The sequence below is a fragment of the Mycobacterium sp. NGS18 genome (assembly GCF_059813185.1).
Window position 1 is genome coordinate 1 of the sequence record NZ_JCALEC010000001.1, and the last position, 56,515, is coordinate 56,515.

The 56,515-nt window shown below is 68.8% G+C and carries 57 protein-coding genes and 2 pseudogenes; 30 read left to right on the forward strand and 29 right to left on the reverse strand.

Annotation, left to right across the window (positions count from 1 at the left end):
* Positions 1-415 (forward strand): annotated as a pseudogene (locus AC5Y31_RS00005) (HNH endonuclease); the annotation flags it as partial.
* A gap of 9 nt (positions 416-424) precedes the next feature.
* Here AC5Y31_RS00005 and AC5Y31_RS00010 read toward each other — a convergent pair.
* Positions 425-1,531 carry an Rv2629 family ribosome hibernation factor gene (locus AC5Y31_RS00010; RefSeq protein WP_499977342.1) on the reverse strand — a complete coding sequence of 369 codons (1,107 nt, stop codon included), beginning with the start codon at positions 1,529-1,531 and terminating at the stop codon, positions 425-427.
* A gap of 110 nt (positions 1,532-1,641) precedes the next feature.
* Here AC5Y31_RS00010 and AC5Y31_RS00015 point away from each other — a divergent pair, with 110 nt between their 5' ends.
* The 8 genes from AC5Y31_RS00015 to AC5Y31_RS00050 are packed head-to-tail and all read left to right on the forward strand — an operon-like array spanning position 1,642 to position 6,164.
* Positions 1,642-2,055: a ChaB family protein gene (locus AC5Y31_RS00015; RefSeq protein WP_064857207.1), complete on the forward strand. Its 414-nt coding sequence runs from the start codon at positions 1,642-1,644 to the stop codon at positions 2,053-2,055.
* Positions 2,039-2,521, forward strand: a complete 483-nt coding sequence (locus AC5Y31_RS00020; RefSeq protein ID WP_499977343.1) for a Na+/H+ antiporter subunit E — start codon at positions 2,039-2,041, stop codon at positions 2,519-2,521. The genes AC5Y31_RS00015 and AC5Y31_RS00020 overlap by 17 nt, the downstream gene beginning before the upstream one ends.
* Positions 2,518-2,772, forward strand: a complete 255-nt coding sequence (locus tag AC5Y31_RS00025) for an MrpF/PhaF family protein (RefSeq protein ID WP_065026194.1) — start codon at positions 2,518-2,520, stop codon at positions 2,770-2,772. The genes AC5Y31_RS00020 and AC5Y31_RS00025 overlap by 4 nt, the downstream gene beginning before the upstream one ends.
* On the forward strand, positions 2,769-3,059 hold the full coding sequence (locus AC5Y31_RS00030) for a hypothetical protein (RefSeq protein WP_065026193.1): 291 nt from the start codon (positions 2,769-2,771) through the stop codon (positions 3,057-3,059). The genes AC5Y31_RS00025 and AC5Y31_RS00030 overlap by 4 nt, the downstream gene beginning before the upstream one ends.
* A complete protein-coding gene (locus tag AC5Y31_RS00035) occupies positions 3,056-3,307 on the forward strand; it encodes a Na(+)/H(+) antiporter subunit B (protein WP_499977344.1) in 252 nt (83 codons plus the stop codon). Before AC5Y31_RS00030 ends, AC5Y31_RS00035 begins: the two co-directional genes overlap by 4 nt.
* Positions 3,304-4,047, forward strand: a complete 744-nt coding sequence (locus AC5Y31_RS00040; protein WP_499977345.1) for an MnhB domain-containing protein — start codon at positions 3,304-3,306, stop codon at positions 4,045-4,047. Before AC5Y31_RS00035 ends, AC5Y31_RS00040 begins: the two co-directional genes overlap by 4 nt.
* Positions 4,044-4,388 carry a sodium:proton antiporter gene (locus AC5Y31_RS00045; protein ID WP_065026190.1) on the forward strand — a complete coding sequence of 115 codons (345 nt, stop codon included), beginning with the start codon at positions 4,044-4,046 and terminating at the stop codon, positions 4,386-4,388. The genes AC5Y31_RS00040 and AC5Y31_RS00045 overlap by 4 nt, the downstream gene beginning before the upstream one ends.
* A 6-nt stretch (positions 4,389-4,394) precedes the next feature.
* Positions 4,395-6,164, forward strand: a complete 1,770-nt coding sequence (locus AC5Y31_RS00050) for a complex I subunit 5 family protein (protein ID WP_499977346.1) — start codon at positions 4,395-4,397, stop codon at positions 6,162-6,164.
* Here the strand turns inward: AC5Y31_RS00050 and AC5Y31_RS00055 are convergent.
* Genes AC5Y31_RS00055 through AC5Y31_RS00065 form a run of 3 tightly spaced genes read right to left on the reverse strand, consistent with a single transcriptional unit; the run spans position 6,098 to position 8,332 of the window.
* The gene (locus tag AC5Y31_RS00055; RefSeq protein ID WP_499977347.1) at positions 6,098-6,856 is read right to left on the reverse strand and encodes a metallophosphoesterase family protein; all 759 of its coding nucleotides are present in this window, start codon (positions 6,854-6,856) and stop codon (positions 6,098-6,100) included. The two genes, AC5Y31_RS00050 and AC5Y31_RS00055, sit on opposite strands and share 67 nt — an antisense overlap.
* Entirely contained in the window at positions 6,853-7,656 is an 804-nt protein-coding gene (locus AC5Y31_RS00060) for a nucleotidyltransferase family protein (RefSeq protein WP_065026188.1), read from the reverse strand. Before AC5Y31_RS00060 ends, AC5Y31_RS00055 begins: the two co-directional genes overlap by 4 nt.
* Positions 7,649-8,332: an HAD family hydrolase gene (locus AC5Y31_RS00065; RefSeq protein ID WP_499977348.1), complete on the reverse strand. Its 684-nt coding sequence runs from the start codon at positions 8,330-8,332 to the stop codon at positions 7,649-7,651. The genes AC5Y31_RS00060 and AC5Y31_RS00065 overlap by 8 nt, the downstream gene beginning before the upstream one ends.
* 89 nt (positions 8,333-8,421) lie before the next feature.
* Here AC5Y31_RS00065 and AC5Y31_RS00070 point away from each other — a divergent pair, with 89 nt between their 5' ends.
* On the forward strand, positions 8,422-10,575 hold the full coding sequence (locus AC5Y31_RS00070; RefSeq protein WP_499977349.1) for a catalase: 2,154 nt from the start codon (positions 8,422-8,424) through the stop codon (positions 10,573-10,575).
* Between the two features lie 2 nt (positions 10,576-10,577).
* On the opposite strand, the gene AC5Y31_RS00075 is transcribed toward AC5Y31_RS00070, so the two are convergent.
* Both AC5Y31_RS00075 and AC5Y31_RS00080 read right to left on the reverse strand, forming a co-directional pair.
* Positions 10,578-11,015, reverse strand: coding sequence for an STAS domain-containing protein (locus AC5Y31_RS00075; RefSeq protein WP_234787487.1), 438 nt, complete (start codon positions 11,013-11,015; stop codon positions 10,578-10,580).
* 191 nt (positions 11,016-11,206) lie between these two features.
* Positions 11,207-12,214: an iron-containing redox enzyme family protein gene (locus AC5Y31_RS00080; RefSeq protein WP_499977350.1), complete on the reverse strand. Its 1,008-nt coding sequence runs from the start codon at positions 12,212-12,214 to the stop codon at positions 11,207-11,209.
* Positions 12,215-12,293: 79 nt separating this feature from the next.
* Between AC5Y31_RS00080 and AC5Y31_RS00085 the strand changes: the two genes are divergently transcribed.
* A complete protein-coding gene (locus AC5Y31_RS00085) occupies positions 12,294-13,277 on the forward strand; it encodes a TIGR03557 family F420-dependent LLM class oxidoreductase (RefSeq protein WP_499977351.1) in 984 nt (327 codons plus the stop codon).
* Between the two features lie 249 nt (positions 13,278-13,526).
* Here the strand turns inward: AC5Y31_RS00085 and AC5Y31_RS00090 are convergent, their stop codons facing one another.
* From AC5Y31_RS00090 to AC5Y31_RS00105, 4 genes are all read right to left on the reverse strand, one after another.
* The gene (locus AC5Y31_RS00090) at positions 13,527-13,937 is read right to left on the reverse strand and encodes a GNAT family N-acetyltransferase (RefSeq protein ID WP_499978076.1); all 411 of its coding nucleotides are present in this window, start codon (positions 13,935-13,937) and stop codon (positions 13,527-13,529) included.
* 13 nt (positions 13,938-13,950) lie between these two features.
* Entirely contained in the window at positions 13,951-15,750 is a 1,800-nt protein-coding gene (locus AC5Y31_RS00095) for an acetyl/propionyl/methylcrotonyl-CoA carboxylase subunit alpha (protein ID WP_065026183.1), read from the reverse strand.
* Positions 15,751-15,842: 92 nt separating this feature from the next.
* Positions 15,843-16,259, reverse strand: a complete 417-nt coding sequence (locus AC5Y31_RS00100; RefSeq protein WP_499977352.1) for a SufE family protein — start codon at positions 16,257-16,259, stop codon at positions 15,843-15,845.
* The gene (locus tag AC5Y31_RS00105) at positions 16,259-17,173 is read right to left on the reverse strand and encodes a sulfurtransferase (protein ID WP_065026181.1); all 915 of its coding nucleotides are present in this window, start codon (positions 17,171-17,173) and stop codon (positions 16,259-16,261) included. The genes AC5Y31_RS00100 and AC5Y31_RS00105 overlap by 1 nt, the downstream gene beginning before the upstream one ends.
* Positions 17,174-17,302: 129 nt before the next feature.
* On the opposite strand from AC5Y31_RS00105, the gene AC5Y31_RS00110 reads away from it, so the two are divergent.
* The gene (locus AC5Y31_RS00110) at positions 17,303-17,878 is read left to right on the forward strand and encodes a hemerythrin domain-containing protein (RefSeq protein ID WP_301634201.1); all 576 of its coding nucleotides are present in this window, start codon (positions 17,303-17,305) and stop codon (positions 17,876-17,878) included.
* 12 nt (positions 17,879-17,890) lie between these two features.
* On the opposite strand, the gene AC5Y31_RS00115 is transcribed toward AC5Y31_RS00110, so the two are convergent.
* From AC5Y31_RS00115 to AC5Y31_RS00135, 5 genes and pseudogenes are all read right to left on the reverse strand, one after another.
* Positions 17,891-18,148 (reverse strand): hypothetical protein, encoded by a 258-nt coding sequence (locus AC5Y31_RS00115; RefSeq protein WP_065026279.1) that lies wholly within the window; start codon positions 18,146-18,148, stop codon positions 17,891-17,893.
* A 32-nt stretch (positions 18,149-18,180) separates the two neighbouring features.
* The gene (locus tag AC5Y31_RS00120; RefSeq protein ID WP_065026179.1) at positions 18,181-18,819 is read right to left on the reverse strand and encodes a Maf family protein; all 639 of its coding nucleotides are present in this window, start codon (positions 18,817-18,819) and stop codon (positions 18,181-18,183) included.
* Positions 18,816-19,085, reverse strand: a complete 270-nt coding sequence (locus AC5Y31_RS00125; RefSeq protein WP_064857191.1) for an acyl-CoA carboxylase subunit epsilon — start codon at positions 19,083-19,085, stop codon at positions 18,816-18,818. The genes AC5Y31_RS00120 and AC5Y31_RS00125 overlap by 4 nt, the downstream gene beginning before the upstream one ends.
* Entirely contained in the window at positions 19,082-20,731 is a 1,650-nt protein-coding gene (locus AC5Y31_RS00130) for an acyl-CoA carboxylase subunit beta (protein WP_064857190.1), read from the reverse strand. Before AC5Y31_RS00130 ends, AC5Y31_RS00125 begins: the two co-directional genes overlap by 4 nt.
* Before the next feature lie 48 nt (positions 20,732-20,779).
* A pseudogene (locus AC5Y31_RS00135) lies at positions 20,780-22,154 on the reverse strand (HNH endonuclease signature motif containing protein).
* Between the two features lie 133 nt (positions 22,155-22,287).
* Between AC5Y31_RS00135 and ligD the strand changes: the two are divergent.
* Entirely contained in the window at positions 22,288-23,193 is a 906-nt protein-coding gene (ligD, locus tag AC5Y31_RS00140; protein WP_499977353.1) for a non-homologous end-joining DNA ligase, read from the forward strand.
* A gap of 1 nt (position 23,194) precedes the next feature.
* Here the strand turns inward: ligD and AC5Y31_RS00145 are convergent, their stop codons facing one another.
* Positions 23,195-24,172, reverse strand: a complete 978-nt coding sequence (locus tag AC5Y31_RS00145; protein ID WP_499977354.1) for an alpha/beta hydrolase — start codon at positions 24,170-24,172, stop codon at positions 23,195-23,197.
* An 85-nt stretch (positions 24,173-24,257) separates the two neighbouring features.
* Between AC5Y31_RS00145 and AC5Y31_RS00150 the strand changes: the two genes are divergently transcribed.
* Positions 24,258-25,130 carry a biotin--[acetyl-CoA-carboxylase] ligase gene (locus tag AC5Y31_RS00150; protein ID WP_499977355.1) on the forward strand — a complete coding sequence of 291 codons (873 nt, stop codon included), beginning with the start codon at positions 24,258-24,260 and terminating at the stop codon, positions 25,128-25,130.
* Positions 25,131-25,138: 8 nt separating this feature from the next.
* Positions 25,139-25,651 carry a PH domain-containing protein gene (locus AC5Y31_RS00155; RefSeq protein ID WP_065026175.1) on the forward strand — a complete coding sequence of 171 codons (513 nt, stop codon included), beginning with the start codon at positions 25,139-25,141 and terminating at the stop codon, positions 25,649-25,651.
* Here the strand turns inward: AC5Y31_RS00155 and AC5Y31_RS00160 are convergent.
* Complete coding sequence (locus tag AC5Y31_RS00160; RefSeq protein WP_301634219.1) at positions 25,612-26,262, reverse strand: GtrA family protein; 651 nt, start codon at positions 26,260-26,262, stop codon at positions 25,612-25,614. The two genes, AC5Y31_RS00155 and AC5Y31_RS00160, sit on opposite strands and share 40 nt — an antisense overlap.
* A gap of 85 nt (positions 26,263-26,347) precedes the next feature.
* Here AC5Y31_RS00160 and AC5Y31_RS00165 point away from each other — a divergent pair, with 85 nt between their 5' ends.
* Genes AC5Y31_RS00165 through AC5Y31_RS00190 form a run of 6 tightly spaced genes read left to right on the forward strand, consistent with a single transcriptional unit; the run spans position 26,348 to position 33,705 of the window.
* Positions 26,348-27,586, forward strand: a complete 1,239-nt coding sequence (locus tag AC5Y31_RS00165; RefSeq protein ID WP_499977356.1) for a 5-(carboxyamino)imidazole ribonucleotide synthase — start codon at positions 26,348-26,350, stop codon at positions 27,584-27,586.
* The gene (gene purE / locus AC5Y31_RS00170; protein ID WP_065026172.1) at positions 27,573-28,085 is read left to right on the forward strand and encodes a 5-(carboxyamino)imidazole ribonucleotide mutase; all 513 of its coding nucleotides are present in this window, start codon (positions 27,573-27,575) and stop codon (positions 28,083-28,085) included. The genes AC5Y31_RS00165 and purE overlap by 14 nt, the downstream gene beginning before the upstream one ends.
* 14 nt (positions 28,086-28,099) lie before the next feature.
* Positions 28,100-29,269 carry an acyl-CoA dehydrogenase gene (locus AC5Y31_RS00175; RefSeq protein ID WP_301634225.1) on the forward strand — a complete coding sequence of 390 codons (1,170 nt, stop codon included), beginning with the start codon at positions 28,100-28,102 and terminating at the stop codon, positions 29,267-29,269.
* Positions 29,270-29,313: 44 nt separating this feature from the next.
* On the forward strand, positions 29,314-30,441 hold the full coding sequence (locus AC5Y31_RS00180; RefSeq protein ID WP_065024606.1) for an aminotransferase class V-fold PLP-dependent enzyme: 1,128 nt from the start codon (positions 29,314-29,316) through the stop codon (positions 30,439-30,441).
* A 28-nt stretch (positions 30,442-30,469) separates the two neighbouring features.
* Positions 30,470-32,560 (forward strand): phosphate acetyltransferase, encoded by a 2,091-nt coding sequence (gene pta / locus AC5Y31_RS00185; RefSeq protein WP_065024607.1) that lies wholly within the window; start codon positions 30,470-30,472, stop codon positions 32,558-32,560.
* Positions 32,557-33,705, forward strand: coding sequence for an acetate kinase (locus tag AC5Y31_RS00190; protein WP_499977357.1), 1,149 nt, complete (start codon positions 32,557-32,559; stop codon positions 33,703-33,705). The genes pta and AC5Y31_RS00190 overlap by 4 nt, the downstream gene beginning before the upstream one ends.
* An 8-nt stretch (positions 33,706-33,713) precedes the next feature.
* Here AC5Y31_RS00190 and AC5Y31_RS00195 read toward each other — a convergent pair whose 3' ends face one another.
* The gene (locus AC5Y31_RS00195; protein WP_165607333.1) at positions 33,714-33,869 is read right to left on the reverse strand and encodes a DUF6131 family protein; all 156 of its coding nucleotides are present in this window, start codon (positions 33,867-33,869) and stop codon (positions 33,714-33,716) included.
* Positions 33,870-33,871: 2 nt separating this feature from the next.
* A complete protein-coding gene (locus AC5Y31_RS00200; RefSeq protein ID WP_065024609.1) occupies positions 33,872-34,120 on the reverse strand; it encodes a hypothetical protein in 249 nt (82 codons plus the stop codon).
* A gap of 170 nt (positions 34,121-34,290) precedes the next feature.
* On the opposite strand from AC5Y31_RS00200, the gene pstS reads away from it, so the two are divergent.
* From pstS to AC5Y31_RS00220, 4 genes are all read left to right on the forward strand, one after another.
* Positions 34,291-35,409 carry a phosphate ABC transporter substrate-binding protein PstS gene (gene pstS / locus AC5Y31_RS00205; RefSeq protein ID WP_065024610.1) on the forward strand — a complete coding sequence of 373 codons (1,119 nt, stop codon included), beginning with the start codon at positions 34,291-34,293 and terminating at the stop codon, positions 35,407-35,409.
* A 94-nt stretch (positions 35,410-35,503) separates the two neighbouring features.
* Positions 35,504-37,423, forward strand: a complete 1,920-nt coding sequence (locus AC5Y31_RS00210) for a serine/threonine-protein kinase PknD (protein ID WP_499977358.1) — start codon at positions 35,504-35,506, stop codon at positions 37,421-37,423.
* Between the two features lie 6 nt (positions 37,424-37,429).
* Positions 37,430-39,355, forward strand: coding sequence for a serine/threonine-protein kinase PknD (locus AC5Y31_RS00215; protein WP_499977359.1), 1,926 nt, complete (start codon positions 37,430-37,432; stop codon positions 39,353-39,355).
* A 94-nt stretch (positions 39,356-39,449) separates the two neighbouring features.
* Positions 39,450-40,094 (forward strand): cation efflux transmembrane domain-containing protein, encoded by a 645-nt coding sequence (locus AC5Y31_RS00220; protein ID WP_499978077.1) that lies wholly within the window; start codon positions 39,450-39,452, stop codon positions 40,092-40,094.
* Between the two features lie 75 nt (positions 40,095-40,169).
* Here the strand turns inward: AC5Y31_RS00220 and ctpC are convergent, their stop codons facing one another.
* The 5 genes from ctpC to AC5Y31_RS00245 form a co-directional block, all read right to left on the reverse strand.
* Positions 40,170-42,320, reverse strand: coding sequence for a manganese-exporting P-type ATPase CtpC (gene ctpC, locus AC5Y31_RS00225; RefSeq protein WP_109470766.1), 2,151 nt, complete (start codon positions 42,318-42,320; stop codon positions 40,170-40,172).
* A gap of 53 nt (positions 42,321-42,373) precedes the next feature.
* On the reverse strand, positions 42,374-42,655 hold the full coding sequence (locus tag AC5Y31_RS00230) for a DUF1490 family protein (protein ID WP_065024615.1): 282 nt from the start codon (positions 42,653-42,655) through the stop codon (positions 42,374-42,376).
* Between the two features lie 175 nt (positions 42,656-42,830).
* Positions 42,831-43,523 (reverse strand): TIGR03089 family protein, encoded by a 693-nt coding sequence (locus AC5Y31_RS00235; protein ID WP_499978079.1) that lies wholly within the window; start codon positions 43,521-43,523, stop codon positions 42,831-42,833.
* Between the two features lie 112 nt (positions 43,524-43,635).
* The gene (locus AC5Y31_RS00240) at positions 43,636-45,783 is read right to left on the reverse strand and encodes a serine/threonine-protein kinase (RefSeq protein WP_499977360.1); all 2,148 of its coding nucleotides are present in this window, start codon (positions 45,781-45,783) and stop codon (positions 43,636-43,638) included.
* A gap of 164 nt (positions 45,784-45,947) precedes the next feature.
* Entirely contained in the window at positions 45,948-47,417 is a 1,470-nt protein-coding gene (locus AC5Y31_RS00245; RefSeq protein ID WP_499977361.1) for an LCP family protein, read from the reverse strand.
* Positions 47,418-47,656: 239 nt separating this feature from the next.
* Between AC5Y31_RS00245 and rfbD the strand changes: the two genes are divergently transcribed.
* From rfbD to manB, 3 genes are read left to right on the forward strand one after another with little or no spacing between them, the layout of a single operon-like run.
* On the forward strand, positions 47,657-48,520 hold the full coding sequence (gene rfbD / locus AC5Y31_RS00250; RefSeq protein WP_499977362.1) for a dTDP-4-dehydrorhamnose reductase: 864 nt from the start codon (positions 47,657-47,659) through the stop codon (positions 48,518-48,520).
* Between the two features lie 28 nt (positions 48,521-48,548).
* Positions 48,549-49,409, forward strand: a complete 861-nt coding sequence (locus tag AC5Y31_RS00255; RefSeq protein ID WP_499978081.1) for a glycosyltransferase family 2 protein — start codon at positions 48,549-48,551, stop codon at positions 49,407-49,409.
* Positions 49,406-50,479 carry a mannose-1-phosphate guanylyltransferase gene (manB, locus tag AC5Y31_RS00260; protein ID WP_301634246.1) on the forward strand — a complete coding sequence of 358 codons (1,074 nt, stop codon included), beginning with the start codon at positions 49,406-49,408 and terminating at the stop codon, positions 50,477-50,479. The genes AC5Y31_RS00255 and manB overlap by 4 nt, the downstream gene beginning before the upstream one ends.
* 1 nt (position 50,480) lies before the next feature.
* Here the strand turns inward: manB and AC5Y31_RS00265 are convergent, their stop codons facing one another.
* From AC5Y31_RS00265 to cofD, 4 genes are all read right to left on the reverse strand, one after another.
* Positions 50,481-51,689: an NAD(P)/FAD-dependent oxidoreductase gene (locus AC5Y31_RS00265; protein WP_499977363.1), complete on the reverse strand. Its 1,209-nt coding sequence runs from the start codon at positions 51,687-51,689 to the stop codon at positions 50,481-50,483.
* 162 nt (positions 51,690-51,851) lie between these two features.
* Entirely contained in the window at positions 51,852-52,391 is a 540-nt protein-coding gene (locus AC5Y31_RS00270) for an NUDIX hydrolase (protein ID WP_499977364.1), read from the reverse strand.
* Positions 52,388-53,737 carry a coenzyme F420-0:L-glutamate ligase gene (locus tag AC5Y31_RS00275; protein WP_499978082.1) on the reverse strand — a complete coding sequence of 450 codons (1,350 nt, stop codon included), beginning with the start codon at positions 53,735-53,737 and terminating at the stop codon, positions 52,388-52,390. Before AC5Y31_RS00275 ends, AC5Y31_RS00270 begins: the two co-directional genes overlap by 4 nt.
* Positions 53,734-54,732: a 2-phospho-L-lactate transferase gene (cofD, locus tag AC5Y31_RS00280; protein WP_499977365.1), complete on the reverse strand. Its 999-nt coding sequence runs from the start codon at positions 54,730-54,732 to the stop codon at positions 53,734-53,736. The genes AC5Y31_RS00275 and cofD overlap by 4 nt, the downstream gene beginning before the upstream one ends.
* 335 nt (positions 54,733-55,067) lie before the next feature.
* Between cofD and AC5Y31_RS00285 the strand changes: the two genes are divergently transcribed.
* Positions 55,068-55,451: a WhiB family transcriptional regulator gene (locus AC5Y31_RS00285; protein WP_082966438.1), complete on the forward strand. Its 384-nt coding sequence runs from the start codon at positions 55,068-55,070 to the stop codon at positions 55,449-55,451.
* A gap of 24 nt (positions 55,452-55,475) precedes the next feature.
* Here AC5Y31_RS00285 and AC5Y31_RS00290 read toward each other — a convergent pair whose 3' ends face one another.
* The gene (locus tag AC5Y31_RS00290; RefSeq protein ID WP_109470767.1) at positions 55,476-55,928 is read right to left on the reverse strand and encodes a metallopeptidase family protein; all 453 of its coding nucleotides are present in this window, start codon (positions 55,926-55,928) and stop codon (positions 55,476-55,478) included.
* Between the two features lie 93 nt (positions 55,929-56,021).
* Between AC5Y31_RS00290 and AC5Y31_RS00295 the strand changes: the two genes are divergently transcribed.
* Positions 56,022-56,471 (forward strand): DUF3499 domain-containing protein, encoded by a 450-nt coding sequence (locus AC5Y31_RS00295; RefSeq protein WP_499977366.1) that lies wholly within the window; start codon positions 56,022-56,024, stop codon positions 56,469-56,471.
* The last annotated feature ends 44 nt before the right edge of the window (positions 56,472-56,515 follow it).

Below are 56,515 nucleotides of genomic sequence, written 5' to 3' on the forward strand. Positions count from 1 at the left end.
GTATCTGTCCCAGGCGCACCATCTGGAACACGATTGGGCGAACAACGGCCAAACCGATATCGACTCCCTGGCGCTGGCGTGTGCGCCGGATAATCGGATGGCCAGCGAGCAGGGCTGGGTCACCCGGCTCGGTGAGACCGGCCGGGTCGAATGGATTCCCCCGCCGAAACTCGACCACGGCCAGCCCCGGGTGAATCCCTTCCACTTCATCGAAGCCGTCATCGACTACCACCGCCGCGGGTCACCCGGTGATCCGCCCGGCGAGCAACCACCACCCGACGACGAATGGCCACCGCGCCACGATCCGGTACTCGACGACCCCTTGTTCGACGAAGCCGCCTACGAAGCCGTGCCCGTCCAGGGCGACCCCCCACCACCCATCTTCGAGGATGACGACTGGGAGGAAGCCGGATGAGGACGGCGGCTAGGCCGATGCCGTCGGCGGGTAGCGCAGCACCGCCGCGACGCCGTCGGCCGGATCGACCGCCTTGCCGCCGCCGACGACGGCCGCACCGATGGCGATGGCGCCCCACGGCAGCGCCTCATCGGCCCGCAGCGTATGCGCCGGGGCCGCACCGTATGCCGAGAGCGTGTCCGGGTCCGCCGCGGTGACCGTCAGGTCGGCGTCGGCGACCACGGTCGCGTCACCCATGTCTCCGATGATCAGCGTCTCCACCGCACCCTGGGTCAGCCCGGCGCACACCGCCGCGAGCCCTTCGACCGCCAGCCCGGAGAGCCGGCCCGATTCGGCGGTGAAGCGTTGCACCGTGTCCTGGATGTCCTCGAGTTGCCGTCGCAGGCATTCGGCTTCGATCGCGTCCTGCAGCTCGCCGGAGTCGTGGCCACTGTGCCGTGCGCCGACCGACAGCTCGCATGCCAACTCGGCGATGCGTTTCGGCAAGGCCTCCAGCAATGCCGAACGCGACTGCACCTCACCGACGACGAACACCGCATTCGACCCGGCGGTGTCGGCGAGTTCGGCCAGCCGAGCGGCGACTGCACGGATGTTTTTGCGGGCGGCCTCCTCCACATGCGGCTGCGGATCCCCATAACCCGGAGTCTCGGCTCCGGCGGCCTTGTGGACCGGATACCCGCCACCGTCAACGGTTTCCGAACGCAGGGTGCCGTTGGCATTCAGGGTGATATCGGCGCCGGTCTGGTCGACCTCCGCCAACACGTAGCTCAGCTGCGCGAAGCCGTGCTCGACGACCGGCACGAGGTAGGGAAGCCGCGACAGCCGGACGGTGGTGGCGGTGGGAACCTGCAGATGCTCGTTGAGCAGCACGCCGTCGGCGCCGGCGATCACCGCGCGACCGCTCTTGCCGACCGGTGGGCGCAGATCCAGCACGGCGCGTTCGATCTCATCGACGAGCCGCTGGTCTGCGCCTTGTCGGGTGAGCTGTTCGCTCACCTCGCGCCAGGTGAGGTCGAGCTTGGTCGCCGCGTCCTCGGTGTCGTGCGAGTCCTCGAAGTACACCGAGATGAACGGGGCACGGGCGGTGAGCAATTGACGGAAACGTTCGGCATCCACGGCTATCCGGGTTGCCCGGTCTGCGCCTCGGCAAACGTGCTCACCGGGAGGAAATGGTTGCCGAAGCGTTTCGGCGGGTATGCCGCCGAGACTGGCTGATTGGAGGACTCATGCCCAAGACGACGAAGAGCGGCGCCGCCAAGCAAGGCGAGTTGCCCAGCACACTGCAACGCTCCAGCGCCAAGGCGCAACGCACTTTCGCCAAAGCGCACGACGCGGCCGCCAAGGAGTACGGCAGCGAGCAGCGCGCGCACCGGGTTGCCTACGCGGCGCTCAAGCACAGTTTCGAGAAGGTCGGGGATCACTGGGAGGCCAAGAAGAAGCGCGGCCCCTCCGACAAGCGTGCCGCCGGTGGCGGGCCGAACAACTCGGGGCCGTCCGCCGAGGGAGTCGACGCCAACGCCAGCAAGGCGCATCTGATGGACGTGGCGCGCCGCCTGGACATTCACGGGCGCTCCACGATGCGGAAATCGGAACTGGTCACGGCGATCAAGAAGCACAACCGCCGTGTCCGCGGGCGGTAGCCGGTTAGTCAGAGCGGCCGGCGAAACCCTGCTGTGGTGGCTGATACCCACCGCACTGTGGGTGGTGACGCTGACCGAGCGCACCGCGCAGGAGCTGGTGGCGGCGGCGCTGTGCACCTTGCCGTGTGCGGTGGCCGCCCGCGCGGCCCGGCATGCCAACTCCGGTAGCTGGCGGTTCCAGCCGGGATGGCTGCGCTGGATTCCCACGGTTGCCGGCGAGGTGCTCAAGCAAACCGCCCAGGTGTGGGCCTACATTCTGGTCCCGTCGCGGCGTTCCCAGTCGGCGATCGCCCCGGTGGCCCTGCCAGACGAAGCCGGGCCGGTGGCGGCCGGCCGCCGGGCCGTCGCGACGCTGGCGCTGGCCACGACCCCGGGAACCGTTGTGCTCGACAATCCTGCCCGGTCGGTGCTGGTGCACCGGGTCGGCCAGCGGCCGGGCGCGCTGGAGACGGCGGTGGGGCGGTGAGCCCGGGAGAGCTGGCCGCGCTGGTGCTGCAGCTCGGGGTGTTCCTGCCCGGCGCCTGGATCGCCGCTCGCGGCGCTCCCCGGCGGCGCCTGGTCGGTCTGGAATTCGCCGGTATCGGCGCGATCGGGATGCTGGTGGTGCTGGCGATCTCCTGGGGCCAGGACTGGGCTTTGATCGTCCCCTTGGTGCTGGCGCTGGTCACCTTTCCCGGGACCCTGGTCTACGCCCGACTGCTGGCGGGCGAGCCGTGATCGCCTGGCTGCTGGTCTTCGCCGGGGTGTCGGTGATGGTCTGCTGCGCGCTGGCGGCGGCCGCCCTACAAGTGGTCGACCAACTGCACCTGCTGGCCGTGACCACCTCGGTGGGCTTTCCGCTGACCGGGCTGGGCTTGATCATGCACCGGGGCTGGACCGAAGCATCCGCGATGGTCGCGGTGATCGTCGGGCTGGTGTTGCTCACCGCCCCGGCGATGTCAGCGGCCACCGCTCGGCTGACTGCGCAGGAAGCCGGTGTGGCGGAAGCGGATTCGCCGCCATGACCGCGCTGATCCTGGTCTCCGTCACCTTGGTCGGTGTCACCGGGACTGTTGTCGCCATGACCACTGATCCGCACCGGCAGGCGATCGTGCTGGCGGTGTTCGGGCTGGCGCTCACCGTGTTGTTCGTGATGCTGCAGGCGCCCGATGTGGCGTTGTCCCAGTTGCTGATCGGCGGGGTGGTGGTGCCGCTGATGGTCATGCTCGCCGTCCGGACGGTGCAGCGCCGGCATCGCGAGGTCGGCCGGTGACCCGCACCTGGCGAACGGCGCTGTTCCTCGTCGGAGCGGCCGGGGTGGGCCTGCTGCTGTGGCTGGGCTTCGCCGAACTTCCCGCGTTCGGCCACGACCACCACCTGTATCGGGATCTTGCGGTGCGGGAAGCGTTTTCCCACGCCACGGCCAACGTGGTCGCGTCGGTGAACTTCGACCAGCGCGCCCTGGACACGTTCGGCGAGGAGACGATTCTCGTCGCCTCGGTGACCGGCGTGATGGCGCTGCTGCGTCCGGCTGTGGAGGAGCGCGAATACCACGACAGCGATCGTCGCGCGGCCCTGGACGCCACCCGATTCGTCGGCTACCTGCTGCTGCCGGTGACGCTGGCGATGGGACTCGACGTGGTGCTGCACGGGCACCTGACACCGGGCGGCGGCTTCCAGGGCGGGGTGGTGCTGGCCACCGGTCTGCACCTGCTCTACATCACCGGGAGCTTCCGGGCGCTGGACCGGTTGCGTCCGGTCAACGTCTTCGACATCGGCGAGGCCCTGGGCGCGGCGGCGTTCGCCGGTATCGGGATCGCCGGGTTGATCACCGGCGGGGCATTCCTGGTCAACCTGCTGCCGACCGGCACGCGCGGCCAGCTGCTGTCGTCGGGGTCGGTACCGCTGCTCAACGCGGCGGTCGGGGTGGCGGTGGCGTGCGGCATGACCGTGCTGCTGGCGCAGTTCTTGGCGCAGGAGATCACCGTCGCTCCGCGGAAGGAGCGTTCGTGAGCACCTACATCTACGGGGTGGCGGGCTGGCTGGTGCTGGTCGGTTCCTTCGGAATCGTCCGCAGCCGCAACCTGATCCACGCGGTGGTGTGTCTATCGGTGGCGCAGTCCGGCACCTACCTGTTGCTGCTGGCGGTCGGCTACCAACAGGGCGGAGCGCCGCCGATCTTCGTCGACGCTCCGGCATCGACGGCCGTGGTGGATCCGGTGGTGCAGGCGATGACGTTGACCGACATCGTCATTCAGGCCACCGTCACCGCGCTCCTGCTGGCATTGGCCATCCAGGTCCACAAGCGCCACCACACCCTGGACCCGGATCAGTTGTCGGCGCTGCGGGGCTGAGCCGCCGTGCCGGCCGCGACCACCCTGCTGCCGCTGCTGGTCGCGGTGCCGATCGTGGTGGCGTGTCTGCTACTGGGGCTGGGCCGTCGGCTGTCCAACTCCCTTGCCAACGCGGTGGTGCTGGCCACCTCGGCGGCCTCCACCGGTGCCGCCGGCTATGTGCTGAGTGCCGCAGCCGGACGCACCGTGGTGGCCTGGAGCGGGGGCTGGCAGCCGCGCGACGGGCTGGCGGTCGGTATCGCCCTGGCGGCTGATCCGCTGTCGGCGGGACTGGCGGTGCTGATCGGTGCGCTGACCGGGTGTGCGGCGCTTTACAGTCGCCGCGGACTCGACGAGGCCGATACCCGCTTCGACGCACTGCTGTTGATCTTCCTGGCCGCGATGAACGGATTCGTCCTGGCCGCGGACCTGTTCAACCTGTTCGTGTTCTTGGAGCTGATGGGCGCGGTCGCTTACGCGCTGACCGGTATCAAGATCGAAGACCGCTCGGCGATCCAGGGCGCGCTCAACTTCGGGATCATCCAATCGCTCAGCGCATGCGTGACCCTGGTCGGCGTCAGCATGCTCTATGCCCGCGTCGGCCAGCTGGGCATGGCTCAACTGGGTGCGGCGTTGCGGGGCGGCCCGCCCGATGCCCTGGTGGTGGCCGCCTTCGTGCTGGTCTCGGCGGCATTGCTGGTCAAAGCCGCGATCGTGCCGCTGCACTTCTGGCTCGCCGACGCGCATGCCGTCGCACCCGCCGGGGTGTGCGTGTTGTTCTCCGGGGTCATGGTCGAACTCGGGCTCTACGGGCTCTGGCGGGTCTACTGGGTGGTGTTCGCCGGTGTGCTGCCGCCGGCCGTGATCGGTCGCGTCTTCGTGGCCGCGGGTGTGCTGACCGCGGTCGTCGGCTCGGTGATGTGTGTGCTGCAGCGGCACCTCAAGCGGATGCTGGCCTATTCGACGGTGGGTCACATGGGGTTACTGCTGGTCGCCACCGCGACGCTGAGCTCGCAGGGGGTGGGCGGCGCGGCGGTGTATGCGATCGGGCACGCCGGCGCCAAGTCGGCGCTGTTCCTGATAGTCGGGATCCTGCTGGACCGCCACCACAGTGTCGACGAATGGGAACTGGTCGGCCGCGGCCGGGGCCAGCCGGTGCTGGCGGCCTGCTACGCCGCGGCGGCCGTCGCACTGGCCGGGCTGCCGCCGTTCGGTACCGCGCTGGGCAAATCCCTTTGCGAGGAGGCCCTGGGCAGCGGCTGGGGATCGGCACTGTTCCTGGGTGTTTCGGCGTTCACCGGCGGTGCGGTGCTACGCGCCGGCATCCGCTGCTTCACCGGCCTCGGTGGCCGGTCCGAGCCGTCCGACGATCTCGGGCGGACCACCAGAGGCGACGAGCAACCCGACACCTGGCTGCGGCGGACACCGCCCAGCATGTACACCGCAATCGCTCTGCTGCTGGCCGGTTGCCTGGCGGCCGGGGTGCTGCCCGCGGTTGCGCGCGGCGCCGACACCGCCGCCCACCGGTTCGTCGGCGCCGGGGCTGCCACCGCGGCGTCCTCCTGGTCGGTGCTCGGCGCCGGGCTGGGTGCGCTCGGCTGTGCGGTGGCGGCGGGGGTGGCGGCCGCCGGGCTGCACCGCTGGCCTGCGGCGATTCGCCGCACGGCCGGGACCCTCACCGCGCCGGTGCTCAGCGCCTTGCGCGCAGCGCATTCCGGCCACATCGGCGACTACCTGGCGTGGATGTTCGCCGCGCTGGCGGCGCTTGCCGCGGCGGTGGGGACGCCGTTGACGTGATAGACGGTGTAGGGCGCCCGGATCAGCGGCTGAGCGACATTGCGCACCGGGACCCCGCCCGCGGTGCGGCCCGCCTCGGTCCCGGAGTGCGCGTGGCCGTGCAGGGCGAGGTCGGCGCCGGCGTCGTCGATCGACTCGGCCAGCAGGCACGACCCCAGGAACGGGTAGATCTCCGGCGGCTCGCCGTGCAGGGTGTCGGCGACCGGGGAGTAGTGCAGCAGCGCGATCCGGTAGTCGGTGTCCAGTGCCCACAGGCCCGCGCGCAGCGCCGCCGACGCCGTCTTGGTGGCGGCGACGAATGCCTTCATCTCCGGTTCGCCGAACGCGGTCGCACATTTCCCGGCGAACCCGCCCCCGAATCCCTTCACACCGGCCACCCCGACCCGCCGGCCCGCGACGTCGACAGTGTGCGTCTGGCCTTCCAACACGACGACGCCGGCGTCGCGCAGCACCGCGGTGATCTCGTCCTGCTGGTTCTGGTGGTAGTCGTGGTTGCCGAGCACGCATACCACCGGCACCGGGCACGCGGTCAATTCGTCGGCGACCACGCGGCCCTCGGCGGCGGTGCCGTGGCAGGTCAGGTCGCCGGCCACCAGCAGCAGGTCGGCTCGTTCGTCGATGTCGTGCCAGCGCATCGTGCCCCGCGAGTCCTCGCCCAGGTGGATGTCGCCGACCGCGGCTACCCGGATCACCCGGTCACCTGCTCGACCGGCTCGCACAGCTGGACCACCTCGATGTCGTTGACCACGGTGCGCGGCCGCACCATGCCGGCGACAGCGGCCTCGATCGCCGCCCGGCGTTGCGGGCCGTTGACCGAACCGGTCAGACACACTGTGCCGGAGTCGATTTCGATTCCGATTCCCAGTTCGCCGATCTCCGGGTCTTCGGCGAGTTTGCGCCGGACCACGGCGACCAGATGGGCCGGCGCCTCGGGCTCAGGGAAGTGTTCGCACTCGATGATGGACAGCCCGCACAGCAGCTGCCAGAACGCCTTGGCGAACGGCGAGTCCCGCAGACGCCAACGGACCTGGGCCCAATCCACCTGTTCCCGCAGGATGCGCGCCACCACGAGAAGCTCGGCGTAGTCGCAGCGGTGACAATCCAGCACCGCGAGCTTCTGCACCATCAGCTCGGTCGCGCTGATGACGCGCGCACTCAGCGAACCGACCGGAAGCAGCGGGGCGTGCGAAATCGTCTCGGCGCTCACCGGAGTGTCACCCAGGCGATGAATCAGATCGATGAGCACGTCGCCGTCGAAGACCTTGAGCAGCCAGTCCTCGGGCGGCTGGAACCGCGACATGCCGGTGGCGGCGAGGGCTTCGGCGGCCCGCTCGGCGTCGGACGGTTCGACCAGCAGGTCGATGTCGTGGTGGGAGTGCGGGCCGCCGCGGGCGTAGACCGCCGCTCCGCCGGCCAGGGCGAACGGCACGTCGGCGCGCTGCAAGGCGCCCATCGCCCGGATCAGCGTGGTCAGAAACGCATTCTCATCCATGTCCGGCTCGCCCCAAGTCGGCGATCGGCGTCTGGTCGAGGTGCGCCAGCAGATCCTCGGCGTTGTCGAAAACGCCCACCGCGCCTGCGGCTTCCAACTCAGCGCGGGACACCCCGCCGCTGAGCACACCGATGCTGGGTACTCCGGCGCGCACGCACGCCTGCGCGTCCCAGACCGCGTCGCCCACGAAAACCGCCCGGTCGGCCGTTGCGCCGATCCGGTCCAACGCGGTCCCGATGATCCCCGGGTGCGGTTTGGCGACGTCGACGTCGGCCGACGAGGTGACCGCGGCGACCAGGTCGTCGCAGTCCAGCACCTTTCGCAGCACCGCCAGTTCGTCGTCGGGCGCCGACGTGGCCAGCACCACCGGAAGGTTGAGCGCGGCGATACGTTCCAGCAGCGGCCGGGCGCCCGGAAGCGGCGACAATAGCGCCGCCGACTCCAGGTAGTAGCGGGAGTGCAGGTCCTTGAGCCGTGCGCGGACGTCCTCGGGTGCGTCATCGGAGAGCAGCCGCACCAATATGGATCCGTCCATCCCGATGGCGCGGTGGATGCGCCAGGATTCGGCCCCGATACCCACCTCGGCGAACGCGCGCCGCCAGGCGTGCACATGCAGGTAGTTGGAATCCACCAGGGTGCCGTCGACATCGAACAACACAGCGGCTTGGGCGGTCACGAGTGTCCCTTTCGTTTGCGGATGTCCCGGCTGGGATACCCACCGAGGGAATACCCCCATACCGTCCCCCTACCCAGAGAGGACCAGCGGTGGCTACCGACGACCGTGACCCCAAGCAGCGACAGCTCGACGACCACCGGTACGACCGGCAGTCCGGCTACCTGACCACTCAGCAGGGCGTGCGGGTGGACCACACCGACGACGCGCTGACGGCCGGGGAACGCGGGCCGACGTTGCTGGAGGATTTCCACGCCCGTGAGAAGGTCATGCACTTCGACCACGAGCGGATCCCGGAGCGGGTGGTGCACGCCCGCGGGGCCGGGGCCTACGGCTACTTCGAGCCCTACGACGATTCGCTCGCCGAGTACACGGCGGCGAAGTTCCTGACCACCCCGGGCACCCAGACCCCGGTGTTCGTGCGGTTCTCCACCGTGGCCGGTTCCCGCGGTTCGGCCGACACCGTGCGCGACGTGCGCGGGTTCGCCACCAAGTTCTACACCGAGCAGGGCAACTACGACCTGGTGGGCAACAACTTCCCGGTGTTCTTCATCCAGGACGGGATCAAGTTCCCCGACTTCGTGCACGCGGTGAAGCCGGAGCCGGACAACGAGATCCCGCAGGCGCAGTCCGCCCACGACACGCTGTGGGACTTCGTGTCGCTGCAGCCGGAGACGCTGCACGCCATCATGTGGCTGATGTCGGACCGCTCCTTGCCGCGCAGCTACCGGATGATGCAGGGCTTCGGCGTGCACACCTTCCGCTTCGTCAATGCCAAGGGTCAGGGCACCTTTGTGAAGTTCCACTGGAAGCCCAAGCTCGGCGTGCATTCGCTGATCTGGGACGAATGCCAGAAGATCGCCGGCAAAGATCCGGACTTCAACCGCCGCGACCTGTGGGACTCGATTGAGGCCGGCCAGTACCCGGAGTGGGAGCTCGGGGTGCAATTGGTGCCCGAGAGCGACGAATTCAATTTCGATTTCGACCTGCTGGACGCCACGAAAATCATTCCGGAAGAACAGGTCCCGGTTCGTCCGGTGGGCAAAATGGTGCTCAACCGCAACCCGGACAACTTCTTCGCCGAAACCGAGCAGGTGGCGTTCTGCACCGCCAACGTCGTGCCGGGAATCGACTTCACCAACGACCCGCTGTTGCAGTTCCGCAATTTCTCCTACCTGGACACCCAGTTGATCCGGCTCGGCGGACCGAACTTCAATCATCTGCCGATCAACCGGCCGGTGGCCGAAGTGCGCACCAACCAGCACGACGGCTACAGCCAGCACGCCATCCCGGTCGGCAAGACCAGCTACTACAAGAACTCGCTGGGCGGCGGCTGCCCGGCGCTGGCGGAATCGGGGGAGGACGCCGACGTGTTCCGGCACTACACCCAGAAGGTGGACGGCGACAAGATCCGCAAACGCGCCGCAAGCCTTGAGAACCACTACAGCCAGGCGCGGATGTTCTACAAGAGCATGTCCGACACCGAGGCCAAACACATCGTCGCCGCGTACGCCTTCGAACTGGGCAAATGCGAGACCGTCGAGATTCGTGAGCGCGTGGTCGAACAACTCAACCGCATCGACCACGGCCTGGCCGGCCAGGTGGCCGAGCAGCTGGGCCTGCCCGCGCCCAAGGAGCAGCCGCTCGACGAGGCCGCGGAGAAGGCCGTGGTGTCGCCGGCGCTCTCGCAGCTGCACAGCGCCACCCTTCCGCCGGATGCGCGAGGTGTCCCCAGCATCGAGAGCCGCAAGATCGCGGTGTTGGCCGCCGACGGCGTCGACGTGGCGGGTGTTGAACGCTTCGTGGCGGCGATGCGCGAGCGCGGCGCCATCGCCGAGGTGCTGGCGCCGGCCGCCGGCGGAGAGCTGGCCGGAGGTTCGGGCGGGCAGCTGAGCGTCGACCGGGCGATCACCACGATGGCCTCGGTGCTCTACGACGCGGTGGTGGTGCCGTGCGGTCCGGATGCGATGCGCACCCTGTCGCAAGACGGCTACGCGATGCACTTCATCACCGAGGCCTACAAGCACCTCAAGGCCGTCGGGGCGTTCGGAGCGGGGGTGGAGTTGCTACCCAAGGCGGGGATCACCGAACGGCTGGCCGAGGACGTAGCCGTCACCGTCTCGGCCGGGGTGGTCACCACGGCGGCAGCGGCGGACGACCTGAACGACGACTTCTTCGACGCGTTCGCCGCCGAGCTGGCCAAGCACCGCGCCTGGGACCGGGCCGCAGACGCGGTGCCTGCCTAGGCTCAGGTCACCGCGCGCAGCGGACGGCCGGACTTCTGCACGTCGGCCAGGGCGTCCGTCAGCGACGCCACCAGCGGGAGGCGCGACTGCGGGTCACAGATCCGGAGCACGCTGGTCACCGCCGGACTCGGTATCACCATCAGCCTGGTCCGTGCGGTGGCGCACCGCGCGCTGATCGACTGAAGAGCCGTAAACCCGACCGTGCCAATGAAAGTCAACTCGGCCAAATCCAGAATGAGCCATTCGCAGCAGTCGGCGCAGCGCTTGGCGTAATCAGCGAACGGGCCGGCGTTGGCCGCGTCGATCTCGCCGTCCGCAGCGACCACTGCTCCCGCCCGGCCCCAGTGCACGGTGAATTTGGCGGTGTGATTGCGCCAGGCCTGGGTGGCTTCCGTTGCGGGAGTAACGAACGCGGCTTCAGTCATCTTGCTGGTGCTCATTTGTGGCTCCATCAGTCGACGTATCGTGCTGTTGGATCACGTCAGCGTAATCTCTTCCCGAGACGCATAAACACGGTGACGTTCAAGTGCGGCTGTGAACTCAACCGGAGGAATCAGACGTTACCCAGAGCCGCTGCGATTGGCAAAGGATCAACCACGATTTACGCAAAATCCCAGTGAAAGCTTAAGTTTCACATCATGGGTAGCGAAGATCGCCCCGCAGACCACGCCGACATCATGAGATCGGCAAGTCGGTTCTCCACCGCGTCGCGGGCCCGCATGCCGAACACCACGTCGGCCTCCAGCTCCGGCGCCTGGCGGATCAGATCCTCGACCACATCGACGCGCACCACCTGTTCGTGTACCGCGTCCGCCTCGACGTGCTCGGCGTAGAACGCCACGCACGCCTGGGGAGCGCCCATCCGCCGCAGCGCGGCGACCAGCCGGCTGGACCCGGGCGGGGAGGTGATCTCCGTCGAGGCGAAGTGCCCGACGGCCGCGCCCCGCCACCGGCGATGTAGCCCGAACAGTGACATCAGGTTCACCACCGCGAGCGTCTCGGCGGGGACAAAGTCCAGGTAGGCGAGGTAATCGGCATTCAATCCGGCGGCGGTGAGCAGGTCGGCGAAAAGTTGCTGGTGTACCCGCCGGCCGCGCCCGGCGCCGTACTCGTCGAACTCGATGGCGACGAAGGAGGCCTTGGCCTGCCCGGTCAGGCGCGGGATGGCAAAGGCGTGCGGATCGCCCTCCTTGAGGTGATACAGCGACCGGTGCACGAAGTACTCACGGGCCTGCTCCCAGGTGCCGCTTTCGCGCAAATACCACGACGGGCCGCTACCGCGCACGGGCTCGGTTGCGGCAGAGGCCATTTCATCGTTTGCAGTAGTGTCCGGCGGTATCGTTCCGACGTCCTCGCGGACACTATTGAGGAAGGCGCGCTCCAACCGGGCCCGCAGTTCCAACAATGTGGCATCCCATTCCCACTCCGGGTCCACTCCGGCGAAGCCGCGGTAGTGCAGCTCGTAGCAGACGTAGAGGGCCAGCTGTAGATCCCGGCCGTACGGGTCCGCGCCGGCCGTGCGGGCAGCGAATCCTGCGGTGTCGCCCGCGGGCCGGCGGAGCAGCTCGCAGACCGCGGACGACAGGGGCCCGCTCGCGACGGGCAGCGCGGGCTCGGTGCGAAGAGGTGCAATAGTCACGCTCGCGGATACCCCCGGCGCGGCCAAGGCCAAACGACGGCGCCGTTTCGGCGATCGGCCGTTGGGTACCCCGGGGACCATGACACGGTTCGGCTACACCCTGATGACCGAGCAGAACGGGCCCAAAGACCTTGTCCGTTATGCCGTCTCCGCGGAAGAACGCGGTTTCGACTTCGAGGTGTGCAGCGATCACTTCTCACCCTGGCTGGCCTCGCAGGGCCACGCTCCGAACGCCTGGGCGGTGCTGGGGGCGGTGGCCCACGCCACTGAACGGGTGGGGCTGTGCTCGTATGTGACCTGCCCGACGATGCGCTACCACCCGGCGGTGGTGGCGCAGCAGGCGGCCACGGTGCAGATCCTTGCCGACGGCCGGTTCACGCTGGGCCTGGGCAGCGGGGAGAACCTCAATGAGCACATCGTCACCGGCGCCGGCTGGCCGAACGTCCGGCAGCGCCAGGCCATGCTCGGCGAAGCGATCAAGATCATCCGGGAGCTGCTGATGGGGGAGACGGTCACCTTGCGCGGCGACCACTTCCAGGTGGACCAGGCCCGGCTGTGGGACCTGCCCGACATCCCGGTCGCGCTGGCCGTCGCGATGTCGGGCGAGAAGGGCGTGGCGAGATTCGGCGCCGCCGCCGACGACCTGATCGCGGTGCAGCCCGACGCGGACCTGGTTCACGCGTGGCATACCGCGCGCCAGTCCGCCGGGCTGGAAGGCGGCCGGGTCATCGGACAGCTACCGGTGTGCTGGGACCGCGACCGGGATGCCGCGGTGCAGCGCGCCCACCAGCAGTTCCGCTGGTTCGGCGGCGGGTGGCTGGTCAACTCGGAGCTGCCGACGCCGGCAGCGTTCGCTGCCGCCACCCAGTTCGTCACGCCGCAGGATGTCGCGGACGCCATCCCGTGCGGTCCCGATCTGGACGCGATCGTCGAGGCGGTGCGCGCCTACGCCGAAGCCGGTTTCACCGATATCGCGCTCATCCAGATCGGCGGGGAGACCCAGGAGGTCTTCCTCAAGGAGGCCGCGGAACCGCTGCTCGCAGCGCTGCGCGACGCGGCGTAGCAGGTCGCCGCCATCAGCGCACAGGGTTTCGCTTCGGGCCCCGTGGGGTATCAGGAATCCATGAGTGAGACCGAGCACCCGATCGATGAGGCGCGCACGACGCAGCCGCGTGCCGGGATGGTCTTCAAGGACCGCCGTGAGGCACCCGGGCTGGCGATGCTGGTGATGGCGGTACTGGCGCTGGTGGGATTGGTCAGCGCCGCGACGCAGCATCACACCGGATGGGCGGTGGGCTTCGGAATTCTGCTCTTAGTGCTGTTCGTCGCGGGTGTGTCCTGGATTTTCGTCGGACGAAACCGCGCCGCTCGCAGCACCGCCCGCAGTACCGCCCATCACCGGCGTCAGACCTAGCGCACCGGCGGCGAACCGAGACACCGCTTCGGCTCCGGTCCGCGTCGCCTCCCCCTGGCCCACCCGGCTGCGGGTGGCGATCTCGCCCGAGACCGGGTTGAGCGTCACCTCGGCCAGCACCTCGCCGGTGGTCGGCTCGCACACCGCCCACAGATAGCGGGTGTCCTCGGCCCAGCCGGCGGCCGCCTTCGTCACGTAGTCCGGGTCGGTCTCGCCGAGATCGGTCAGCGTGGGACGGTCATCGACGCGAGAGTCGGCCCGTGGCATCCGTAGATACCACGGGCCGGCATTGATCTCGATGGGCTCGATGTCCGAGGCTCCGCTACTTGATCTCGCAGAGCACCGTGCCCTGGGTGATGGCCGCTCCGGCTTCGGCCGCCAGGCCGGTGATGACACCGTCCTTGTGCGCGGTGACCGGGTTCTCCATCTTCATCGCCTCCAGGACGACGACCAGGTCACCGGCGGCGACCTCCTGGCCCTCTTCGACAGCCACCTTCACCACGGTGCCCTGCATGGGCGCGGTCACCGCGTCACCGGACGCCGCCGCGCCGCCGTGGGCGCCGCGCTTGCGGGCCTTGGGCTTCTTGCGGATGGCTCCGGCGGCACCGCCGGCCGCGCCACCGCCGCCCAGCGCCAGGTCTCCGGGCAGCGACACCTCCAGGCGCCGGCCGCCGACCTCGACGACCACCTTCTGCCGCGGCTGGGCGTCCTCTTCGTCGAGCGGCTCGCCGCCGCTGAACGGCTCGATGTTGTTCTCGAACTCGGTCTCGATCCAGCGGGTGTGGACAGTGAAGCCGTTCTCGTCGCCGACGAACGCCGGGTCACGCACCACCACGCGGTCGAACGGGATGACCGTGGCCAGCCCCTCGACGTGGAACTCGTCCAGGGCGCGCCGGGCGCGCTCGAGGGCCTCGGTCCGGGTCGCCCCGGTGACGATCAGCTTGGCCAGCATCGAGTCGAACTGGCCGCCGATCACCGAACCGGTTTCCACGCCGGAGTCCATCCGGATGCCGGGTCCGGTCGGCGGGTCGAAGCGGGTGACCGGGCCGGGAGCCGGCAGGAAGCCGCGACCGGCGTCCTCACCGTTGATGCGGAACTCAATGGAGTGGCCACGGGGCTGCGGGTCCTCGGTGATGTCGAGGGTCTCGCCGTTGGCGATGCGGAACTGCTCGCGCACCAGGTCGATGCCGGAAGTCTCCTCGGTGACCGGGTGCTCGACCTGCAGCCGGGTGTTGACCTCCAGGAACGAGATCAGCCCGTCCTGGCCGACCAGGTACTCCACCGTGCCGGCGCCGTAGTAGCCGGCCTCCTTGCAGATCCGCTTGGCGGACTCGTGAATCTCCTTGCGCTGCGCGTCGGTCAGGAACGGCGCCGGGGCCTCCTCGACCAGCTTCTGGAAGCGGCGCTGCAGCGAGCAGTCGCGGGTACCGGCCACGACGACGTTGCCGTGCTGGTCGGCGATAACCTGCGCCTCGACGTGGCGGGGCTTGTCCAGGTAGCGCTCCACGAAGCACTCACCGCGGCCGAACGCCGCGATCGCCTCGCGGGTGGCCGACTCGAACAGCTCGGGGATCTCCTCGAGGGTGCGGGCCACCTTCATGCCGCGGCCGCCGCCACCGAACGCGGCCTTGATCGCCACCGGCACGCCGTACTCCTTGGCGAACGCGACCACCTCGTCGGCGTCCTTGACCGGGTCCGGGGTGCCGGGCACCAGCGGCGCCTTGGCGCGGGCGGCGATGTGGCGGGCGGTGACCTTGTCACCGAGGTCGCGGATGGACTGCGGGCTCGGCCCGATCCAGATCAGGCCGGCGTCGATCACGGCCTGGGCGAAATCGGCGTTCTCGGAAAGGAATCCGTAGCCGGGGTGGATCGCGTTGGCACCCGACTGCGCCGCGGCGTCGAGGATCTTCTCGAACACCAGATAGGACTCGGCCGAGGTCTGCCCGCCCAGGGCGAACGCCTCGTCGGCCAGCCGGACGTGCGGTGCGTCGGCGTCTGGTTCGGCGTACACGGCCACGCTGGGCAATCCGGCGTCGCGCGCGGCGCGGATCACCCGGACTGCGATCTCCCCGCGGTTGGCGACGAGCACCTTGGAGATCTTCGTGCTGGCATGGTTCGCCACTTGCCCTCCTGACGGCATCTTTAAGAAATGTCTTTAAGAATCTAGTTCACAGCAGTGTAAGGCGCGACCGACCCGCCCGAATGACGCGCCCCTTATGCGGAGCGGAGCCGGCGCTTGATCCGGGTCAACATGGCCGACATCCCCCGCAGCCTCAGCGGGCTGATCAGCGCCGCCAGGCCCAGGCTGGAGGCGAAGTCCTCGGGCACCCCCAAGATGACGTCGGCCGCCTGGCCGTCGAGGCCCGCCGCCCAGATCGACGCGAACCCGCGGGTGGTCGGGGTTTCCGGTGGCGCGCTGAAGTACAGCCGCACCCGCTGCCGGTCGGCGGCATCGACATGCAGGAACAGCGGTGACTGGCACTCCGGCACCGGCTCCATGGCCGATTCGGCCAGATCGTCGGGCAGGTCGGGGAGCTCGTCGGCGAACTCCAGCAGCAGCCGCAACTTGTCCTGCCCCTCGACTTCGGCGAAGTCGGACACCACCTGCGCCAATCCTTCCGGCAGGCTCATCAGCTGGCTGTGGCTCCCTGAGCTGTCGCGGGCACCTGGCCCGGTTCCGGGCCGTCGACGATGGGAACCCGCACGGTGTTGCCCCACTCGGTCCAGGAGCCGTCGTAATTACGGACTCCCTCCATGCCGAGCAGGTGCGTCAGCACGAACCAGGTGTGGCTGGAGCGTTCCCCGATGCGGCAGTAGGCGATCGGCTTGTCCTCGGGCTTGATGAACCCGTACAGCTCGTCGAGTTCCTCCCGCTTGCGGAACCGGCCGGCGTCGTCGGCGGCCTTGCTCCACGGGATGGACACCGCGGTGGGGATGTGGCCGCCACGCAGCACACCCTCCTCCGGGTAGTCCGGCATGTGGGTGCGCTCGCCGGTGTACTCCTGCGGCGAGCGGACGTCGATCAGCGGCTCGCGGCCGATGATCTCCAGCACCTCGTCCTTGTAGGCCCGGATCGGGGCGTCGTTGCGCTGCACCACCGGATAGCCGGTGGTGGTCTTCGACGGCACATCCAGGGTGGTCTCGCGGCCCGACGACACCCACAGATCGCGGCCGCCGTCGAGCAGGCGCACGTCTTCGTGGCCGAACAGGGTGAACACCCACAGTGCGTAGGCGGCCCACCAATTGGACTTGTCGCCGTAGATCACCACGGTGTCGTCGCGCGAGATGCCCTTGCGGTTCATCAGGTCGGCGAACTGCTCCCCGGTGATGTAGTCCCGGACCGGGGCGTCGTTGAGGTCGGTGACCCAGTCGATCTTCACCGCCCCGGGAATGTGGCCGACGTCGTAGAGCAGCACATCCTCGTCGGACTCCACTACGACGAGACCGGGTTTACCAAGGTTCCCCGCGAGCCAGTCGGCGGTCACCAACCTCTCGGGGTGGGCGTAGGACTGCAGGGCGGGGCTGGGGTCGGCAGGCACTGGCACGTTGTCGAGCCTACCCACCGCGGTCGCCCGCGTCGCGGCTAGACGCCGCGACGTCGCCCGGGGGTTGGTTCCGCAGCGGGCGGGTACCCCAGTTGCCGATGGCTAAGGCACCCACCGGAGGACCGTTTCATGGCTGACAGCGAACAGGATTCGGCGAACACCGATGTCGTCGACATCCTCACCGCCGACCACAACGAGATGATCGACCTGCTGACCGAAGTCGAGGGTACTGCCGACCCCGATGCTCAGCGCGACATCGCCGACACCGTCACCGCCGAGGTGATGCGCCACTCGGTGGCCGAGGAGATGTTCGTCTACCCGGTCGTGGAGGACAAGCTGCCCGGCGGCGCCGACGATGTGAAGCACGACAAGCAAGAGCACGACGAGATCGTGAAGCTCATGAAGAAGCTCGAGGACGTCTCCGCGTCGGACCCGGCATTCATGGATCTGACCGGACAGCTCAAGTCGCTGCTGCGTCATCACGCGAACGACGAGGAATCCGAGCAGTTTCCCAAACTGCGGGAACACCTTTCGGCCCGGGAGCTCGTCGAAATGGGTGAAAAGGTCCAGAACGCCAAGAAGGTGGCGCCCACCCGCCCGCACCCGCAGGCACCGCATTCGGAGTTGTTCCACAAGACCCTCGGCGCCGGGGTGGGCATGGTCGACCGGATCCGCGACAAGCTCACGGGACGACAAACCGGCTAAGCGGCCTGATGCTCAGCCGCCGAGGTTGCGCACGGCGGTGGTCAGCGCCTGAGCCTGGTCGTCGAGTTCCCGTTCCGACAGCGATTCGCCGCCGCCGGTGCGCTCAATGATCTCGCCGCGGGAAGCGACCCGTAGTGCGCCGCGATACTTCGCTGATGTGAGCTCGGCGGCGGGCACGATTTCCAGGCGCCCCTCGATCAAGATCAGCACCGGGTCGTCGGCCTCGCCGATGCCGAGCAGCCGGCGTACGTCATCTGCGGAGATGTCCATCACCTCCAGTGGCTTCCCCGTCGGCGCGTCGCCTACACCGGGTTGGCCGCCCACAATGCGGCGACGGACAGGCCGGCGCCGGCGAGCAGCGAGCGCAGCAACGGCAGGCTGATTCCGATGACGCTGGACGGGTCGCCGTCGACGCCGTCGATGAACCAGCCGCCCAGGCCATCCAGGGTGAAGCCGCCGGCCACCCGTAGCGGCTCGCCGGTGGCCAGGTAGGCCTCCAGATCATCGTCGGTGGGCGTTCCGAACCGGACTGTGGTGACCACAGTCTCGGCGGCCCGATGGCGAGTCTCGTTGTCGCGCAAGCGGATCAGACAATGGCCGGTGTGGAGTGCTCCGGCGCGCCCGGCCATCGACTGCCATCGGCGACGCGCCTCATCGACCGACGGCGGCTTGCCGGCCAACTCGCCGTCGATCAAGAGCATCGAATCGCAGCCGATCACCACGCAATCCGCGGCGATGGCCGGCTCCAAGCGGGCCGCGACGTCATCGGCCTTGGCGCGCGCCAGTGCCCGCACCACCTCGGCAGGACCGGCATCGGGGCCCAGGGCCGCCGCGACGGCGTCCTCGTCCACCCCGGAGACGACCACCAGTGGGTCGATCCCGGCACCGCGCAGAACGGCCAACCGGCCTGACGATGCGGACCCGAGGACGAAACGCGTCACCGGCGCATATGCACGCGCTCCAGCAGCGTGATCCGCTGCCAGCTGAACAGCGGGTACCGGAGTTTGTCGACCGGGTGGCCCCACAGGTTGCGCTCCTGCGCGCCGGCGTCGGTCACGCCGCCGCCGGCACTGCCCAGCACCGCAACCAGCGCCGCGACTTCCTCGTCGGTCGGGTTGCCCTTGAGTACCCGGATGTGCGGTTCGGCGGCTGCGGGAGCCTCCTGCTCTGGGGCGGCCGCGTTCTCGTCGCCGCTCGCGGCGCTCACAGCGGGATGTTCCCGTGCTTCTTGGGCAGCGGCTGGACGATCTTGCGTTCCAGCAGCCGCAGCGACGTCGCGATGTACCCGCGGGTGTGCGACGGCGGGATCACCGCGTCGACGTAGCCGCGCTCGGCGGCGACGTACGGGTTCACCAGGGTGTCCTCGTACTCCTGCTGCAGGTTGAGGCGAAGCGCGTCGACGTCCTCGCCGTTGCGGGCGGCCTCGGAAAGCTGCTGGCGGTAGACGAACCCGACGGCGCCGGAGGCGCCCATGACCGCGATCTGGGCCGTCGGCCAGGCCACGTTGACGTCGGCGCCCATCTCCTTGGAGCCCATCACGCAGTACGCGCCGCCGTAGGCCTTGCGGGTGATGACGGTGATCTTCGCGACGGTGGCCTCACCGTAGGCGTAGAGCAGCTTCGCGCCGCGGCGGATGATGCCGTTGTACTCCTGCTCGGTACCGGGCAGGAAGCCCGGCACATCGACCAGCAGCACGATCGGGATGTTGAAGCAGTCGCAGGTCCGGATGAACCGGGCGGCCTTCTCCGAGGCGTTGATGTCGAGGCAGCCGGCGAACTGGGTGGGCTGGTTGGCCACGATGCCGACGGTACGGCCATCGACGCGGCCGAACCCGACGATGATGTTCTGGGCGTAGCCGGACTGCACCTCGAGGAACTCGTCGTCATCGAGGATCCGGGTGATGACCTCGTGCATGTCGTACGGCTGGTTCGGCGAGTCCGGGATCAGCGTGTCCAGTTCGAGGTCCTCGTCGGTGAGGTTGTCCTCGATCGCGCCGTCGGCAGCCGGCGCCGGGTAGCGCGGCGGGTCGGCGTAGTTGTTCGGCGGCAGGTAGCTCAGCAGGTCGCGTACGTACTCGAAGGCGTCCTGCTCGCCGGAGGCGACGTAGTGCGCGGTGCCGGATTTGCCCATGTGGGTGTGGGCACCGCCCAGCTCCTCCTGGGTGACGTCTTCGCCGGTGACGGTCTTGATCACGTCGGGGCCGGTGATGAACATCTGGCTGGTCTGGTCGACCATCACGATGAAGTCGGTCAGGGCGGGGGAGTACACGTGACCGCCGGCGGCGGCGCCCATGATCAGCGAGATCTGCGGGATCACGCCCGAGGCCAGGATGTTGTTGTGGAAGATCTTGCTGTAGAGGCCCAGCGAGACCACACCCTCCTGGATGCGGGCGCCGGCGCCGTCGTTGATGCCGATCAGCGGCCGGCCGGTCTTCATGGCCAGCTCTTGGACCTTGACGATCTTCTCGCCGTAGACCTCGCCGAGGCTGCCGCCGAACACAGTGGCGTCCTGGCTGAAGATGCAGACCTCGCGGCCGTCGATGGTGCCGTAGCCGGTGACCACGCCGTCGCCCAGCGGACGCTTCTCGGCCAGGCCGAAGTTGGTGCTGCGGTGCTTGGCCAGCGCGTCGAGCTCGACGAACGACCCCTCGTCCAGCAGGGCAAGGATGCGCTCGCGGGCGGTCAGCTTGCCCTTGGCGTGCACCTTCTCCACTGCGGCTTCCCCGACCGGGTGCAGGGTCTCCGCGGTCCGACGCTTGAGGTCGGCAAGCTTGCCTGCGGTGGTGTGGATGTCGACGACGTGCTCGCCCTGGGCTTCTACAGCGGACTCCCCGGAGTGCTCAGTAACGGTCATAAGAAACGATCTTAATCGTGGACCATCGGTTATCCCGACCGGACCCGGTTAGGGAATGTCGTCGTCGCCGACGTTGTCGCGGTCCGCGAGCAGTTTCTCCGGGTGGTGGTAGTGGTTGGTGCGGGGTTGTCCGTGGTCGTGGTGTGGTGGGGGCAGGGTTTCGGTGGTGCCGTCGTGGCGTTTGCGGGTTTTCCAGCCGGCTGAGGTGATCAGTTGGTGGTGTGGGCCGCAGCGCAGGGTGAGTTCGTCGATGTTGGTGCGGCCGGTTTGGGCGTAGTCGGTGTCGTGGTGGACTTCGCAGTAGTAGCCGGGGATGGGGCAGTGGGGGTGGCTGCAGCCGCGTTCTTTGGCGTAGAGCACGATCCGCTGCCCCGGCGACGCTAGGCGCTTGGTGTGGAACAGCGCGCATTCTTTGGCGCCGTGATAGATCCGCAGGTAGTGGTGGGCGTGGCTGGCCAGGGCGATCACGTCGCGTATGGGCAGCCAGGTGCCGCCGCCGGTGTGGGCTTTGCCGGTGCCGGCGTCCAGGTCGGCCAGGGTGGTCGAGACGATGATGGTGGCCGGTAGGCCGTTGTGTTGGCCGAGGTTGCCAGAGGCCAGCAGGGCGCGGCCCATCGCGGTCAGGGCGTCGTGGTTGCGTTGCCCGGCGCTGCGCCGATCGGCGTCGATCGCGGTTTGCGAGGGTGTGCCGGCCACACACGGGGCGGGGTCGTCGGGGTTGCACATGCCGGGGGCGGCCCAGCGGGCCAGCACGGCATCGAGGGTGGCGCGGGCTTGGGGATCGAGGTGGCCCTTGATGGCGCTCATGCCGTCGCGGTCTTGGGGGCCCAGTACCAGGGTGCGGCGTTTGGCGCGTTCGGCGTCGGTGTAGTTGCCGTCGGGGTGTAGGTGATCGGCGATGCGTCCGGCGAGTGTGGCCAGTTGTTCGGGCCGGTAGTGGCCGGCCAGTTCGGTGAGCTCTTTTTCGGCGTGGGTCAGGCGGTCGGTGTCGATGCCCTCGGGTAGGTAGTCGAAGAATTTGCGGATCACGTCGATGTGGGCGGCCCCAATCTGCCCGGCGCGTTGGGCGCTGGCCACCTGCGGCAGTAGCGGTGGCAGGGGTTGGCCGGTCAGGGTGCGCCGGGTTCCCAGTTCGGCGGCCTCGGCGATGCGGCGTCCGGCCTCACCACGGGCGATGTGCAGCTCATCGGCCAGCCACCCAGCGGGGCTTGCCGCCCAGCTCGGCCGGATCCGCCGCGGCGAGCTGGTTGACCAGGGGGTGCTCGAGGGCCGGCAGCCGGCGGCGCAGAATCTCGCTGCGCCGCAACAGCGCCACGCACTCGCGCGGGGTTAACGCGTCGAAGTCCAGCTCCAGTGCTCGATCGAGGTCAGCGGTCAGCGCGTCGAACACGTCGACGATCTCTTCCCGGTTATTCGAACGCATGTGCTAATAGTAGCGGCGCGTACCGACAAGCCGCAGAATTCCATCCACAGGCAAAACCGCAGTGACACAAGTGAATACAGTGGTTCACGGGGTGCGCGTTTATCGCTTCCCGGTCAGCGGGTACGCGGCTGCAATGAAGCCCAACGTCGCTATCACTCATCCGGATCGGGAGCTCTTCCCGGCATCGGCCACTCACGAAGCGATCACCAAGGGCGACCTGATCGACTATTACGCCGAGATGGCGCCGGTGATGGTGCCGCACCTGGACGGTCGTCCGCTCACCCTGACCCGGTTTCCCGGCGGCATCGACGAGGAGGGGTTCATCCAGCAGAACTTCGCCGCGTCATTGCCGGACTGGATGGACCGGGTGGATGTGCCCCGAAAGTCCGGTGCGGGATCGGTCGTGCATCCGGTGGTGGCGCGGGATGAGGCGCTGGTGTGGGCAGCCAACCAGGACTGCGTCACGCTGCATGCCTGGCTGTCCCGTCAGCCGCACCTGGACGCGCCGGATCGGCTGGTGTTTGACCTGGACCCCGCCGACGACGACTTCGCCGTGGTCCGGGCCACCGCCCGCGCGGTTGCCGACGTCCTTCAGGAGCTGGGTTTGACGGCCTATGTGCAGACGACGGGCTCCCGCGGGCTGCATGTCGTCGCGCCGCTGCGGGGCAGTGCCGGTTTCGACACCGCCCGGGAGTTCGCCCGCGCCGTTGCCGGCCTGGTCGTCAACGACGACCCGCTGCACCGCACCTGCGAAATCCGCAAGGGCGGCCGCGGTGGCCGGGTGTATGTGGACATCATGCGCAACGCCTACGGGCAGACGGCGGTGGCGCCGTACGCGGTCCGGGCCCTCCCGGGTGCGCCGGTGGCCACGCCGTTGGAGTGGGACGAACTCGACGTGCCCGGCCTGCGCCCCGACGGATTCACTCTGCGCGACGTGCCCCAGCGGATGACCGAACGCGGTGATCCGTGGGCGGACATGTATCGGCATGCGTGCGCGCTGGCCCCACTGCGGAATCGCCTGGCGAAGCTGGGCGCCTAGCTCAGGCGGCGGCGTCGCCGGGCTTGGGGCCAGGTTTCAGCGGTTCGGTGACTTCGGTGACCTGCTTGATGAAGTCGCCGATGTAGTGGATCGCCCGCCGGCCCCCCGGAAGTACGTCGGCCGCCAACGGGAAATCGTGGATCTGGCCGTCCCACAAGTGCAGATCGCACGGCACGCCGGCGGCCTCGAGGCGTTCTGCCATGACCTCGGAGTCGGGCAGCAGCAGTTCGTCGGAGCTGGCGTGGATGGTGACCGGTGGCAGCGACGACAGGTCGGCGTCCACCGGTGAAGTGATCTGTGCCCGACGGAGATATCGGGTGAACGCCGGTAGCGCCCCACGCGGGAACATTGCGCAACGGCCGGCGTTTCGGTGGCGCATCTTCGTCGTCGGGTCGGGATCGGTGAAGGGTGAAACCGCCGCTATTCCAGCAGGTTTCGGCAGTCCGGCCTGCAAAGCGGCCAAGGTGGTCATGAATGCCAGATATCCGCCGGCCGAGTCGCCGGCGATGACAATCTGGTCCGGGTGGTAGCCGCGGCGGATCAGCCAGCGCAACCCGCTCAGGCCGTCGTCGATCGCGTCGGATATCCGGTGCGAGGGCAACATTCGGTACTCGATGTTGAGAACGCAGGCATCTGCGGCCCGGGACAGTCGCGCCACCAGGGACCGGTGGGTGTTGAGCCCGCAGGTCAGAAACGCGCCGCCGTGCAGGTAGAGAATCGCGCGCTGCGCCGACGACTCCGTGACCTGAACCCGTTCGGCCACACAGTGACCCAGCCGGAAGCGCTCGATGTCCACGGCCGGCCGGTAAGGCACCCAGCCGGCGAACCGGTCGACCGACGCGAGCGGCCACGCCAGCTCCGGCCGGAAGGCCCACGCGCGCACCATATTCTTGACGACGAACCGGCTGGCCAGCGACACCGCAACCGATTGTGCACTGTGGCGACGGTGAATTCGTCGCTTCACCCCCCTGGTGGCCATGGGATCCCCTCCTATACAGCTACGGGTACCCTGCGCTCGGGCGTTTCAACCGGCGCCGCGACGGCACCGGCCCTAAGCTGGCGAAATGAACGTTCAGCCGCCGCCGCTCGACGCACCCGTTCTTCGTGATGGGCTGGTGGGGCCGGGTCAACCCTGGCGCGCACTGGATGTCCTCGCCGAAACCGGCTCCACCAACGCCGATCTGTTGGCCCGCTCGGCTTCCGGCGAGGACATCGACGGCGCGGTGCTGCTGGCCGAACACCAGACGGCCGGCCGCGGGCGGCACGGCCGGCACTGGGTGGCCCCGGCGCGTAGCCAGCTCGCACTGTCGGTCGGGGTCGCCGCGGACATGGTGCCGACGTCGGGATGGGGCTGGCTGACGTTGGCGACCGGGGTCGCGGTGGCCGATGCCCTGACCGAGGAGGGCCTGCAGGTCGGCTTGAAGTGGCCGAATGACGTGATTGTGGGCGCCGACAAGCAAGGCAAACTGGCCGGCATCCTCGCCGAGGTGGCCGCGCCCAAACAGCTCATCGTGGTCGGGCTCGGCCTGAACGTGACCATGACCGCGGAGCAGGCGCCGGATCCGGCAGCGGTCTCGCTGGCCATGCTCGGAGCATCGATGCTTGATCGGAACGTCCTGGCGCGCAAGGTTCTTCGTCACCTTGCCGCCCGGATCGCGGCGTGGCGTTCCGCCGGCGGAGCGGATGAGGCGCTGACAGCGGACTACCGGCGGCACAGCTGCACGCTGGGTGCCCGGGTGCGCGCCGAGCTGCCCGGCGATCAGCGGGTCGAGGGCCTCGCTGAGGGCATCGACGAAATGGGCCGGCTCGTCATCGACACCGGGACCGAGACCGTCACCGTGTCGGCCGGCGACGTCACCCGGCTGCGGCCGAACGGCGGTTCAGCGAGGCTCGACGGAGGAGAGCCGAAGCTGGGACCGCCGAATGAGTGCAGCTAGGGCCGGCCGTGGGTTATCCGGAGAACGTGCTGGCCGCGGACGAACAGGTGGTGCTGCACCGGCATCCGCACGTCAAACGCCTGATCGGGCCGGTGCTGGCCCTGCTGCTGGCCACCGCTTGCGCCGGCTTCGCGTCCGGGATCGTCAACCCGCGGGCCTGGGACCCCAACGCCAAGAATGTGGTCTTCGGGGTGATCTGGGCGATCTGGCTGGTGGTGGTCGGCTGGCTGGCGATCTGGCCGTTCCTGACCTGGCTGACCACCCATTTCGTCGTCACCGACCGACGGGTGATGTACCGGCACGGGTTGCTGACGCGCAGCGGCATCGACATCGCGTTGGCGCGGATCAACAGCGTGGAGTTCGTCCACGGGCTCATCGACCGGATGCTGCGCACCGGGACGTTGATCATCGAGTCGGCGTCACAAGAACCGCTGGAGTTCTACGACATCCCGCGCGTGGAGCAGGTCCACGCGCTGCTCTATCACGAAGTCTTCGACAGACCGTCCGCAGCGGGCGGCTGATGGCGGGCGGGGCGCCGGAACAGGGTCACCACACCGGTGTCCGGGCCGCCCTCGAGGGTGTCTTCCAAAGCCTCGACCAGTGCGCCGTCCTCGATCGCCGCGCCCAGCGCCACATCCGTGCTGCGTGCGAACTCGTCGGGGAAGACCCAGCGCCGGAACGCCCAGAACCGGAACGCCATCTGCAGCAGGTTTCCGATGATGTAGGCCGAGACGAAGTCGGCGATGTTTTCGACCGTCAGCGACACCATCGGCGCCCGCAGCTGCAACACGTAGCTGGAGAACCACAACGGGGCCATCGACAGCAGCACGCCGACGCCGCTGACCCCGAAGAACAGCAGGGCCTCGTGATGGCGCTCCCGGCCGCCCCGGTCCTTGAAGCTCCACTCGCGATTGAGGATGTAGGAGGCGATCACCGCGACGATGCCCGAGATGACCTTGGCGGTGACCGGCTTGGGCTCCAGGATCGTCAGCTTGAGCGTGTAGAACAGCGCTGAGTCGATGATGAACGTGGTCGCGCCGACAATGGCGAACTTGATCAACTCATGGTGGCGCTCGGCCAGTGGCCGCATCACCCGCGGCAGACGGGCGATCGTGGCGTCGGTAAAAGACACAAGTTGCCAGTGTACGGACTTTGCCTGATCTGCGCCTAACGACTGGATAACGACGCAAACCGGCCGACGTGACACGATATTGCCCGTGCCGAAACAGCCAACCACCGCGCCGCCGCCCGAGAGCGGGCGCAGCCCTCTGGTCGCCATGGTCGGCGGCGGTCAGCTGGCCCGGATGACTCACCAGGCCGCGATCGCGCTCGGCCAGCGGCTGCGGGTCCTGGCCGCCGCGGCCGACGACCCGGCGGCCGAGGTCACCTCGGATGTGGTGATCGGTTCCCACACCGACCTCGAGGACCTGCGCCGGGCCGCGACGGGGGCCACCGTGCTCACCTTCGACCACGAGCATGTCCCGGCCGAGCTGCTGGACACTCTGGTCGCCGAGGGGGTGAATGTGGCCCCGCCGCCGGGGGCGCTGCGCCACGCCCAGGACAAGCTGGTGATGCGCCGCAAGCTGGCGGCCCTGGGCGCGCCGGTGCCGCGGTTCGCCGCGATCGAGAGGGTCGAGGCCGTCGAGGAGTTCGCCGCGCTGACCGGCGGCCCGATGGTGATCAAGACGGCCCGGGGCGGGTACGACGGGCGCGGGGTGACCATTGCCGACGACGTGGCCGGGGCCCGGGCCGCCGCCGCCGACTACCTGGCCTCCGGGGTGCCGGTGCTGGCCGAGGAGCGCGTCGCGATGCGCCGGGAGCTCTCCGCGCTGGTTGCCCGGTCGCCGTTCGGCCAGGGGGCGGCGTGGCCGGTGGTCGAAACCGTGCAGGATGACGGGATCTGTGTGACGGTGATCGCGCCGGCCCCCGACCTGTCGGAGGAATCAGCCGCTGCCGCACAGCAATTGGCGCTGCGGCTGGCAGACGAGCTAGGCGTGGTCGGGGTGCTGGCCGTCGAGCTGTTCGAGACGACGGAGAGGACGCCTGCTGGACCCTTCCTCGTCAATGAGCTGGCGATGCGGCCGCACAACTCCGGGCACTGGACCATGGACGGTGCGGCGACCAGCCAGTTCGAGCAGCATCTGCGCGCGGTGCTGGACTATCCGCTCGGCGCCACCACCCCGGTGGTGCCGGTGACCGTGATGGCCAATGTGCTGGGCGCCCCCGAGCCGCCGGCGATGACGATGGACGAGCGGCTGCACCACCTGTTCGCCCGCTATCCCGACGCGCGGGTGCACCTGTACGGCAAGGATGAACGGCCGGGCCGCAAGATCGGGCACGTCAACCTGCTCGGTGACGACGCGGCGGCGTCGGCGAAGCTGCGTGAGCGGGCCGAAAGCGCGGCACACTGGTTGTCGCACGGTGAGTGGACAGATGGATGGGATGCACATGGCTAACAGCCCCCGGGTCGGCGTCATCATGGGCAGCGACAGCGACTGGCCGGTGATGGAAGACGCGGCCATGGCGCTCGCCGAATTCGACGTCCCGTTCGAGGTGGGAGTGGTCTCGGCGCACCGCACCCCGCAGCGGATGTTCGACTACGCCCGGGACGCCGCCGGTCGCGGCATCGAGGTGATCATCGCCGGGGCGGGCGGCGCAGCGCACTTGCCCGGGATGGTGGCTTCGGCCACACCGCTGCCGGTGATCGGGGTCCCGGTGCCGCTGGCCCGCCTGGACGGGCTGGACTCGTTGCTGTCGATCGTGCAGATGCCGGCCGGGGTGCCGGTAGCCACAGTTTCCATCGGCGGTGCGCGCAACGCGGGTTTGCTGGCGGTGCGTATCCTGGCCTCCGCCGATCCGGCATTACGGGCCCGGATGGAGAAGTTCCAAAAGATGCTGGCGGACACCGTGCTTGCGAAGGACGCCGCACTTCAAGGTAAAGTTACCGGCGAGTAGCTTAGGAGGCTGTGATGGCTGGGTGGGCCGGGAATCCGTCGTTTGACCTGTTCAAACTCCCCGAGGAGCACGATGAGTTGCGGGCGGCGATCCGCGCGCTGGCGGAGAAGGAGATTGCTCCGTACGCCAAGGAGGTCGACGAGCAGGCGCGCTTCCCTGAGGAGGCGCTGGCGGCACTGAACGCCTCGGGTTTCAACGCCGTGCATGTGCCCGAGGAGTACGGCGGGCAGGGCGCGGACTCGGTGGCGGCCTGCATCGTGATCGAGGAAGTCGCCCGGGTGTGTGCGTCGTCGTCGCTGATTCCGGCGGTGAACAAGCTGGGCACCATGGGCCTGATCCTGTCCGGCTCGGATGAGCTCAAGGGTCAGGTGCTGCCCTCGCTGGCCTCCGGGGAGGCGATGGCCTCTTACGCGCTTTCCGAGCGGGAGGCCGGCAGTGACGCCGCGGCGATGCGCACCCGGGCCAAGGCTGACGGCGATGACTGGATCCTCAACGGCTCCAAGTGCTGGATCACCAACGGCGGCAAGTCCAGTTGGTACACCGTGATGGCGGTGACCGACCCCGACCTGGACGCCAACGGCATCTCGGCGTTCATGGTGCACGTCGACGACGAGGGCTTTTCCGTCGGGCCCAAGGAGCACAAGCTCGGCATCAAGGGCTCGCCGACCACCGAGTTGTACTTCGAGAACTGCCGTATCCCCGGCGACCGGATCATCGGCGAGCCCGGTACTGGGTTCAAGACCGCGCTGCGCACCCTGGATCACACCCGCCCGACCATCGGTGCCCAGGCTGTCGGTATCGCGCAGGGCGCCCTGGACGCGGCGATCGAATACACCAAGGACCGCAAGCAGTTCGGCAAGAACATCAGCACCTTCCAGGGGGTGCAGTTCATGCTCGCCGACATGGCGATGAAGCTGGAGGCGGCGCGGCTGATGGTCTACTCGGCCGCGGCGCGCGCCGAGCGCGGTGAGACCGAGCTGGGCTTCATCTCCGCGGCGTCGAAGTGCTTCGCCTCCGATGTGGCCATGGAGGTCACCACCGATGCCGTGCAGTTGTTCGGCGGGGCCGGCTACACCACCGACTTCCCCGTCGAGCGGATGATGCGCGACGCCAAGATCACTCAGATCTACGAGGGCACCAACCAGATCCAGCGCGTCGTCATGAGCCGCCACCTGCTGCGCTGAACCGCGGCTCGATGACATCGCGGCTCGTCGACTAGGAGAGCTTCATGCCAGGACTGCTGCCCGAGGTGGACCCCGACGGCTTGCTGGAGTACTCCGTCGTCTACACCGACCGGGCACTCAACCACATGTCCGAACGCTTCCAGAACGTCATGAACGACGTCTCGGCCACGCTGCGCGAGGTCTACCACGCCGACGCGGCAATCGTGGTGCCCGGCAACGGAACCTGCGGCATGGAAGCCGTCGCGCGCCAGTTCGCCAACGATGCCGAGGTACTCGTCGTCCGCAACGGGTTCTTCAGCTACCGGTGGAGCCAAATTTTGGAGGCCGGCCGCATCACCGACCGCGTCACGGTGCTCAAAGCGCGCCCGACGGGCGACGGCGACCAGGCGCCCTGGGCGCCGGCGCCCATCGACGAGGTCGAGGAGGCGATCGCGCGGACCCGGCCGGCGATAGTGTGCGTCCCGCACGTGGAAACCGCCAGTGGAATCCTGTTGCCCGACGACTACCTGGCGCGCGTCGGCGCGGCGACCACGGCGGTGGGCGGCCTGTTCGTACTGGACTGCATCGCCTCCGGCGTGGTCTGGGCCGATATGGCCGCGCTCGGGGTCGACGTCTTGGTGACCGCGCCGCAGAAGGACTGGAGCGCCGAGCCGGGCTGCGCCATGGTCTGCCTGTCCAACCGGGCGCTCGAGGTCATGGACCGCACGCAAAGCACCAGCTTCGCGCTGGATCTGAAGAAGTGGCGCGAGATCATGGCGACCTACGAGAACGGTGGCCACGCCTACCACGCGACCATGCCGACCGGTGTCATCAGCAGTCTGCGCGACGCCATGACCGAGACCCGCGAGCGTGGTTTCGGCGCGGTGTGTGAGCAACAATTCACCTTGGGCCGCAAGGTGCGCGCGCTGCTGGCCGAACACGGCTTCCCCAGCGTGGCCGCAGCGGGATTCGAAGCACCCGGCGTGGTGGTCAGCTACACCACCGATCCCGAAATCCGCACCGGTAGAAAATTTTTGGCACAGGGACTTCAGACCGCGGCTGGAGTGCCGCTGCAATGCGACGAACCGCCGACGTTCAGCACCTTCCGGCTGGGCCTGTTCGGTCTGGACAAACTGGCCGACATCGAGGGAACGGTGGCGCGCCTGCGCTCGGCGATCGATCGGATCGGCTGAGCTCGCTCTGGTCTAGGTTGAAAACACCATGACCGAAGCTGAACCGGCTCGCGCGTCGAGCATCTATCTGGCCGCCGCCGAGGGAGGCACCGGCAAAACCGTGATCGCGCTGGGCCTGCTGCACCTGCTGGCCGCTTCGTCGGCGCGGGTCGGGGTGTTCCGGCCGATCGTCCGGTCGCTCGATGAGCCTGACGACCAACTCGAACTGCTGCTCGCACACGCCACCGCCAAGCTCGACGACCACCGCGGCTGCCGAGGCGTGACCTATCAGCAGGTCTACGCCGACCGGGAAACCGCGCTGAGTGAGATCGTCGCGCGTTTCCACGAAGTCGCCCGGCAATGCGACGCGGTACTGGTGGTCGGCAGCGACTTCACCGACGTCGTCAACCCGAGCGAGTTGAGCTTCAATGCCCGCGTCGCGGTCAACCTGGGCGCACCGCTGGTCCTGGCGGTCAACGGCCACAACCGCGACCCGCGAGCGATCTCCGAGATCACCGCGCGCTGTCTGACCGATGTGGCCTCGGTGCATGCCCGGCCGGTCGCGGTGATCGCCAACCGCTGCGATCCCGGCCTGCTGGCGGAGGTCACCCAGGCGATGGCCGACATCGGCGTGCCGGCGTTCGCGGTTCCGGAAGTGCCGTTGCTGTCCGCGCCGACGATGGCGGAACTCTGCACTTCCCTGGGCGGCACCGTCTACAGCGGCGACCCGGAGCTGATGCGCCGAGAGGCGCTCAGCGTGATGGTGGGCGGGATGACAGCCGAGAATATCCTGGAGCGCCTGACCGAGGGGCAGGTGGTGATCGTGCCGGCCGACCGCTCCGACGTCCTGCTGGCACTGCTGAACGCCCATGAAGCGCAAGGGTTCCCGTCGCTGTCGGGGATCATCCTCAACGGTGGCCTGCTGCCGCACCCGGCCATCGACAAACTGGTCAAGGGGATGCGGCCCAAGCTGCCGCTGATCGCCACCGGCCACCGCACCTACGACACCGCCGAGCAGGTGTCGCACACCGGGTCCCGGATCACCGTCGACTCGCTGCGCAAGATCGACACCGCGCTGTCGGTGATGGCCGCCCACGTCGACGGTGCGGAGTTCGCCGAACGGGTCCGGGTGCCGGCCTCGACGGTGGTGACGCCGCAGATGTTCGAGTACCGGCTGCTGGAAAGGGCCCGGTCCGACCGGCGCCATATCGTGCTCCCGGAAGCCTCCGATGACCGGATCCTGTTGGCGGCAGGGCGGTTACTGTCTCGCGGCATCGTCGACCTGACCCTGCTCGGGGTCGAGGATGTGGTACGCAGGCGCGGCGCCGAACTCGGGGTGGACCTGGGCGCTGCGCACGTGGTCGACCCGAGCACCAGCGGCCTGCTGGAGTCCTTCGGCGCCGAATACACCCGGCTGCGCGCACACAAGGGGATGACCGAGGAGCGCGCTCGCGAGATCATGCGCGACATCTCCTATTTCGGCACCATGATGGTGCAGCTGGGGATCGCCGACGGGATGGTGTCGGGTGCCGCGCACACCACTGCGCACACCATCCGTCCGGCGTTCGAGATCATCCGCACCGCGCCCGGGGTGTCGACGGTGTCCAGTGTGTTCCTGATGTGCCTGTCGGATCGGGTGCTGGCCTACGGCGACTGCGCGGTGGTCCCCGATCCGACGGTCGAGCAACTGGCCGACATCGCCATCTCCTCGGCGGCCACCGCGGAGGCGTTCGGTATCGAACCCCGGGTGGCGCTGCTGTCGTACTCGACCGGCGAGTCCGGTTCCGGGGCGGGTGTCGAAAAGGTGCGCTCCGCAACGCAACTGGTGCATGAGCGGCGCCCCGACCTGCTCGCCGACGGGCCGATCCAGTACGACGCCGCCGTCGATGAGACGGTGGCGGCCGCCAAGATGCCCGACTCGCCGGTCGCCGGGCGGGCCACGGTGCTGGTGTTCCCGGACCTGAACACCGGAAACAACACCTACAAGGCGGTGCAGCGCAGCGCTGGAGCGGTGGCGATCGGGCCGGTGCTGCAGGGCTTGGCCAAACCGGTCAACGACCTGTCCCGGGGCGCACTGGTCGACGACATCGTCTACACCGTCGCGATCACCGCGATCCAGGCGCAAGGTGTCGGCTCGTGAGCAACCCCGGCCTGGTGCTGGTACTCAACTCCGGCTCGTCGTCGATCAAGTACCAGCTCGTCGATCCCGGCGCCGGAACCGCGGTGGTCTCCGGCCTCGTGGAGCAGATCGGCGAGGCGGACGGACCGGTCGTCGATCACGCCGCAGGGCTGCGACTGATCCATCGGCGGCTCACCGATTCCGGGGTCGATCTGGCCGCCGTGCGCGCGGTGGGGCATCGCGTGGTGCACGGCGGCAGCCGGTTCTTCACGCCCACGCTGATCACCGACGCGGTGGTGGCCGAGGTGCAACGGCTCGCCGAATTGGCGCCGCTGCACAACCCGGCCAACGTGATCGGGATCGAGGTGGCCCGCAAGGATTTTCCCGATGTTCCGCACGTGGCGGTGTTCGATACCGGCTTCTTCCATTCGTTGCCGTCCGCGGCCGCCATTTACGCGATCGATCACGGCGTCGCCACCCGATACGGCATCCGCCGCTACGGATTCCACGGCACCTCCCACGAATATGTCTCCGCGGAGACGGCCGCGGCCCTGGGGCGCGACCCGGCCGAGCTGAACACCATCGTGTTGCACCTGGGCAACGGCGCCTCGGCGTCGGCGGTGCGCGGTGGAGTGGCGGTCGAGACGTCGATGGGGCTGACCCCGCTCGAGGGGCTGGTGATGGGCACCCGCAGCGGCGACCTAGACCCCGGCGTGCTGTTTCACCTCAACCGGACCGCCGGGATGGGGGTCGAGCAGCTCGACGAGTTGCTGAACCGCCGCTCCGGGCTGAAAGGACTCAGTGGGGTCAACGACTTTCGGGAGTTGCTGGAGCAGCGGGCGGCCGGGGGAACCTCAGGCGAGGCGGCCGGGCTGGCCTATGACGTCTACATCCATCGGCTGCGCAAGTACGTCGGCGCCTACCTGGCAGTGCTCGGCCGGGTCGACGCGATCGCCTTCACCGCCGGGGTGGGGGAGAACGTGCCCTACGTGCGTGAGGACGCCCTGGCGGGTCTGGACGGGCTGGGCATCGCCGTCGACCCGCACCGCAACCGCTCCGGCACGGGCGCGCGGATCATCTCGACCGACGCCTCGCGCACCACCGTCCTGGTGGTACCCACCAACGAGGAGCTGGCGATCGCCCGCGCCGCCTGGGAATTCGTGTAGCCGAGCGGTCAGTACCAATAACGTCGGCCGCCGACCGGACGCCCGACGGACCCCAAGATCCACAGGATCGCGCCGATCACCAGCAGGACGATGCCGATGCTCCACAGGATCTGGATCCCGAATACGAAGCCGAGTATGAGCAGAAGAACTCCCAGGACGATCATGGCTACTCCATTCCTATGAGGTGTTCGATGCCGCCGCCGGGAAGTGAGCTGGGCTGCGGCAGCTGACATTGCGACACTTGAGGATTGACGCCGCCGTAGTTCAGCGGCCCGGCGAGCACGGTCAGTGCGATGGTGCCCGCTGATCGGCACGTCGGTTCGGCATTTTCCAGATAGCCGCGCTGCCACACCGCGATCGCCCCGATCAGCAACCAGATGAACACCACCGTGCCGAGTACATTGCCCAATCGCATCGTGGCCTCCGTTTTCGGTTGCGCCCCCGAGGTGGGAGCGACGATACCGCCGCAAAGCTTGTCGCGGACCCGGATTGGCTCGCGGACCGCAGTCGTCCTTGTGAAATACCCCGACGGAGCCGTCTCCAACCAACACCCCGCTCGCCTCGGGCGGAGTACAGTGATGAGCTGTGAAAATCGGCCGAGGGACCGTGTTTCTGACTCTGCTCACTGTTGGCGCACTGACAGTTTCGGGCTGCGGCGGAAACTCCGGTGAGTCGGGTTCGGCAGCCGACGCTTCGTCGTCGGTCGACTGCGGCGGAAAGCCGGAACTGCACGCCAGCGGCTCCACCGCCCAGGAGAACGCGATCGAGCAATTCGTCTACGCCTACATCCGGGCGTGCCCGGGCCACACCTTGGACTACAACGCCAACGGGTCGGGCGCCGGGGTGGACGACTTCATCGGCAACCAGACCGATCTCGCCGGATCGGACGTGGCGCTAGACGCCGCCAAAAGCCAGCCGGAACGCGCGGCGGAGCGGTGCGGTTCGCCGGCCTGGAACCTGCCGATCGTGTTCGGCCCGATCGCGGTGACCTATCACATCAGCGGGGTCAACGCGCTGACCCTGGACGGCCCCACGCTGGCGAAGATCTTCAACGGCACTATCGGCAGTTGGGACAATCCGGCGATCAAGGCGCTCAACGCGGGCGTAGCGCTGCCCTCGATGCCCATTCATGTGGTCTACCGCAGCGACAAGTCGGGCACCACCGCCAATTTCCAGAAGTATCTCGATGGTGCCTCCGACGGCGCGTGGAACGGGGGAACCGGCGAGATGTTCAACGGCGGTGTCGGTGACGGAGCCGCCGGAAACAACGGCACCTCGGCGGCGCTGCAGAACACCGACGGTTCGATCACCTACAACGAGTGGTCGTTCGCGGTCGGCAAGCAGCTGCCGATGGCGCAGATCATCACCTCGGCGGGCCCCAAGCCGGTGTCCATCTCCGCCGACTCGGTCGGCAAGACGATCGCCGGGGCGAAATTCGCGTCGCCGTCCGGGCAGCCCAATGACCTGGTGCTGGACACGTCGTCGTTCTACAAGCCGACCGAGGCGGGCGCCTACCCGATCGTGCTGGCGACCTACGAGATCGTCTGCTCGAAATACCCCGACGACGCCACCGGGGCGGCCGTCAAGGCGTTCATGCAGGCTGCCATCGGCCCTGGCCAGGACGGGCTGGATCAGTACGGCTCCATACCGCTGCCGGATTCCTTCAAATCGAAGCTTCTGACGGCGGTGAACGCCATCTCGTGACTATTTGCGGGGGTGACGCCGGTTAGGCTGGTGGGCAGTCTTTCGCCGCAGATCGCGGCACGGGGGTGCTGGTGAGGCGAAGGGAGCGACGTCGGTGAACAACACCGAGCCGGGTTCGCGGGCCGGGTCGCGGTTCGGCCCCTACCGGCTTGAGCGTTTGCTGGGTCACGGCGTCGTGGGTGAGGTCTACCGGGCCGAGGACACCCGCAGCGACGAGATGGTGGCGCTGAAGCTGATCTCCGAGGCGTTCTCCGGCGACGAGGCGTTCCGCAGCCGGCTGGAAGACGAGGCTGAAGCCGCCGGTCAGCTCATCGAACCCCACGTGGTGCCGATCCGGGCCTACGGCGAGATCGACGACGTGCTCTACCTCGAGACCGGCCTGATCGACGGCACCGACCTGGCGACGTTATTGGCGGAGGACGGCCCGTTGAGTCCCCCGCGGGCGGTGGCCATCGTGCGGCAGATCGCCGCGGCGCTGGATGCCGCCCACGACGCCGACGTCACCCATCGCGACGTCAAGCCCGACAACATCCTGGTCACCGGGGACGATCTGGCCCACCTGATGGACTTCGGGGTGGCTGCGGCCATCGGGGCTCCGGGGATGCCGGCAGATCCGGCGATCGGCACCGTGCGCTACATGGCGCCGGAGCGCCTGACCGGCGAGCAGGTGACCCATCTCGCCGACATCTATTCGCTGGCCTGTGTGCTGGCCGAGTGCCTGAGCGGAGTGCCCGCGTTCTCGGCCGACACCGTCGACGACGCGGTCGAAGAACGCCGGACGGCGGCCCCGCCGCAACCCAGCAAGCTGCGCCCGGGACGTGTCCCGGCCGCCATCGACGACGTGCTGGCCCGCGGGTTGGCCCGCAAGCCCGAGGACCGCTACAGCAGCGCCGGCGAGCTGGCCGCGGCCGCCTACCAGGCGCTGACCGAGGCCGAACGCCACCAGGTGGCCAGAATCCTGCGGCGCGGCGAGCCCGCCCTGCACCTGCCGGGCGGGCTGGAAGCAGAGACCCGCCCCGAACCCCGAACCGGAGCCTGGGGCGATGCCGCCCCGCAGCCGGTGGCGTTCCCGGTGTCCCCGCTGCTGCGCGCCGAGACCCCGGCTAAGCCCTCCTTGCCCACCCCGTCTCGGCGCGGACGGCTGCCGCGCAAGCCGGTCCTGCTGGCGGCGGCTGCGCTCGCCGCGGTCGCGGTGGTGGCCGGCGTCGGCCACCTGGTGAGTCGTCCCTCGTCGGCGTCGGCGGTGGCGTCGCCCCCGCAGGAGGTGCTGTCCTTCACCGATCTGGACTACCGGCTCTCCCCGGCCGGGGTGGCGCTGGATGGCGACGGCAACGTCTATGTCACCAGCGAAGGCATGCAGGGCCGGGTGGTGAAACTGGCGACCGGCTCGGATGCCACCGCGGTGCTGCCATTCAGTGATCACTATCAGCCGCGCGGGCTGGCGGTCGACGGCGACGGCAATGTGTACTTCTCCGACGTCAACAACCGGGTGGTCAAGCTGGGTTCCGACTCGCACACGGTGTTGCCGTTCGCCGGCCTGGACGATCCCGACGGGGTGGCGGTCGATTCTGACGGCAACGTCTACGTCGCCGACCGCGGCAGCGATCTGGTGTTGCGGCTCGAGTCCGGCTCGAACGTCCAGACCGTGCTGCCGTTCGTCGGCCTCCACAAGCCCGTCGGGGTGGCGGTGGATTCAGCCGGCAACGTCTATGTCACCGACACCGGCAACAACCGGGTGCTCAAGTTGGCGGCCGCCGGAGACGAGCAGGTGGTGCTGCCGTTCGCCGGGATCGTCTCACCGTGGGGTATCGCGGTGGACGACGGCGGCGACGTCTACGTCACCGAGCGCAGCCGCAACAAGGTGGTCAAACTGTCCGCCGGGGCAGCGATCCCGGAGGTGTTGCCGTTCACCGGTCTCAACGCGCCGCTGGACGTCGCCGTCGACAAGCACGGCAACGTCTACGTCGCCGACCGCGGCAACGATCGGGTGGTGATGGTGGAGGAGAACCGATGAGGACCGGTGCATAACGGCGGCCCAGGCTCGCGTGCCGGTTCCCAGTTCGGGCACTACCGGCTGATACGACTGCTGGGCAGCGGCGGGATGGGCGAGGTCTACGAGGCCGAGGACGTCCGCAAGCGCCGCATGGTCGCGGTGAAGCTGATTTCGCCGCAGCTCTCCGACGACCCGGTTCTGCACGCGCGTCTGCAGCGCGAGGCCGACACGGCCGGGCGGCTCACCGAACCGCACGTGGTGCCGATCCACGATTACGGCGAGATCGATGGCCAGTTCTACGTGGAGATGCGCCTGATCCAGGGTCAGTCGCTGCGCGCGCTGCTGCATCGCCACGGCCCGCTCAGCCCGGCCCGGACGGTGGCGGTGATGCGTCAGGTCGCGGCTGCCCTGGACGCGGCGCATGCCGCGGGGATCATGCACCGCGACGTCAAGCCGGAGAACATCCTGGTGACCGACGAAGATTTCGCCTACCTGGTGGATTTCGGCATCGCCCGCGCGGCCACCGACCCCGGCCTGACCCAGATCGGGACCGCGGTGGGCACCTATAACTACATGGCCCCGGAACGGTTCACCGGCGGCGATGTCACCTATCGGGCCGACATCTACTCGCTGGCCTGCGTGCTCGGTGAGTGCCTGACCGGCGCGCCGCCGTATCGGGCCGACAGCATCGAGCGAATGATCGCCGCGCATCTGACCGAACCCGCCCCGCGCCCCAGCGCGCAGGTCGCCGGTGTTCCGCCCGCCTTCGACCAGGTGATCGCCCGCGGGATGGCCAAACGGCCCGAGGACCGCTATCGCAGTGCCGGCGAGCTGGCGGTGGCTGCGCACGCGGCGCTCACCGGCCCGCAGCAGGACCAGGCGGCCACCATTCTGCGGCACGGCGAAGAGGCCGCCTTCAACACCGGGACGGTGGCCGCGCCGGTCGCTCCGTCCTCTCCGGGGGCTCAGGTCACCGGCTGGCGCAGCCAGCCCGCACCGCCGCCCCCGACGGTGCGCCAGCCACCGGCGTATGTGCCGCCGCCGGCATCACCGGCGTTCGGGCGGGCACCTTCCGGCCCCGGCTCCCGGCGCTGGGCGCTGCTCGGCGCCGCGGCCGTGGCGCTGCTGGTGGTGGGCATCATCGGCTACCTGATCGCCCGCCCGTCGCACCCGTCGACGGCGGCGCCGCCCGGGCAGAGCGAGCTGCAGTTCTCCGGCATCAACTTCCGGCTCTCGCCGAGCGGGGTGGCGCTGGACTCCGACGGCAACGTCTATGTCGCCAGCCAGGGCATGTACGGCCGGGTGGTCAAGCTGGCGGCCGGATCCCGCGCGGCGACCGTGCTGCCGTTCAGCGGCCTCTACCAACCGCAGGGCGTGACGGTCGACAAGGACGGCACCGTCTACGTCTCGGACTTCAACAACCGGGTGGTGAAGTTAACGGCCGGCTCGAACGACCAGGTGGTGCTGCCGTTCAACGGGCTGAGCTACCCCGAGGGCCTGGCGGTGGACTCCGGCGGCAACGTCTATGTCGCAGACCGCGGCAACGACCGGGTGGTCGAGCTGGCGTCCGGGTCGAACAGCCAGACGGTGTTGCCCTTCAGCGGACTCAACAATCCCGACGGGGTGGCGGTGGACGGCTCGGGCACCGTCTATGTCACCGACACCGACAACAACCGGGTGCTCAAACTGGCGGCCGGCTCCACCGACCAGGTGGTGCTGCCGTTCACCGGGGTCGCGGTGCCGTGGGGCATCACCGTCGACTCCGCCGCCAATGTCTATGTCACCGAACACGACGGCAACAAGGTGCTCAAGCTCCCGGCCGGGGCGACCAGCCCGAGCCCGCTGGGCTTCACCGGGCTCAACACCCCGCTGGACGTCGCGGTCGGCAAGGACAACACGGTCTATGTGGCCGACCGCGGCAACGACCGGGTGGCGCGGCTCGCTCCGGGCTGAGCCGCGCTGACCACGCTCCGCGGGCGGTAGCATTTCCTGCGTGGACAGTGGGATCGGGAGCCCCGAATCAGTGGGCGTCGTCGATGCCTGTGCCGTGCCCCATGTTCACCCCCATCCGGTGCAGCCGGTACTTGACGCCGGCTGGCACCGCGCCGCGGACTGGGCTCGCCGGCTCGCCTGGGTCAGCCTGGTGGTGGTGGGGTTCGAAGGCGTGCTGGGCCTGTGGCAGGGCCTGGCGGCCGGCTCGATCGCGCTGACCGGCTGGGCGCTGGGCGCCATTCCCGAGGCGATGGCCGGGGCCATCGTGATCTGGCGGTTCACCGGCGCCCGCACCCTGGCGCCGACGGCCGAGCGGCGCGCCCAGATCGGGGTGGCGGTGTCGTTCTGGATCAACGCCCCCTACATCGCCGCCGAATCGGTGCGCCACCTGGTGGGTGACCACCGCAGCGAGAGCAGCGTCATCGGGATCGCGCTCACCGCGGTGGCGGTGCTGGTGATGCCGATTCTGGGCCGCGCGCAGCGCCGGCTCGGCACCCGGCTGGGCTCGGCGGCCACCGTCGGCGAGGGCGTGCAGAACTACCTGTGTGCGATCCAAGCCGCCGCGGTGCTGGTCGGGTTGACGCTCACCACCCAGTGGTCGGGCGGATGGTGGCTGGACCCGCTGATCGGTCTGGCGGTGGCCGCGGTGTCGGTGTGGCAAGGCGTCCGGTCCTGGCGCGGCGAGGGTTGTGGCTGTTAGCCGCTGCTAGGCAAAGTCCCGACTGCCCTGGAGCTGGTGGTGTTGCTCGACAGGGACAGTCGGGACGGACACAGATTACGCCCCGGCGGGGGCGGATGCCATCGGTTCGGCGTCCAGTCGGTAGCGGATCAGCCGCGAACTGTTGGCGACCACGGCCACCGACGACGCGTTGTGCAGAATCGCCGCCAGCACCGGTGACAGCGCACCGCCGGCGCCGATCAGCAGGCCGGCAGCGTTGACCGCGATCGACATGCCGTAGTTCTGCCGGATCACCTCGACGGCCCGGCTGCCCAGGTCGCGGACGTCCAGCAGCCGCCGCAGGTCGTCGTTGGCCAGGGCGACATCGGCGGTCTCGACCGCCACATCGGTGCCGGCCAGGCCCATCGCGATGCCCATGTCGGCGGCGGCCAGCGCGGGAGCGTCATTGACGCCGTCACCGACCATGCCGACCACGTAGCCCTCGTCCTGCAGGTCGCGGACCACCTGCAGCTTGTCTTCGGGGAGCACCTCGGCGCGCCATTCGGCGATGCCGAGCTCGGCGGCCACCGCCGCCGCGGTCTCCGGGTGATCGCCGGTCAGCATGACGATGCGACGAATACCCTTGGCGCGCAACTGCTCAAGCACCTCGTGTGCCTCCGGGCGCACCTCGTCGCGCAGGCTGATCAACCCCACCAGGGTCCCGTCGACCGCCAGCAGCAAGGGGGTCTCGGCCTGGGCGCGCAACTTGGTGACCCAGTCCGCCGCCTTCTTGGAGATGCGGACCTTCTCGGCGCGCAGCAGGTTCGGGCTGCCCAGCAGCAAGGTCCGTCCGTCGGCCCAGGTGCGGATGCCGAGCCCGACCAGAACTTCGCACTCCTCGTGCGGTGGGATGCTGATGTGGCGTTCCTCGGTGGAGCGGATCACCGCCTCGGCCAACGGGTGCCGCGAGTGCAGCTCCGAGCTGGCGGCGTAGGCGAGCACCTGTTCGGGCTGCCAATCCTTATGGAGAGCAACGATATTGGTCACCACCGGGCGGCCGACGGTGAGCGTGCCGGTCTTGTCGAACACAATGGCGTCCACCCGGCCGGCCTGCTCGAGATGCGAGCCGCCCTTGATCAGGATGCCGCGCCGGGCGCCGTTGCCAATAGCCGCGCTGATCGCCGTCGGAGTGGCCAGCCCGACCGCGCACGGGCAGGCGATCAGCAGCATGGTCATCGCCCGGCGGACATCGCCGGTGACCAGCAGGGTGAACGCCGACAGGATGAACGACGCCGGTACGAATCGGCGGGAGAAGTTCTCGCCGACGGTCTGGATCGGAGCGCGGTCGTGTTGGGCCTCCTCGACGCGGCTGATGATCCGGCCGATCACGGTCTGGCTGCCGACCGCGGTGGCGCGCACCACGACTCGGCCGCGCACCACCACCGATCCGGCGTGCACGCGTGCCCCGGCGATCACGCTGACCGGCAGAGTCTCGCCGGTGATCGCGGACTGGTCGACGATGGCCTCGCCGTCGATGATCTCGCCGTCGACCGGGATCGCGACGTGGTCGTGGACGATCACCTCGTCGCCGAGCTGCACCGTGTCGATCGGTACCTGGACTTCGGTGTATTCCGGGCTTTCCGGGGGACCTTGGCCTAACCGCACCCAGGCGGTGTCTTGGCTGCCGCGCAGCAGATCCGAGATCGCGCGGCGCGTCCGGCGCAGCGTCAGATCTTGCAGATACTCGCCGATGTTGAGCAGCCACAGCACGGTGAGCGCGACCACGTTCTCCCGCAGCACCAGGCTGGCGATGGTCGCGGCGGTCACCAGGGCATCGGTGCCGGCCTTGCCGGAGCGGATCGAGCGCAGCGCACCGCGCAGGAACGGATAGCCCATGAACACCGTCGCCCCGGTGGCGACCAGCTGACCGCTCGGTCCCAGCAGCGGCGGCCGGGCGAAGACGTAGCGGCGCACGCCCAGCAGCGCCAGCGCCGCACCGCCGATCACCATGCGCAGCACGTCGGTGTTGCGGATGTCCGCCGAGCGCGGGGTGCGGGCCGGGATCAGCTCGGCGGCGACGCCGGCCGCCTCGCGGATCGCCGCCAGGATTTCCGCGGTATCGCACCGTTTGGGGGAGTACCACACCACCACCGCGCCGGTGCGCGGATAGGCGTGCACGGTGCGCACCCCGTTGACCCGGCCGGCTGTCTCCTCGACCGCCACCGCGCGCCGCGAGTCGCTGCGGACCCAGGGCACCCGCACCCGCATCCGGCCGGCGGCGTCGGAGACGACGACCAGTTCATCGACGGCGTGGGTCACGATCAGTGGTCGTGGTCGTGTGCGACGGCCGCAGCAGGCGGTGTCGCCTCTTCACCGATGCGTTCGCGGGCCTCGGCGACCACGTCGGCCACCTTGAGGCGCGCCGACTCGGCGACCTCCTCGGCCCGCCGGGTGCCGCGCAGGCTCCATTCGGTGGCGGTCACCGCGGCCTGATGCAGCGGAGCCTTTTCCAGCGCCTTGCGAGCCAGCTCGTAGGCACTGACCCCGACCAGCCCGGTGAACACCGTTCCGGCCGCCTTCGCCAGCAGTCCCTGTACCGCCATGAGTCATCCCCTCCGTGGGTCGTCCGTCTTAACCAGCGAGGGTATCAGCATATAAGCATTTCTGCATATATCGCGGTGTCGGCACGGTCCGACGTGGCAAACGTGCCGAGTGTGCGGTGTCGTCGCCGCACGCCGGCGCGCGCGTACCGAACCGCACACTCGACGGCTAGGTCGCCTAATCCAGCGTCCGGGTGACCTTCTCGCTGTCCCGGCGGCGTTGCTGCGCGGCCGGATCCGGATTGGCGACCTGCACCAAGGACGCGCCGACGGCGAACACCGCCAGCATGTTCTCGATCAGCTCGGCGGGTGTCGCCCAGGCGTTGGCCGACCACACCCGATCCGATGACGTCAAAGACATTGCGGCCGCGGATTTCTCGCAGAGGGCCAACACCTCGTCGGCGGATGATCCCTCCAGCGCCGGGCCGGGGCGCGGCTCCGGGTCGATCTGGTCGCCGTGCACCCGCACCGCCGTGGCGTAGTCGGTGACGCCCACCGGCAGGTCCGGGGCCGGGCGCCCGAACGGGTCCAGCGACAGCACCACCACCTCGCCGCCGGTGGTGGCTACCGCCGCGTCGGCCTCGTCGAGCCGGTCGGCGGTGCACAGGGCGATGTCGGCGTCGCCGTTCGGTGCGTCCAGCAGCACTTCGGCCCCGACCCACCAGGCGCCGAGCAGCACCGCCGCCGTCTGCCAGTGCGCGGGCAACAACACCGCAATACGACTGCCGGTGCCGGCGCCGAGCTCGTCGCGTAGCAGGTTGCCGGTCTTGGCCGCCCAGTTCGCCAGCGTCGCCGCGGACAGTTCGATGCGCTCGGCGGAGGCGTCGTCGTAATAGGTGATCCGTGGCCCCACCGGGTCGGCACGCATCATCGGATCGAGGATCGCCGAGGCAAGGTTGATCACCGCAGCGACGTTAGTCGATATCTGGGTTCAGGCCGCGCCCACGTGTGCTCGCCGCCCCATGGGCGACGAGCATCGGACTTCAGGAGATAAACAATTGTGGATCGGCCAAGACTGCGGCGGGGGGTACATCTCCCATTCGCCTTGCGACGAACGGATATTCGTGCACAGTCCCCTGCTGTCCGCACTCATTGGTCATGATCGTTACCGTATCCATGCCCAGAAGTGAGCCATCGGCCTGCGGGGTCCACGTCTTCATGGAATGGTACGTAGGAGATTGCTCCGGACCGGTCTCGCCATTTCGAGTTACCGTACACATGGGTACGAGTTCGTCGATCGCATTCGATTCCCACTGCCCATTGACAAAATGAAGGACGTCTGGAGTAGTAATCGGAACTTGGTTGTTGTCGGCATCTAGCCCGACACCGGTGGCGACGCACCCCATCGAACCGCACCACGAACGAAATGCCCACCAATCATGTCTGGGGCCTTCAGTAAGCGGCGTAACCACACCGTTGATCTTCCGGTTGGCGTAGTCGTAATCCAGACGGTACGAACCGTCGAGAACCGGTCCGCCAGGAGTTGGCGCTGGCGGGGTCGAGGATTTCGGCGGTGGTGCGCTGATGGTCGCCGGATCGGCTATCGCAACGCCGATAGGCACATCGTCTGTCCGGGTCACCGTAACCGGGACTTGCTTCACCGATCCTTGAAGACCGCATTCATTGGTGAGCACCGTATTGGCGTAGATGCCGCGCAGGGTGCCGTCGGGTTGCGGGCGCCAGTTCCAGACGGTTTTTTCTGTGTCGGCGCCAGGTCGCCGCTTGCCGTTTTCGACGCTGCACTCGGCGTACTGAACACGTTCATGGCCGGCTTCGGATTGCCACCCGTCGTCGATGAACCGCAGTGTGATCGCGGCACCGGACTTGTCCGCGACCGTATGGTCAGCGGTATCGAGTTTGGTTCCCGCAGCGACACATCCATCGGGTGTGCACTGCGAACGAAAGGCCCACCACGTCAAGTCCGGTGACGCATATATCGGGTAGGGCTCTGGAGGACTCGAAGGAGGCTCGCCCTCTGCGGCCGGGCTCACCGAAGCGGGATCGGGCCGCGGCGCGAGTGCGCCGTTCAGAGTCTGCAGATTGTAGTTGTACGCAAGTTGGTAGGTGCCGTCCAGCACGGCGACCGGAGTCGGCGCGGCGCCGAATCGTTGATGTGTTCGTGCGGTAACGACCACTCCGGCGGTGGCGAGTAGGAGAACCACGATAGGGATCGCCCAACGGACGCGGCGGCGCATTCGGGGCTGGGCGGACGAGCTGGCGTCGGACGGACTGCCGGCCTGCAACTGCGCGACGGGGGCGACCACGGTGTGCGCTGTCGCGGAAAGGCCTTGTGGCGCTGTGATTGCTGACAGCGAGCGGGCGAACTCTGCGCATGAAGCGAACCGATCGGCTGGACTCTTCCCCAGGGCACGTGCGAGCACTGGGTCTAACGCGGCGAGGTCCGGCCGTGGCGCGGCAATCGACGGTGGCGGCGAGGTCAGGTGTCGGCTGATGACCGCTGCGGGGTTGGAAAGTGGGAACAGCGGAGTCCCGCACAGCAGGTGGTAGGCGGTAGCGGCTAGCGCGTACTGGTCGGCGCGGCCGTCTAGGGATTCGCCCATGAGCTGTTCGGGAGCCGAGTAGGGGAGAGTGCCGATGGCTACGTTGGTGGCCGTCAGGCCACTCACATCACCCATCGATCGAGCGATCCCGAAGTCGCCCAGAAGGGCTCGCCGTTCACCGTCTTGCGGGTCGCTGAGCAGGATATTGGCAGGTTTGACGTCACGGTGTAATAGGCCGCGCTGATGGGCATAATCGAGTGCATCGGCTACCGCTGAAACGATCGATGCGACGATGCCGGCCGGCATTCCACCCGCGTAATGTTGCAACAGCAACGTGGCGGCGTCGGTCCCCTCGACGTAATCCATAGAAATCCAGAGCTGGCCGTCAGCCTCGCCGCGGTCGTTCACCCGCACTACGCCGGGATGCCACAAGGTAGCGGCCAGGTCGGCCTCTCTGACAAACCGCGTTCGGAATTCTTCGTCGGTAGAAAACTCGGGCCGCAGAATTTTGAGCGCGTCTAGGCGTGGTAGGCGGGGATGCTCGGCCAGATACACTTCGCCCATTCCACCGGTGCCCAATATCCGGACAATGCGGTATCCGGCAAAAAACGTTCCCTCAGCTAACGCCATCAGGTGATGGTAGCCGCTGTATCTACCGCGCTCGGCAGGTCGGATTCGGCTAGGTCGCGGTATTTCCCATGTCGCCTGTCATCGAATTTGGCGCGGGTATATCGAGCAGTTGGCTGTGCTTGGCATTCCGATCCTGGGCGGCCACTTGAGGAACTGATTCCTTATCAGTTCACGCACTGCGGGTCGTTGGAACCCGCGGTCAGAATCGGTGACGGAGCGGGGATTTCGGACAGCTGCCCAGCGTCGGCGCCGGCGAAGCCGGCCATTTCGGCGCGGTCCCCGGCGCCCAGGCCCGATCCGGGACCGGTGTAGTCGTTGGCCAGTACGACGCGTACCGCCCCGGCGGGCACCGCCTCGTTGGAGACCACCGGCAACCCGCCCAGATCCCGGGCCACCGCCTGAGCACCGGGGTCGTCGGTATTGGCGGCCTGCACCTGGCTGGTCGTTACCCGGGCTGCCTCGTTGTTGCCGACCGACCCGGTGCCGAATCCCTTGGCGTTCAGCACACTTGAGACCGCTGCGGCCAAGCCGTTGATGTCGGTGTCGTTGTACACGCTGGCGGTGGTGTGCTCGGGGTCGTAGGCACGTTGGTCGGCTTTGCCCTCGTCGGTGTCGTGCAGCAGTCCGTCCACCCAGTCGGCCACCTGCTGCGGGTCGACGCGCACCACGCTCTGCATGCCGTCGTCGCTCCAGCCGGACTCTTCGAGCACCGGGATAGTGGCGAAGGCCACCTTGCCGGCCGCCAGATCCTGCAGCTTGGTGATGAAATCCATCACGTCCCAACCCTCTGACAGCACGACCGAGCGCTGGACCGCCGCCTGCAGTCGGGTCAGGGTGCCCGGACTGGACAGCGTCTTGCCGGAGATCACCTGGTGGGCCAGCGCCGCCATCACCGCCTGCTGGCGACGGACCCGGTCCAGGTCGCCGTGCGGGAGTTCATGGCGCTGGCGCACGAAACTCAGCGCCTGGGCGCCGTCGAGCCGCTGCCAGCCGGCCGGGAAGTCCGCGCCGGAGAGCTCTTCGTACACCGGTTCCTTGAGGCAGACGTTGACGCCGCCGAGCGCGTCGGTGATCAGCGAGAACCCGAGCAGTCCGACCTCGGCGTAGTGGTCGACGGTGACCCCGGTCAGGTCGGCCACCGTCTTGATCAGGGCCTCCCGACCGGCCTGGGTGCCGCGGGCCTGGGCCTGCACCGGGTCCATGCCGGTTGCCACCAGGGCGTCGGCGGTCTCGAGCCGGGTGGCGCCGTAGACGCCGTTGATCTTGGTCTTGTCCAGCCCGGGCGCCGCCACGTAGGAGTCGCGGGGGATCGAGATCGCGGTCGCCGACTTCCCGTTGTTGGGGATGCGGACCAGGATGATCGTGTCGGTATTGGTGGCGTCGTCGTCGCCGACTCGCAGCGCCGCGAGCTCCTCGGGGGTCAACGGGTTGCCGTGGGCGTCGGTGCGGCTGTCCATTCCGACCAGCAGGATGTCGACCGCGCCGTCGGCTCCGCCTTTGCCCAGCGCCAGCGACGCCACGTGGAAGATGCCGTCCTCGAAGGACCGCACCCGACTCCAGGCCACCCCGGTGCCGAGGACGACGGCGACGGCTGCCACGGTCGCGATCACACGAATCACACGTTTCGCAGGCATCACTTGAGGCTACTTGTGTAACTGCTGTATCGGCGGTAGCTGCGGTCGGCGTGCCAGACTCGGCGGTTTAGCGAGCCTCGACGAAGGAGAGGCGAAGCTGGAGCCGCCGCATAAGCTCGGCGGTTTAGCGAGCCTCGACGAAGGAGAGGCGAAGCTGGAGCCGCCGCATAAGCTCGGCGGTTTAGCGAGCCTCGACGAAGGAGAGGCGAAGCTGGAGCCGCCGCATAAGCTCGGCGGTTATGACTCAGCGGATCGTGATCACCGGGGCCGGCGGCCAGGTCGGCAGCTTTCTGGCAGTGCGCGCCGCCGAGACCGGCCACGACGTGCTCGCGCTGTCCTCGGCGCAGTGCGACATCACCGACTCGGCCGCCGTCGGCGCCGTCGACCTGCGCCCCGGTGATGTGCTGGTCAACTGCGCGGCCTACACCGCCGTCGACGCCGCCGAGGACGATGCCGAACGTGCTCATGCCGTCAACGCGGCCGGCCCTGGCCACCTGGCGGCCGCCTGCGCCCGGGCCGGGGCGCGACTGATCCACATCTCCACCGACTACGTCTTCGACGGCGACTTCGGCGGCGCCCCGCCGCGCCCGTACGAGCCGGGGGAGGCGACCCGGCCGCTGTCCGTCTATGGCCGCACCAAGCTGGACGGTGAGAACGCGGTGCTGGCGGCGTCGCCGGAGGCGCTGGTGGTGCGCACCGCCTGGGTCTACACCGGCGCCGCCGGCGGGTCGGACTTCGTCGCCGTGATGCGGGATAAGGCCGCAGGTTCCGGTGCGGTGGAGGTGGTCGACGACCAGGTCGGCTCACCGACCTATGTCGGCGACCTGGCCGATGCGCTGCTGGCCCTGGCGCGGGCGTGGCCCGCGGCGCGGGTGCTGCACGCGGCCAACGGCGGCGCGGCCAGCCGCTACGAGCAGGCCCGCGCGGTGTTCACCGCGCTGGGCGCCGACCCACAGCGGGTGGCACCGGTCAGCAGCGCCGCGCGGCCCCGTCCGGCGGCTCGGCCCGCGTACTCGGCGTTGTCGGGCGTCGAATCGGCACGAGCCGGCCTGGCGCCGCTGCGCCCATGGCGCGATGCGCTGGCCGCGGCACTGGCCAGATAACCTCTACGCCGTGAGTGAGGCCTTGCCGGTGGTGACGGTGACGTATTCGCCGGGTTGGCATCTGGACCGCTTCCTGGCGTCGCTGTCGTTGGCCACCGATCACCCGGTGCAGGTGGTGATGGCAGACAACGGATCCACCGACGGCGCGCCGCAGGAAGCCGTGCAGCGCTACCCGGACGCGCAGCTGTTCGAGACCGGGGCCAACCTCGGCTACGGCGGCGCGGTCAACAGCGCGGTGGCCCTGCTCGGCGACCGGGGCAGCGAATTCCTCATCGTGGCCAACCCCGACGTGCAGTGGGGCCCGGGCAGCATCGACGCCCTGCTGGAGGCGGCCGCCCGGTGGCCGCACGCGGCGACGCTGGGCCCGCTGATCCGCGAGCCCGACGGCTCGGTGTACCCCTCGGCGCGCCACCTGCCGAGCCTGATCCGCGGCGGTATGCACGCCGTCGTCGGCCCGATCTGGCCGAACAACCCGTGGTCGCGGGCCTACCGCCAAGAACGCCTGGAACCCAGCGAGCGCCCGGTGGGATGGCTGTCCGGCGCCTGCCTGCTGGTGCGCCGCGCCGCGTTCGATCAGATCGGCGGCTTCGACGAGCGCTACTTCCTCTACATGGAAGACGTCGACCTGGGCGACCGGCTGGGCAAGGCCGGCTGGCTCAACGTCTACGTGCCGTCTGCGGAGGTGCTGCACCAGAAGGGCCACGCCACCGGCAAGGATCCGGCGGCCAACCTGGCGGCGCACCACCGCAGCACCTACACCTACCTCGCCGACCGGCACCCCGGTTGGTGGCGCGCGCCGCTGCGCTGGACCATGCGCGGGGCCCTTGCGGTGCGCTCCGGACTGGCCGTGCGCAGCGCCCGGCGCAAGCTGACGAAAGGACGTCCGTGACGCTTCAGCAAGTCGATGCCGTGCTGTTGGTGGGCGGCAAGGGCACCCGGCTGCGGCCACTGACGCTGTCGGCGCCCAAGCCGATGCTGCCCACTGCGGGGCTGCCGTTCCTGACCCACCTGCTGTCGCGGATCGCGGCGGCCGGCATCGAACACGTGATCCTCAGCACGTCCTACAAGCCGGAGGTGTTCTCCGCGGAGTTCGGTGACGGATCCGCGCTGGGCCTGCAGATCGACTACGTGACCGAAGACGAGCCGCTGGGCACCGGCGGCGGCATCGCCAACGTGGCGCCCAAACTGCGCCACGACACCGCGATGGTGTTCAACGGCGACGTGCTCTCCGGGGCCGACCTGGGCGAGCTGTACGCCTATCACCGCGAGCATGCCGCCGAGGCCACCCTGCATCTGGTGCGGGTCGGTGACCCGCGCGCTTTCGGCTGTGTGCCCACCGACGACGGCCGGGTCACCGCATTTTTGGAGAAGACCGAGGACCCGCCGACCGATCAGATTAACGCCGGCTGTTATGTGCTGTCCCGCAACGTGATCGACCGTATTCCGCGCGGCCGGGCGGTCTCGGTGGAGCGCGAGGTGTTCCCGGCGCTGCTGTCCGACGGCGTGAAGGTCTGCGGCTACGTCGACACCAGCTACTGGCGTGACATGGGCACCCCGGAGGACTTCGTGCGCGGCTCGGCGGATCTGGTGCGCGGCATCGCGCCGTCGCCGGCATTGGGCGGTCAGCGCGGCGAGTCACTGGTGCACGACGGTGCCGCGGTGGCGCCGGGTGCGGTGCTGATCGGCGGCACGGTCGTCGGTCGCGGCGCCGAGATCGGCCCGGGCGCCCGGTTGGACGGCGCGGTGATCTTCGACGGGGTCAAAGTCGAGGCCGGCTGTGTGATCGAGCGCTCGATCATCGGGTTCGGCGCCCGCATCGGGCCGCGGGCGCTGATCCGCGACGGGGTGATCGGCGACGGCGCCGACATCGGGGCGCGCTGCGAGCTGCTGCGCGGGGCACGGGTGTGGCCGGGAGTGTCGATCCCGGACTGCGGGATTCGGTACTCCAGCGACATCTGAACTACCCGAGCTCGGGGCGGTCTTGCAGCCATGGTGCGGCAGCGGCCAGCAGCGCTGCGCGATCGCCGTTGCGCGGCGGGTAGATCCGGCGGGTGTTGATCGTCTGCTTGGTGGCCTTGGCCTCCGCGCCACACGCCACCACCTGACGGTCCCAGCCTTCGGTGTACACCGCCCCGGCTGGTCCCAGGTCGAGAACCGTGACATACCAGGGGATCCGCAGCTTCAGCATCGGCTCGTCGAATAGATCGCTGATGACGTTGTAGCCGGCGTAGCGTCCCATCGGTCGACCGTGTTGACACGACATCACCGATCGATGTTCGTCGTCCATCTGCGCCGCGGCCACGTCGCCGGCCGCGAACACCGATGGAACCCCGACGACCCGTAAATGGTCGTCGACTGGAATCCGGCCGAACCGGTCACGGGATACCGGCAGTTGCGCGGTCAGTGCGCTGGCCCGCATCCCCGCGCACCAGACGACCGTCGCGGCCGGCACCACCTCACCGGAGGACAACGTCACGCCATGCTCGCCGATGGCTGTCACCGTGACGCCGGTTCGGGTCTGAATACCGATGTCGGACAAGGCCGCCTCGATGACCGGGCGAGCCGATGACCCCATATCGGAGCCGATGTGGTCGTTGTGGTCGATCAGCACGACCTGGGGGGTGACCTCGGCGCCGAATACCGCGGCGAGTCTGCCCGGCAGCTCGCAGGACGTCTCAAGCCCGGTCAACCCGGCGCCCACCACGACGGCAGTGGCCGCGTGGGCGGCGTTCGGTCCCCGCCGGCCCAGGCCACGCAAGTGCTCCGCGAGCGCCATTGCGCCGCCATAGGTGTCGACGTCGAAGCCGAACTGCGCCAACCCGGGGATGTCTGGTTTGACCACCTGGCTTCCGGAGGCCAACACCAGTCGGTCGTAGGTGTACGTGGCTCCGCTCGACGTGGTGACGCTGCCGGTGGCAGTGTCGATCTCGGTCACCTCAGCGGTGACGTGCCCAACGCCAACCGGGCCCAGCAGATCATCCAGTGCGATACGACAATCGCGTAGGTCCGCCTCGTAGTTGCGCACCCGGATATCGTGGAACGGCTTGGCGCTCAACACGGTAATCTCCACCGCTCCCGCCGGAACGGCGAGCTCGTCAATCCGGCGGGCAGCACCCAGCGCGGCCCACAACCCGGCAAAGCCGGAACCGACGACGATAACCCGTTTCACCGGCCGCAATTTACTCCTTGAAGCGGTTTATCTTGGCGTACACGGTGAACCCGGTGGTGTGCGGCCCCGATGACCGCGAATCGCGTACTCGCGTCGCCGGGTGGCCAACGGCAGGTCGAAGGTCAAGCAGATGCCTGCCTGAAGGTAGTCGGTGGCCCTGACCTAGCGCCGATTCCGCGCCGCACCAACCAGATACCGCAGCGCGTCGTCGGCATCGGATGGCAGCGCGTCGACCGGCCACCAGCGCAGGTCCACCGACTCGTCACTGATCCCGATCTGCGCGCCGGCCGGTGCGTACGCCACGAATTGCAGGTCCAGATGCCGGGTCGGCACCCCCAGCGAGCAGGTCACCGGGTGCACATGCACGGCGGCCAACGTCGGGTCTAGTCGCAGCCCGTCGATGCCGGATTCCTCGGTGGCCTCGCGCAGTGCGGCGGTGACGATGTCGGCGTCGGTGTCCTCGCAGTGTCCGCCCAGTTGCACCCAGCGGCCGACCCGCGGGTGCAGCGTCAGCAGTACCCGCTTGCCGGTGTGGTCGAGCACCAGCGCCGAGGCGGTGATATGGCCGGGAACGCATTCGCGCGCACAAGCGTCGGCGCGGGCATCAAGAAACGCCAGAACCGCGTGTCGCAGCGCGTCCTGCGCGAAATCCGGTGCTGCCCAGGATCGCAGTGTCGCGACCGCGGAGGCGTGCGTGCTCACCGGCGCACCAGCAGGTCATCGACCGGAGCCGGCGAACGGGGCTCGGCCGGCTCCGAAGGGTAGCCGATTGCGATGGCGCCCAACGGCTCCCAGTCCGGCGGCAGATCCAGTTCGGCGCGCACCAGTTCCGGAGTGAAGATGGTCGAACCGATCCAGCAACTGCCCACGCCGCGCACCGCCAGCGCCACCAACAGCGCCTGCACTGCGGCGCCGACCGCGACGGTGAACATGGTGCGCTCGGCGGCGGTGCGGGCCGCGTCGGGGTAGGAATGGGCACCGTCGGGAACCATTACCGGGATGACGACTTCGGGTGCGTCGTAGAGGATCCGGCCGCGCGAGACCCGGGTCTGGATCGCCTCGGGAGACTTGCCGTCGCCGGCCAGGTCGGCGCGCCACTGCTGTGCCATCGCGTCGAGCAGCCGGGTGCGCACGCCCGGGGTCTGCAGCCAGACGAACCGCGCCGGCCGGGTGTGGTGCGGCGCCGGGGCGGTCAACGCCTCGGCCATGGCGTCGGTGACCAGATCGGCGGGTACCGGTTCGCCGGAGAACGTGCGCACCGACTGGCGCAGCAGCTGGGCTTGGCGGCGCCCGGTCTCGATGGCCTCGGCGGTGCCCAGCCAGAACAGGTCGTCGGAGCCGGAGCGCACCAGCGAGGCTGCGGTGGAACCGTCGTCGGGACTGGCCACTCCGCGTACCACCGCCACCGGAACATCGGTGAGCTTGCCCTTGACCAGGTCGGCGGCCGCGGCCAGTTCGTCGGCGACAGCCACTTCGGTGACGAACAATTCGTTGCCGTGCCGGTCGACGGCACCGGCGTAGCTGTTGAGGACGCTCAGGCCGGACGACCCGATCGCGACGTCGATCTGCCCGTTGCGCCAGGCGCGGCCCATCGTGTCGGTGATCAGCACCGCCACGTCCACGCCGAGCCGCTCAGCCAGGCCGGTGCGCAACGCGGCGGCGCTTCCGTCGGGATCGACCGGCAGCAGTGCGAGTTCGTCGGAGCCGACGTTGGAGCCGTCCACGCCCGCCGCGGCCTGCACCAGGCCGAGCCGATTCTCGGTGATCCAGGTGCGGCCCTTGCGGGCCAGCACCCGCACCGCCTCGGCCTCGACCAGCTGGCGGCGCAGGGCATCTCGCGCTTCGGCGTCATGCGGCGCCGGCACGATACGGCCTTCGCACTTGGACACCACCTTGCTGGTGACGACCACGATGTCGCCGTCGGCCAGCCATGGTGCGGCTTGTGCCAGCGCGGCCGCCAGGTCATCGCCCGGCCGAAATTCCGCCAGGCCGGTGACGGGGAGGATCTCGACCTTGGCGGCGCTGCCGTGTTCTGCCCGCCCTGTTATAGCGACACCCCCGCCAACTCCAGCCCGGCGCGCACCATCTCGGCCGTCGCGGCCGGATCGGTCATCAGCAGCGGGGCGGGACGCACCGTCACACCGGGCAGCTCGGCGTCCTCGCCCTCGTGCACCAGCCAGTAGTCCAGGATCCCGGTTCCGCTGCGGGCACCGTAGTGGGCGCCCACCGCCTGCGAAGTGGAATCCAGGCCGATCACGCTCAAGCAGGTGTCAGCCATGCCGCGCAACGGTTTCCCGGCGATGATCGGCGAATAGCCGACGATCGGAGCCTGGGTAGACCGCAGTGCGGCGCGGATGCCCGGGACGGCAAGAATGGCGCCGATGCTCACCACCGGGTTGGACGGAGCCAGTAGCACGATGTCGGCTTCGGCGATGGCCTCGGTGACTTCGGCTGTCGCGCTGGCCTTCTCGCTGCCGACGAAGCCGAATCCGTGGGTGGGGACGTCGGCCCGGTATCGTACCCACCACTCCTGGAAGTGGATGGCACGCTGAGAGTCGTCGGCGGGATCGGTGATCACGACATGGGTTTCGCAGCTGTCGTTGGTTACCGGCAGCAGCCTCGCGCCCGGCTGCCAGCGCTCGCACAATGCCGCGGTCACTTCGGTCAGCGGATAGCCGGCGCGTAGCGCCTGGGTGCGGACCAGGTGGGTGGCCAGGTCGCGGTCGCCCAGACCGAACCAGTCCGGCTGCATGCCGTAACGGGCCAACTCCTCCATCGCGTGCCAGGTTTCGTCGCGGTGACCCCAGCCGCGCTCCGGGTCCACGCCGCCGCCCAGGGTGTACATGCAGGTGTCCAGATCCGGGCAGATGCGCACCCCGTGCATCCAGGCATCGTCACCGACGTTGACGACCGCGGTCAGTGCGTGCGCGGCGCTCTCGCCGTCAACGGAGCCACCGCCGAACTGGCCCAGGCCCAGCAGTTTCTGCACGCCGAGCAGGAACCGGGCACCGCCGACCCCGCCGACCAGAACCGTGACCTTCACAGCGCACGACAGTACCTTTGGTGTGGATGCGGCCGGTGTGGCGGTGCGTCCCAGCGACCCTCGCAAGACACGCCGTAGGGCCGGTGTGGGCTAGACGACACGGACTCGCCGGTCTCGGACACGTCCGAAATCGGTCACGGGATGGTAAGGAATTTGGCCATTCGGCTTGACCGGGCCAAGCAACCCGTGTCTAATCACATCAGTGTCATTTCCCGGTTGGCCAGCCGATTCCGGTGTCGCAGACCGAGATTCGATCACATGTTCGAATTGGTACGGACAACATCGCAATAGCGGGCGACAGATCAGGATCGCGCAACCAGGTGAGGAGGCCCAGCATGTCCTATGAGCACCTTTGGGGCGTAATCGGGGGGGCACCGCAAGCTCATACCGCAATGCAGCCAATCGAGGCCGAGCTGCCGCCCAGCCGGCCGCATTTGAGCCTGGTTCCCGAACCGGACGGCTACGACGACTTCGACCCGTTCGACGCCGAGACGGCCACCAACGAGGAATGGCAGGACCGCGCCCTGTGCGCGCAGACCGACCCCGAGGCGTTCTTCCCGGAGAAGGGCGGCTCCACCCGCGAGGCCAAGAAGATCTGCCAGCGCTGCTCGGTGCGCAGCGAGTGCCTGGAGTACGCCTTGGCGCACGACGAGCGTTTCGGCATCTGGGGTGGGCTGTCCGAGCGTGAGCGCCGTCGCCTCAAGCGCGGCATCATCTGAGCCCGTTCGCGTCAGTTTCGGGAGCTAGTCGTCGATCGTCGGGTCGATGACGGTGGGTTCGACATCCAGGTAGGTGGCGACCTGAGCCACCAGAATTTCGTGCAATAAATCTCCGAGCTCGGTGCTGTCGTTCGCCCGTTGCTCGATCGGCTTGCGGAACAACAAGATTCGCGCCCGCGTCGGGTTGCCCCGGACATCGACCCCGGCGGGAATCAAGCGGGCCAGCGGAATCGGCCCGTCGGCGACCACTTCCGGGGGCCACTGCACGCTGTCGGGGTCCTTCGCGGCGATCCGCGGGATCTCGTCGACCGCGATGTCGAGCGCTGACAGCCGTTGTTTCCAGCGTTGTTCGATGGGCTCGTAGGCCTCCAGCACCGCCATATCGAACCGTTCGGCGCGGGTGCGCCAGCCCGGCACGGTCGGCGGAAGCAGCGGACCGCGGGGCTCGCGGCCGCGCCAATGCCGACGCGTTGCGATCACGCAGACGATGGTAACGGTTGCGCATAGCGTGCCCGCCCGTTGCGCGTGTCCGGCGCCGCGGCGGTGCGCGGCCACGATAGCCTCACGGGCGTGAACGTTCCGCGTCGCTGCTGTCGGCCAGCGTGCCCGCACTACGCGGTGGCGACCCTGACGTTCGTCTACTCGGACTCCACCGCCGTGGTCGGCCCGCTGGCCACCGCCGCCGAGCCGCATTCGTGGGACCTGTGCTTCAACCACGCCGGCCGGATCACCGCCCCGCGGGGCTGGGAACTGGTCCGCCACCCCGGCCCCTGGGTGTCCCCCGAAGACGACGACCTGATCGCACTCGCCGAAGCGGTTCGCGAACGTCAGTCCGGGCAGGCCGGGTCTTCTGGGCCGGCCAACGGGTGGTACCCGCAGACCGGCTCCGCGGATTCCGGCGCCCGGGGCGCACCCGCCACCGCCCCCGGCGGCGGGGTGCTGGCGCCGCCCGGCCCGCCCGCCAAGAGCAACGGCCGGCGGCGTGGTCATCTTCGCGTGTTGCCAGACCCGTCGGACTGATCGCCGGTTGCGGGCTAGGCTTGAGCGGCAAGAGTCCACTTCGT

Bases quoted from the DNA above. Each gene is read 5' to 3' on its own strand.
- AC5Y31_RS00195 (WP_165607333.1), bottom strand. From the start codon at position 33,869: ATGATCGTCCTGGGAGTTCTTCTGCTCATACTCGGCTTCGTATTCGGG.
- AC5Y31_RS00035 (WP_499977344.1), top strand. From the start codon at position 3,056: ATGACCGCGCTGATCCTGGTCTCCGTCACCTTGGTCGGTGTCACCGGG.
- AC5Y31_RS00100 (WP_499977352.1), bottom strand. From the start codon at position 16,259: ATGAGCCTGCCGGAAGGATTGGCGCAGGTGGTGTCCGACTTCGCCGAA.
- AC5Y31_RS00180 (WP_065024606.1), top strand. From the start codon at position 29,314: ATGCCAGGACTGCTGCCCGAGGTGGACCCCGACGGCTTGCTGGAGTAC.
- pta (WP_065024607.1), top strand. From the start codon at position 30,470: ATGACCGAAGCTGAACCGGCTCGCGCGTCGAGCATCTATCTGGCCGCC.
- AC5Y31_RS00175 (WP_301634225.1), top strand. From the start codon at position 28,100: ATGGCTGGGTGGGCCGGGAATCCGTCGTTTGACCTGTTCAAACTCCCC.
- AC5Y31_RS00075 (WP_234787487.1), bottom strand. From the start codon at position 11,015: ATGAGCACCAGCAAGATGACTGAAGCCGCGTTCGTTACTCCCGCAACG.
- rfbD (WP_499977362.1), top strand. From the start codon at position 47,657: ATGACTCAGCGGATCGTGATCACCGGGGCCGGCGGCCAGGTCGGCAGC.
- AC5Y31_RS00115 (WP_065026279.1), bottom strand. From the start codon at position 18,148: ATGGACATCTCCGCAGATGACGTACGCCGGCTGCTCGGCATCGGCGAG.
- AC5Y31_RS00245 (WP_499977361.1), bottom strand. From the start codon at position 47,417: ATGCCTGCGAAACGTGTGATTCGTGTGATCGCGACCGTGGCAGCCGTC.
- AC5Y31_RS00240 (WP_499977360.1), bottom strand. From the start codon at position 45,783: ATGGCGTTAGCTGAGGGAACGTTTTTTGCCGGATACCGCATTGTCCGG.
- AC5Y31_RS00200 (WP_065024609.1), bottom strand. From the start codon at position 34,120: ATGCGATTGGGCAATGTACTCGGCACGGTGGTGTTCATCTGGTTGCTG.
- ligD (WP_499977353.1), top strand. From the start codon at position 22,288: ATGAAGCCCAACGTCGCTATCACTCATCCGGATCGGGAGCTCTTCCCG.
- AC5Y31_RS00145 (WP_499977354.1), bottom strand. From the start codon at position 24,172: ATGGCCACCAGGGGGGTGAAGCGACGAATTCACCGTCGCCACAGTGCA.
- AC5Y31_RS00150 (WP_499977355.1), top strand. From the start codon at position 24,258: ATGAACGTTCAGCCGCCGCCGCTCGACGCACCCGTTCTTCGTGATGGG.
- AC5Y31_RS00235 (WP_499978079.1), bottom strand. From the start codon at position 43,523: ATGATGCGTGCCGACCCGGTGGGGCCACGGATCACCTATTACGACGAC.
- AC5Y31_RS00110 (WP_301634201.1), top strand. From the start codon at position 17,303: ATGGCTGACAGCGAACAGGATTCGGCGAACACCGATGTCGTCGACATC.
- purE (WP_065026172.1), top strand. From the start codon at position 27,573: ATGCACATGGCTAACAGCCCCCGGGTCGGCGTCATCATGGGCAGCGAC.
- AC5Y31_RS00060 (WP_065026188.1), bottom strand. From the start codon at position 7,656: ATGGATGAGAATGCGTTTCTGACCACGCTGATCCGGGCGATGGGCGCC.
- ctpC (WP_109470766.1), bottom strand. From the start codon at position 42,320: ATGCGGGTGCGGGTGCCCTGGGTCCGCAGCGACTCGCGGCGCGCGGTG.
- AC5Y31_RS00285 (WP_082966438.1), top strand. From the start codon at position 55,068: ATGTCCTATGAGCACCTTTGGGGCGTAATCGGGGGGGCACCGCAAGCT.
- AC5Y31_RS00130 (WP_064857190.1), bottom strand. From the start codon at position 20,731: ATGACCGTTACTGAGCACTCCGGGGAGTCCGCTGTAGAAGCCCAGGGC.
- AC5Y31_RS00230 (WP_065024615.1), bottom strand. From the start codon at position 42,655: ATGGCGGTACAGGGACTGCTGGCGAAGGCGGCCGGAACGGTGTTCACC.
- AC5Y31_RS00015 (WP_064857207.1), top strand. From the start codon at position 1,642: ATGCCCAAGACGACGAAGAGCGGCGCCGCCAAGCAAGGCGAGTTGCCC.
- AC5Y31_RS00085 (WP_499977351.1), top strand. From the start codon at position 12,294: ATGACACGGTTCGGCTACACCCTGATGACCGAGCAGAACGGGCCCAAA.